The sequence below is a fragment of the Streptomyces sp. NPDC001492 genome (assembly GCF_053597275.1).
In genome coordinates, this window is the sequence record NZ_JBSFHW010000001.1 from 334876 (window position 1) to 389537 (window position 54662).

The 54662-nt window shown below is 70.6% G+C and carries 62 protein-coding genes, 1 tRNA gene and 2 pseudogenes (2 of these 65 only partly in view); 42 read left to right on the top strand and 23 right to left on the bottom strand.

Annotated elements, in window-relative coordinates:
- The 6 genes from tmk to ACWC1K_RS01680 all read left to right on the top strand — a co-directional run.
- A protein-coding gene (gene tmk / locus ACWC1K_RS01655) for a dTMP kinase (protein WP_450827870.1) crosses the window boundary here: on the top strand, positions 1-473 show its 3' portion. 2752 nt of this gene lie to the left of the window's left edge; the window shows 473 of its 3225 coding nt (coding positions 2753-3225); its start codon lies beyond the left edge, outside the window; it ends in the stop codon at positions 471-473.
- 477 nt (positions 474-950) lie between these two features.
- A complete protein-coding gene (locus tag ACWC1K_RS01660; protein WP_450827872.1) occupies positions 951-2156 on the top strand; it encodes a DNA polymerase III subunit delta' in 1206 nt (401 codons plus the stop codon).
- Between the two features lie 106 nt (positions 2157-2262).
- Complete coding sequence (locus ACWC1K_RS01665; RefSeq protein ID WP_450827874.1) at positions 2263-3846, top strand: alpha/beta hydrolase; 1584 nt, start codon at positions 2263-2265, stop codon at positions 3844-3846.
- 107 nt (positions 3847-3953) lie between these two features.
- A tRNA-Thr gene (locus ACWC1K_RS01670) sits at positions 3954-4030 on the top strand.
- Positions 4031-4481: 451 nt separating this feature from the next.
- The gene (locus ACWC1K_RS01675; protein ID WP_450748184.1) at positions 4482-4709 is read left to right on the top strand and encodes a hypothetical protein; all 228 of its coding nucleotides are present in this window, start codon (positions 4482-4484) and stop codon (positions 4707-4709) included.
- Positions 4710-4776: 67 nt separating this feature from the next.
- Complete coding sequence (locus tag ACWC1K_RS01680) at positions 4777-6228, top strand: AAA family ATPase (protein WP_450828088.1); 1452 nt, start codon at positions 4777-4779, stop codon at positions 6226-6228.
- Positions 6229-6431: 203 nt separating this feature from the next.
- Here ACWC1K_RS01680 and ACWC1K_RS01685 read toward each other — a convergent pair whose 3' ends face one another.
- From ACWC1K_RS01685 to ACWC1K_RS01705, 5 genes are all read right to left on the bottom strand, one after another.
- Positions 6432-6701 (bottom strand): hypothetical protein, encoded by a 270-nt coding sequence (locus tag ACWC1K_RS01685; RefSeq protein WP_450827876.1) that lies wholly within the window; start codon positions 6699-6701, stop codon positions 6432-6434.
- Between the two features lie 164 nt (positions 6702-6865).
- The gene (locus tag ACWC1K_RS01690) at positions 6866-7480 is read right to left on the bottom strand and encodes a hypothetical protein (protein WP_450827878.1); all 615 of its coding nucleotides are present in this window, start codon (positions 7478-7480) and stop codon (positions 6866-6868) included.
- Positions 7481-7610: 130 nt separating this feature from the next.
- Positions 7611-7784 (bottom strand): CsbD family protein, encoded by a 174-nt coding sequence (locus ACWC1K_RS01695; RefSeq protein WP_232649501.1) that lies wholly within the window; start codon positions 7782-7784, stop codon positions 7611-7613.
- Between the two features lie 93 nt (positions 7785-7877).
- Positions 7878-8036: a hydrophobic protein gene (locus tag ACWC1K_RS01700; protein ID WP_232649502.1), complete on the bottom strand. Its 159-nt coding sequence runs from the start codon at positions 8034-8036 to the stop codon at positions 7878-7880.
- 115 nt (positions 8037-8151) lie between these two features.
- Positions 8152-8364, bottom strand: a complete 213-nt coding sequence (locus ACWC1K_RS01705; protein WP_232649503.1) for a hypothetical protein — start codon at positions 8362-8364, stop codon at positions 8152-8154.
- Between the two features lie 379 nt (positions 8365-8743).
- Between ACWC1K_RS01705 and ACWC1K_RS01710 the strand changes: the two genes are divergently transcribed.
- The 4 genes from ACWC1K_RS01710 (at position 8744) to ACWC1K_RS01725 (ending at position 10356) form a co-directional block, all read left to right on the top strand.
- Entirely contained in the window at positions 8744-9040 is a 297-nt protein-coding gene (locus ACWC1K_RS01710; protein WP_351472290.1) for a hypothetical protein, read from the top strand.
- 82 nt (positions 9041-9122) lie between these two features.
- Entirely contained in the window at positions 9123-9515 is a 393-nt protein-coding gene (locus ACWC1K_RS01715) for an ANTAR domain-containing protein (RefSeq protein ID WP_450827880.1), read from the top strand.
- Between the two features lie 9 nt (positions 9516-9524).
- On the top strand, positions 9525-9881 hold the full coding sequence (locus tag ACWC1K_RS01720; protein WP_232649506.1) for a PRC-barrel domain-containing protein: 357 nt from the start codon (positions 9525-9527) through the stop codon (positions 9879-9881).
- Positions 9882-10068: 187 nt separating this feature from the next.
- Entirely contained in the window at positions 10069-10356 is a 288-nt protein-coding gene (locus tag ACWC1K_RS01725; protein ID WP_351472282.1) for a hypothetical protein, read from the top strand.
- A 779-nt stretch (positions 10357-11135) separates the two neighbouring features.
- On the opposite strand, the gene ACWC1K_RS01730 is transcribed toward ACWC1K_RS01725, so the two are convergent.
- Entirely contained in the window at positions 11136-11630 is a 495-nt protein-coding gene (locus ACWC1K_RS01730) for a hypothetical protein (protein ID WP_450827882.1), read from the bottom strand.
- 433 nt (positions 11631-12063) lie between these two features.
- The gene (locus tag ACWC1K_RS01735; RefSeq protein WP_450827884.1) at positions 12064-12558 is read right to left on the bottom strand and encodes an Asp23/Gls24 family envelope stress response protein; all 495 of its coding nucleotides are present in this window, start codon (positions 12556-12558) and stop codon (positions 12064-12066) included.
- Positions 12559-13005: 447 nt separating this feature from the next.
- Between ACWC1K_RS01735 and ACWC1K_RS01740 the strand changes: the two genes are divergently transcribed.
- From ACWC1K_RS01740 to ACWC1K_RS01755, 4 genes are all read left to right on the top strand, one after another.
- Positions 13006-13431, top strand: a complete 426-nt coding sequence (locus ACWC1K_RS01740) for an STAS domain-containing protein (protein WP_450827886.1) — start codon at positions 13006-13008, stop codon at positions 13429-13431.
- 104 nt (positions 13432-13535) lie between these two features.
- Positions 13536-14099 (top strand): hypothetical protein, encoded by a 564-nt coding sequence (locus ACWC1K_RS01745; RefSeq protein WP_450828090.1) that lies wholly within the window; start codon positions 13536-13538, stop codon positions 14097-14099.
- Entirely contained in the window at positions 14089-14835 is a 747-nt protein-coding gene (locus ACWC1K_RS01750; RefSeq protein ID WP_351472270.1) for an ANTAR domain-containing protein, read from the top strand. The genes ACWC1K_RS01745 and ACWC1K_RS01750 overlap by 11 nt, the downstream gene beginning before the upstream one ends.
- A 79-nt stretch (positions 14836-14914) precedes the next feature.
- Positions 14915-15631, top strand: coding sequence for a GAF and ANTAR domain-containing protein (locus ACWC1K_RS01755; RefSeq protein ID WP_450827888.1), 717 nt, complete (start codon positions 14915-14917; stop codon positions 15629-15631).
- Positions 15632-15652: 21 nt separating this feature from the next.
- Here ACWC1K_RS01755 and ACWC1K_RS01760 read toward each other — a convergent pair whose 3' ends face one another.
- The 4 genes and pseudogenes from ACWC1K_RS01760 to ACWC1K_RS01775 form a co-directional block, all read right to left on the bottom strand.
- Positions 15653-16057, bottom strand: coding sequence for a DUF1003 domain-containing protein (locus ACWC1K_RS01760; RefSeq protein WP_232649513.1), 405 nt, complete (start codon positions 16055-16057; stop codon positions 15653-15655).
- 78 nt (positions 16058-16135) lie between these two features.
- Positions 16136-16291 (bottom strand): annotated as a pseudogene (locus ACWC1K_RS01765) (sigma factor-like helix-turn-helix DNA-binding protein); the annotation flags it as partial.
- Between the two features lie 229 nt (positions 16292-16520).
- The gene (locus tag ACWC1K_RS01770; protein WP_351472266.1) at positions 16521-16868 is read right to left on the bottom strand and encodes an ANTAR domain-containing protein; all 348 of its coding nucleotides are present in this window, start codon (positions 16866-16868) and stop codon (positions 16521-16523) included.
- A gap of 102 nt (positions 16869-16970) precedes the next feature.
- Complete coding sequence (locus ACWC1K_RS01775; protein WP_450827890.1) at positions 16971-17222, bottom strand: hypothetical protein; 252 nt, start codon at positions 17220-17222, stop codon at positions 16971-16973.
- Between the two features lie 1150 nt (positions 17223-18372).
- On the opposite strand from ACWC1K_RS01775, the gene ACWC1K_RS01780 reads away from it, so the two are divergent.
- A complete protein-coding gene (locus tag ACWC1K_RS01780) occupies positions 18373-18918 on the top strand; it encodes a hypothetical protein (RefSeq protein ID WP_450827892.1) in 546 nt (181 codons plus the stop codon).
- Here ACWC1K_RS01780 and ACWC1K_RS01785 read toward each other — a convergent pair.
- A complete protein-coding gene (locus ACWC1K_RS01785; RefSeq protein WP_351472261.1) occupies positions 18854-19189 on the bottom strand; it encodes a three-helix bundle dimerization domain-containing protein in 336 nt (111 codons plus the stop codon). The two genes, ACWC1K_RS01780 and ACWC1K_RS01785, sit on opposite strands and share 65 nt — an antisense overlap.
- Before the next feature lie 502 nt (positions 19190-19691).
- Between ACWC1K_RS01785 and ACWC1K_RS01790 the strand changes: the two genes are divergently transcribed.
- The 3 genes from ACWC1K_RS01790 (at position 19692) to ACWC1K_RS01800 (ending at position 21852) form a co-directional block, all read left to right on the top strand.
- Positions 19692-19928 carry a hypothetical protein gene (locus tag ACWC1K_RS01790; protein ID WP_450827894.1) on the top strand — a complete coding sequence of 79 codons (237 nt, stop codon included), beginning with the start codon at positions 19692-19694 and terminating at the stop codon, positions 19926-19928.
- Between the two features lie 293 nt (positions 19929-20221).
- Entirely contained in the window at positions 20222-20710 is a 489-nt protein-coding gene (locus tag ACWC1K_RS01795) for a DUF5994 family protein (RefSeq protein WP_450827896.1), read from the top strand.
- A gap of 143 nt (positions 20711-20853) precedes the next feature.
- Positions 20854-21852, top strand: a complete 999-nt coding sequence (locus ACWC1K_RS01800) for a slipin family protein (protein WP_232649520.1) — start codon at positions 20854-20856, stop codon at positions 21850-21852.
- Positions 21853-22313: 461 nt separating this feature from the next.
- On the opposite strand, the gene ACWC1K_RS01805 is transcribed toward ACWC1K_RS01800, so the two are convergent.
- Both ACWC1K_RS01805 and ACWC1K_RS01810 read right to left on the bottom strand, forming a co-directional pair.
- Positions 22314-22706 (bottom strand): type II toxin-antitoxin system VapC family toxin, encoded by a 393-nt coding sequence (locus tag ACWC1K_RS01805; protein ID WP_450827898.1) that lies wholly within the window; start codon positions 22704-22706, stop codon positions 22314-22316.
- Positions 22703-22981, bottom strand: coding sequence for a hypothetical protein (locus ACWC1K_RS01810; protein ID WP_450827900.1), 279 nt, complete (start codon positions 22979-22981; stop codon positions 22703-22705). The genes ACWC1K_RS01805 and ACWC1K_RS01810 overlap by 4 nt, the downstream gene beginning before the upstream one ends.
- A gap of 101 nt (positions 22982-23082) precedes the next feature.
- On the opposite strand from ACWC1K_RS01810, the pseudogene ACWC1K_RS01815 reads away from it, so the two are divergent.
- From ACWC1K_RS01815 to ACWC1K_RS01830, 4 genes and pseudogenes are all read left to right on the top strand, one after another.
- Positions 23083-23295 (top strand): annotated as a pseudogene (locus tag ACWC1K_RS01815) (hypothetical protein); the annotation flags it as partial.
- Between the two features lie 590 nt (positions 23296-23885).
- The gene (locus ACWC1K_RS01820; protein WP_450827902.1) at positions 23886-24338 is read left to right on the top strand and encodes a DUF3052 domain-containing protein; all 453 of its coding nucleotides are present in this window, start codon (positions 23886-23888) and stop codon (positions 24336-24338) included.
- An 88-nt stretch (positions 24339-24426) separates the two neighbouring features.
- Positions 24427-25329 (top strand): glycosyltransferase family 2 protein, encoded by a 903-nt coding sequence (locus ACWC1K_RS01825; RefSeq protein ID WP_450827904.1) that lies wholly within the window; start codon positions 24427-24429, stop codon positions 25327-25329.
- 355 nt (positions 25330-25684) lie between these two features.
- The gene (locus ACWC1K_RS01830) at positions 25685-28714 is read left to right on the top strand and encodes a BTAD domain-containing putative transcriptional regulator (protein WP_450828092.1); all 3030 of its coding nucleotides are present in this window, start codon (positions 25685-25687) and stop codon (positions 28712-28714) included.
- A 134-nt stretch (positions 28715-28848) separates the two neighbouring features.
- Here ACWC1K_RS01830 and ACWC1K_RS01835 read toward each other — a convergent pair whose 3' ends face one another.
- Positions 28849-30540, bottom strand: a complete 1692-nt coding sequence (locus tag ACWC1K_RS01835) for a bifunctional 3'-5' exonuclease/DNA polymerase (RefSeq protein ID WP_450827906.1) — start codon at positions 30538-30540, stop codon at positions 28849-28851.
- A 159-nt stretch (positions 30541-30699) separates the two neighbouring features.
- Here ACWC1K_RS01835 and ACWC1K_RS01840 point away from each other — a divergent pair, with 159 nt between their 5' ends.
- The gene (locus ACWC1K_RS01840; protein WP_450827908.1) at positions 30700-31644 is read left to right on the top strand and encodes a S41 family peptidase; all 945 of its coding nucleotides are present in this window, start codon (positions 30700-30702) and stop codon (positions 31642-31644) included.
- A gap of 34 nt (positions 31645-31678) precedes the next feature.
- Positions 31679-32836: a DUF2786 domain-containing protein gene (locus ACWC1K_RS01845; RefSeq protein ID WP_450827910.1), complete on the top strand. Its 1158-nt coding sequence runs from the start codon at positions 31679-31681 to the stop codon at positions 32834-32836.
- Positions 32837-32971: 135 nt separating this feature from the next.
- On the opposite strand, the gene ACWC1K_RS01850 is transcribed toward ACWC1K_RS01845, so the two are convergent.
- From ACWC1K_RS01850 to rpmB, 4 genes are all read right to left on the bottom strand, one after another.
- Positions 32972-33496 carry a DUF4232 domain-containing protein gene (locus tag ACWC1K_RS01850; RefSeq protein ID WP_450827912.1) on the bottom strand — a complete coding sequence of 175 codons (525 nt, stop codon included), beginning with the start codon at positions 33494-33496 and terminating at the stop codon, positions 32972-32974.
- Positions 33497-33600: 104 nt separating this feature from the next.
- A complete protein-coding gene (locus ACWC1K_RS01855) occupies positions 33601-34125 on the bottom strand; it encodes a hypothetical protein (RefSeq protein ID WP_450827914.1) in 525 nt (174 codons plus the stop codon).
- Between the two features lie 258 nt (positions 34126-34383).
- Positions 34384-34689 (bottom strand): 30S ribosomal protein S14, encoded by a 306-nt coding sequence (gene rpsN / locus ACWC1K_RS01860; protein WP_450827916.1) that lies wholly within the window; start codon positions 34687-34689, stop codon positions 34384-34386.
- Positions 34689-34925, bottom strand: coding sequence for a 50S ribosomal protein L28 (rpmB, locus tag ACWC1K_RS01865; protein WP_450827918.1), 237 nt, complete (start codon positions 34923-34925; stop codon positions 34689-34691). Before rpmB ends, rpsN begins: the two co-directional genes overlap by 1 nt.
- A 74-nt stretch (positions 34926-34999) precedes the next feature.
- On the opposite strand from rpmB, the gene rpmG reads away from it, so the two are divergent.
- The 5 genes from rpmG (at position 35000) to ACWC1K_RS01890 (ending at position 37398) form a co-directional block, all read left to right on the top strand.
- Positions 35000-35164, top strand: a complete 165-nt coding sequence (gene rpmG / locus ACWC1K_RS01870) for a 50S ribosomal protein L33 (protein ID WP_152776507.1) — start codon at positions 35000-35002, stop codon at positions 35162-35164.
- A 9-nt stretch (positions 35165-35173) separates the two neighbouring features.
- Complete coding sequence (locus ACWC1K_RS01875) at positions 35174-35428, top strand: type B 50S ribosomal protein L31 (RefSeq protein ID WP_450827920.1); 255 nt, start codon at positions 35174-35176, stop codon at positions 35426-35428.
- Entirely contained in the window at positions 35425-36552 is a 1128-nt protein-coding gene (locus ACWC1K_RS01880) for a CobW family GTP-binding protein (RefSeq protein ID WP_450827922.1), read from the top strand. Before ACWC1K_RS01875 ends, ACWC1K_RS01880 begins: the two co-directional genes overlap by 4 nt.
- Positions 36553-36557: 5 nt before the next feature.
- Positions 36558-36791: a 30S ribosomal protein S18 gene (gene rpsR, locus ACWC1K_RS01885; RefSeq protein WP_450827924.1), complete on the top strand. Its 234-nt coding sequence runs from the start codon at positions 36558-36560 to the stop codon at positions 36789-36791.
- Between the two features lie 388 nt (positions 36792-37179).
- On the top strand, positions 37180-37398 hold the full coding sequence (locus ACWC1K_RS01890; RefSeq protein ID WP_115913352.1) for a DUF397 domain-containing protein: 219 nt from the start codon (positions 37180-37182) through the stop codon (positions 37396-37398).
- Positions 37399-37491: 93 nt separating this feature from the next.
- Here ACWC1K_RS01890 and ACWC1K_RS01895 read toward each other — a convergent pair whose 3' ends face one another.
- Positions 37492-37986: an ATP-binding protein gene (locus ACWC1K_RS01895; RefSeq protein ID WP_450827926.1), complete on the bottom strand. Its 495-nt coding sequence runs from the start codon at positions 37984-37986 to the stop codon at positions 37492-37494.
- Positions 37987-38341: 355 nt separating this feature from the next.
- Here ACWC1K_RS01895 and ACWC1K_RS01900 point away from each other — a divergent pair, with 355 nt between their 5' ends.
- From ACWC1K_RS01900 to ACWC1K_RS01925, 6 genes are all read left to right on the top strand, one after another.
- A complete protein-coding gene (locus ACWC1K_RS01900; protein WP_450828094.1) occupies positions 38342-39166 on the top strand; it encodes a helix-turn-helix domain-containing protein in 825 nt (274 codons plus the stop codon).
- A gap of 95 nt (positions 39167-39261) precedes the next feature.
- Positions 39262-40722 (top strand): aldehyde dehydrogenase family protein, encoded by a 1461-nt coding sequence (locus tag ACWC1K_RS01905; RefSeq protein ID WP_450828096.1) that lies wholly within the window; start codon positions 39262-39264, stop codon positions 40720-40722.
- A 120-nt stretch (positions 40723-40842) separates the two neighbouring features.
- Positions 40843-41382, top strand: coding sequence for a DinB family protein (locus tag ACWC1K_RS01910; RefSeq protein ID WP_450827928.1), 540 nt, complete (start codon positions 40843-40845; stop codon positions 41380-41382).
- 24 nt (positions 41383-41406) lie between these two features.
- Positions 41407-42048 (top strand): PadR family transcriptional regulator, encoded by a 642-nt coding sequence (locus tag ACWC1K_RS01915; protein WP_450827930.1) that lies wholly within the window; start codon positions 41407-41409, stop codon positions 42046-42048.
- 72 nt (positions 42049-42120) lie between these two features.
- Complete coding sequence (locus tag ACWC1K_RS01920) at positions 42121-43074, top strand: ATP-binding cassette domain-containing protein (RefSeq protein WP_450827932.1); 954 nt, start codon at positions 42121-42123, stop codon at positions 43072-43074.
- Positions 43071-43832: an ABC transporter permease gene (locus ACWC1K_RS01925; RefSeq protein ID WP_450827934.1), complete on the top strand. Its 762-nt coding sequence runs from the start codon at positions 43071-43073 to the stop codon at positions 43830-43832. The genes ACWC1K_RS01920 and ACWC1K_RS01925 overlap by 4 nt, the downstream gene beginning before the upstream one ends.
- Before the next feature lie 4 nt (positions 43833-43836).
- Here ACWC1K_RS01925 and ACWC1K_RS01930 read toward each other — a convergent pair whose 3' ends face one another.
- Positions 43837-45237, bottom strand: coding sequence for a glutamate decarboxylase (locus ACWC1K_RS01930; RefSeq protein ID WP_450827936.1), 1401 nt, complete (start codon positions 45235-45237; stop codon positions 43837-43839).
- 296 nt (positions 45238-45533) lie between these two features.
- Here ACWC1K_RS01930 and ACWC1K_RS01935 point away from each other — a divergent pair, with 296 nt between their 5' ends.
- Entirely contained in the window at positions 45534-46316 is a 783-nt protein-coding gene (locus ACWC1K_RS01935) for a MerR family transcriptional regulator (protein WP_450827938.1), read from the top strand.
- Positions 46317-46493: 177 nt separating this feature from the next.
- Entirely contained in the window at positions 46494-47360 is an 867-nt protein-coding gene (locus ACWC1K_RS01940) for a DedA family protein (RefSeq protein WP_450827940.1), read from the top strand.
- Here the strand turns inward: ACWC1K_RS01940 and ACWC1K_RS01945 are convergent.
- Both ACWC1K_RS01945 and ACWC1K_RS01950 read right to left on the bottom strand, forming a co-directional pair.
- Positions 47357-49027, bottom strand: a complete 1671-nt coding sequence (locus tag ACWC1K_RS01945) for a threonine/serine ThrE exporter family protein (RefSeq protein WP_450827942.1) — start codon at positions 49025-49027, stop codon at positions 47357-47359. The genes ACWC1K_RS01940 and ACWC1K_RS01945 overlap by 4 nt on opposite strands.
- A 104-nt stretch (positions 49028-49131) precedes the next feature.
- A complete protein-coding gene (locus tag ACWC1K_RS01950) occupies positions 49132-49623 on the bottom strand; it encodes an inorganic diphosphatase (protein ID WP_115906709.1) in 492 nt (163 codons plus the stop codon).
- 79 nt (positions 49624-49702) lie between these two features.
- On the opposite strand from ACWC1K_RS01950, the gene dacB reads away from it, so the two are divergent.
- The 5 genes from dacB to ftsH form a co-directional block, all read left to right on the top strand.
- Positions 49703-51331: a D-alanyl-D-alanine carboxypeptidase/D-alanyl-D-alanine endopeptidase gene (gene dacB / locus ACWC1K_RS01955; RefSeq protein WP_450827944.1), complete on the top strand. Its 1629-nt coding sequence runs from the start codon at positions 49703-49705 to the stop codon at positions 51329-51331.
- Between the two features lie 78 nt (positions 51332-51409).
- Positions 51410-52534 (top strand): zinc-dependent metalloprotease, encoded by a 1125-nt coding sequence (locus ACWC1K_RS01960; RefSeq protein WP_450827946.1) that lies wholly within the window; start codon positions 51410-51412, stop codon positions 52532-52534.
- 193 nt (positions 52535-52727) lie between these two features.
- Positions 52728-53771, top strand: a complete 1044-nt coding sequence (gene tilS / locus ACWC1K_RS01965; RefSeq protein WP_450827948.1) for a tRNA lysidine(34) synthetase TilS — start codon at positions 52728-52730, stop codon at positions 53769-53771.
- Positions 53772-53823: 52 nt separating this feature from the next.
- Positions 53824-54384, top strand: coding sequence for a hypoxanthine phosphoribosyltransferase (hpt, locus tag ACWC1K_RS01970; RefSeq protein WP_351472847.1), 561 nt, complete (start codon positions 53824-53826; stop codon positions 54382-54384).
- 195 nt (positions 54385-54579) lie between these two features.
- Positions 54580-54662: the beginning of an ATP-dependent zinc metalloprotease FtsH gene (gene ftsH / locus ACWC1K_RS01975; protein WP_450827950.1), read on the top strand. The gene runs 1957 nt beyond the window's last position; the window shows 83 of its 2040 coding nt (coding positions 1-83); the start codon lies at positions 54580-54582; the stop codon falls past the right edge of the window.

Below are 54662 nucleotides of genomic sequence, written 5' to 3' on the forward strand. Positions count from 1 at the left end.
AGGAGAAGCCGGGCGCTGCGCGCAGCGGCGAGTCCGAGTCCGAGGTGACGGCGAAGCTGCCGCAGCCGCCGACCCCCACGGGGGCGACGGATGAGACGGCCGTGCTGCCGCCGGTCGTGCCGGGAGCGGCCGACGAGACGGCGGTCCTGCCGCCGGTGCCGTCCGGTGCGGAGGACGAGACCGCCCTGCTGCCTCCCGTGCGGGGCGAGGACCCCGCGCATCGGGTGCCGCCGGGGCTCTTCCGGGACGAGCGCACGGGCGGCCGGCCGGACGGCGCCGAGGACCGCACGCGGGAGATGCCCCAGATCGACGCGGACGGCGAGCCCAGGCGACGGGCCCGCTCCGACTGGGCCGAGGAGACACCGCTGGACGACCTGCCGACCCTGGCGGACGAACTGCTCGGCCCGCGCGAGGACGAGCACGACGACGACGGCGCGGGCCGGGGGCGGCGCGGCCGGGGTCGCCGGGGCTGAGGCCGGCGGGCCCGTGGCCGGGCGCGCCGGGTGAGCGTGGACCGGCCTGGCTCGGTGCCGGGTCGGCCGTGGTTGCCGTGCGGGGGTGCAGGGATGCGCGGGTGCGGGTCAGCCCCGGACGGCGTCGAGGTCCGGGCGGGATCGTTGCTGACGCGGGGCCGGCCGGTGCGTCGCACGCGAAGTCGCCGGCGTCGTGGAGACGCGAGTGGCTTCGGCGTCCGGGCGGGGTGGTCGGCGGGGTGGGCCGAAGGTTGCGGTGTCCGCTCGCCAGGGTTCGGTGCTCTGCGCTGGGGCTCGGGCGGGATCCGGCCCATGCGGGCTTGCTTCGCCTTCTGCGGAGCAGCAGCACAGCCGCTCCCTCGCCCAGGTCGCACGGGAGCCGCCGGGGTGGCACCAGGTGCTCGGCCGTCGTTGTCAGTGCCGGGCCGCACAATGGATCCCGCAACGTGAAACGTGAGGAAAGGGCGGGGTGAGCGCATGACGGTCTGGGACGACCTCGTCGGCCAGGAGAAGGTGTCCGAGCAGCTCGGCGCCGCCGCCCGGGACGCCGATGCGCTGGTCACCGCGACCGCCGCCGACGCACCACCGCCCGAGACGTCGAAGATGACGCACGCCTGGCTGTTCACGGGGCCGCCGGGCGCCGGACGGACCCAGGCGGCGCGGGCGTTCGCCGCCGCCCTGCAGTGCGTCAGCCCCGACCGCGCGCTCGGCGGAGCCCCGGGCTGCGGGTTCTGCGACGGATGCCACACCGCGCTGATCGGCACGCACGCGGACGTCACCACCGTTGCCGCCGTCGGCACACAGATCCTCGCCGACGACATGCGCGACACCGTCCGCAAGTCGTTCACCTCGCCGGCCAACGGCCGCTGGCAGGTCATCCTCGTCGAGGACGCCGAGCGGCTGAACGAGAAGTCGGCCAACGCCGTCCTGAAAGCCGTGGAGGAGCCCGCCCCGCGTACGGTCTGGCTGCTGTGCGCCCCCTCCATCGAGGACGTCCTGCCCACGATCCGTTCCCGCTGCCGGCATCTGAACCTGCTCACGCCCTCCGTGGACGCCGTGGCCGACATGCTCGTACGGCGGGAAGGCATCGAACCGCCCGTCGCCGCCGCGGCGGCCCGCGCCACGCAGGGGCACGTCGACCGGGCCCGCCGCCTGGCCACCGACCCGGCCGCACGCGAGCGCCGCGCCGCCGTCCTGAAGCTCCCCCTGCGCGTCGAGGACGTCGGCGGCTGCCTCAAGGCCGCCCAGGAACTCGTCGACGCGGCCGCCGAGGACGCCAAGCAGCTCGCCGAGGAGCGGGACGACAAGGAGACCGAGGAGCTGAAGGCGGCGCTGGGCGCGTCCCAGGGCGGTCGGATGCCGCGCGGCACCGCGGGCGTGATGAAGGACCTGGAGGACAAGCAGAAGCGGCGCAGAACACGTACGCAGCGCGACAGCCTCGACCTGGCCCTGACCGACCTCACCGGCTTCTACCGCGACGTCCTGGCTCTTCAGCTCGGCACTCGCGTGGCCCTCGCCAACGCGGACGCCGAGGACACCCTGGAGCGCCTCGCCCGCGCCGGCTCTCCCGAGTCCACCCTCCGCCGCATCGAGGCGATCGCCGCCTGCCGCGAGGCCCTCGACCGCAACGTTGCCCCGCTGCTGGCGGTCGAGGCGATGACGATGGCCCTCAGAGCGGGCTGACCGCGCCCGAACTGCCGTGATCAACGGGAAGTTGACGAGGTAATTCATACGAGCCACGGCGCGCACGCACCGCATCTGAGTGGATGCACAGAGTTACGCTCGCCTGATGTACATCAGGCGCAGCTTTCGTCCCTGCCGTCCCAGAACCGCAGCCACCCTCTTCGCCGCGGCCGCACTGCTCGTCTCCGCCTGCTCCTCCGGGGGCACCGCGAGCACCGGCAGCAATGCGGCGGAGGCGGTGCTGGCCGCGCTGCCGCGGTCGACGCCGTCCGCTCTCTCGTCGTACTACGGACAGAAGCTGAGCTGGCGCACCTGCGGCCCCGCGGGCTTCGAGTGCGCCACGATGAAGGCACCGCTCGACTACGCCGAGCCGGACGCCGGGGACGTACGGCTCGCCGTCGCCCGCAAGAAGGCGACCGGCAAGGGCAAGCCGCTCGGTTCCCTGCTGGTGAACCCGGGCGGGCCGGGCGGCTCGGCGATCGGGTACCTGCAGCAGTACGCCGGTGTCGGCTACCCGGCGGAGGTCCGCGCCCGCTACGACATGGTCGCCGTGGATCCGCGCGGCGTCGCCCGCAGCGAGCCCGTCGAATGCCTCGACGGCCGCCAGATGGACGCGTACACACAGACGGACACCACCCCCGACTCCGTCCACGAGACGAACCAACTCGTCCGCGCCTACCGGAAGTTCGCGGAGAGCTGCGGGCAGCACTCGGCCCGGCTGCTGCGGCACGTCTCCACCGTCGAGGCGGCCCGCGACATGGACATCCTGAGGGCGGCGCTGGGGGACTCGAAGCTGACGTATGTGGGGGCGTCGTACGGGACGTTCCTCGGGGCGACGTACGCCGGACTCTTCCCGGAACGGGTGGGCCGGCTGGTGCTCGACGGCGCCATGGACCCGTCCCTGAGCAGCCGCCGGCTGAACCTGGACCAGACCGCGGGATTCGAGACGGCGTTCCAGTCGTTCGCGAAGGACTGCGTGCAGCAGCCCGACTGCCCGCTCGGCCGCAAGGGCACCACGCCCGCCCAGGTCGGCGCCAACCTCAGCGCCTTCTTCAAGGAACTGGACACGCACCCCATCCCCACCGGCGATGCCGACGGCCGCAGGCTGGGCGAGGCCCTCGCCACCACCGGTGTGATCGCGGCGATGTACGACCAGGGCACGTGGGCGCAGCTGCGTGAGGCGCTGACCTCGGCGATGAAGGAGAAGGACGGCGCGGGCCTGCTCGTCCTCTCCGACAGCTACTACGAGCGCGACGCCCAAGGCCGCTACGCGAACCTGATGGCCGCCAACGCCGCCGTGAACTGCCTGGACCTCCCGGGCGCCTTCGCCGCCCCCGAAGCGGTGGAGGAGGCGCTCCCGTCCTTCGAGAAGGCCTCCCCGGTCTTCGGCAGGGGCCTTGCCTGGGCCTCCCTGAACTGCGCGTACTGGCCGGTGCAGCCCACCGGGGCCCCGCACCGCATCAAGGCGAAGGGCGCGGCCCCGATCGTCGTGGTCGGCACCACCCGCGACCCGGCGACCCCGTACCGCTGGGCCCAGTCCCTGTCCCGCCAGCTCGCCTCGGCCCGCCTCCTCACCTACGAGGGCGACGGCCACACCGCCTTCGGCCGCGGCAGCACCTGCATCGACTCCACGATCGACGCCTACCTGCTCCGCGGAACCCCTCCGACCCAGGGAAAGCGCTGCTCATAGGCCTACTACCAGCCCCGCGGCACCCCCGCCCGGGGCTGGTACGGAGCACCCCCCGAAACTGTGTAGACTTACCGACGTTGCTGATCGCACCATAGTGCGGACGGCGCGCCGCCTTAGCTCAGATGGCCAGAGCAACGCACTCGTAATGCGTAGGTCTCGGGTTCGAATCCCGAAGGCGGCTCCATTTGGAACCCCCGGTCAGGCCTCTGACCTGGGGTTTTCTGTCATTCATGTTGTCTCGTCCGGCCGGGATTGCGGCTGTTGACCAGTGCAGCCGCAATGCGTAGGTCGGAGGTTTCTGGTGGTGTGGTTCGCGGGGGTGCGCGTGCCGGTACCCCTCTGACCTTGTGGGTTCGAGGGCTCGCCGCCGCCTGATCGGTTCTGGTCGGCAATGGCGTGCGGGAGGGGAGCGCATCCGTGCATCTGTAGTGCAGCAGCTGGCATTGATGGCGGGCGTCCGAGCGGGAAGCGCTGGCTATGGCCAAGTTGTCGATGTCGCACAACCCTGCGCAGGAAGGTTGGCTCGGTCGGTTCCGTCGGTCCGGTGATGCCGTCCGGGGCGAGGGCGGGAGTGTGAATGCCGTACGTGCGCGAGGTGCACCGTGGTACTCCCGGAGCCGTCCGGACGGCGCGAGTTGAAGGCCGACGATGCGGAGATCCTCGCGGCCTCGAACTCCGGCTACGGCGTGCCCCCACTGCTCGGCTCGATCCCGCCCGCCTCCTCATCGAAGGTCTACGACACCTCCACCCGGCCGGAAGAGCCGCAGGGCGGCCCGGCGGCGCGAACGCGGAAGGGCCGCGGAACGAGCCGGAATCCTCAACGGGCGCATCGACTGGAAACGGTTATCGTCGAGCGGGCGTGACGAATAAGTTCAGCTATAATAACTCCATCTATATGTTGGAGCTGGTGCTGTGGACAAGCCCGCCGAGATGTTCGACCGTGATTTCGAATGGGCCGAGCTGACCCGGTTCGCCACCTTGCCTGGCCCGCGGGCCACGCTGGGCGTGGTCTCCGGTCGCCGCCGACAGGGCAAGACCTTCCTGCTCGACGCTGTCACTCGTGCCAGTGGCGGCTTCATGTTCACCGCCACCGAGACCACCGAGGCCGACGCCCTGCGTCAGTTCGGTGAGGCGCTGGCCCGTCATCGCGGGCAGCCCACTCCGTTCCGTTTCGCGCACTGGGACGAGGCGGTCACGGAACTCATGCGCATTGCCGACTCGGGCGGGCCCACCGTGGCGGTCATCGACGAGTTCCCTTTCCTCGCCAAGGCGTCTCCCTCCCTGCCTTCGATCATCCAGCGCGCTCTGGACCCTGCTGCCCAGCACACCAACACTCCCGTGCGTCTGCTGTTGTGCGGCTCCGCGCTGTCGTTCATGGGCCGGTTGCTGTCCGGCAATGCTCCGCTGCGTGGCCGGGCCGGCCTCGAACTCGTGGTCCCGACCCTGGACTTCCGGCTCGCGGCCGAGTTCTGGCAGATCGACGACCCGCGTACGGCGCTCCTGACCAACGCCATCGTCGGGGGTACACCCGCCTACCGCCGTGAATTCACACAGGGGGACACCCCTGCCGGGCCGGACGACTTCGACGCCTGGGTCATCCGTGCCGTCCTCAACCCGGCGCGTCCGCTCTTCCGGGAGGCCCGCTACCTCCTCGCCGAAGAGCCCGAACTGCGTGACACCGCGCTGTACCACTCGGTACTGGCAGCCATCGCCTCCGGCAACGCCGCTCGTGGTGGCATCGCCGACTACCTGGGGCGCAAGTCCACCGACCTCGCCCACCCGCTGAGCGTGCTCCAGGACGTCGGCATGATCACCCACGAGGCCGATGCCTTTCGCCGTAACCGCTCCGCTTACCGCATCGCCGAGCCGCTCGTCACCTTCTACCACGCGGTCATGCGCCCGGCCTGGGGCGATCTGGAACGCCCCGGGCGGGCCTCCGACGTATGGCGCCGCGCCCAGTCCACCTTCCGCAGTAAAGTCGTCGGCCCGCACTTCGAGCAGGTCTGTAGGGAATGGGCCCGCTGGCACGCTGCGCCCGACACTCACGGAGGGCATGTCACGCGGGTCGCCAGCGGTGCCGTCAACGACCCCGCGGCCAGGACCAGCCACGAAGTCGACGTCGCCGTCCACGGTGAGTCCCACGAGGGCCGCCAGGTGCTGCTCGCCATCGGAGAAGCGAAGTGGAGCGACGTGATGGGAGCCGGCCACCTGGAACGTCTCCGGCACATCCGTTCCCTCCTGACCAGAAGCGGCACGGCCACCGAGGCGACACGGCTGTTGTGCTTCAGCGGCACCGGCTTCACCGATGAACTGCACCACCTCGCGAAGGACGACCGCACGATCCAACTCATCGACCTGCCTCGCCTTTACCACGGCGAGTGACTGCTGATCAGCAGCGCTGGGGAGCGGGTTGCCGCGCCGGTTGACGTACCCGCATGATGAGTTCGGGCTCTCCGGAGAGGAGGTCGCGGGGCTCCTACGATCATCCGCGACCCGTCGCCGGACGGTCAGGCTGAACGCGGGCGGCCACTACGACATGTCGGCGACGTGCCTGCGGCGGCGGTGTTCCTGCGGGGAGGACGGTGTCACTGACCGGCAGGCGCCGACATGTGCAGCAGCCGTTCGGTGATCTCCCGGTACTGCCTCAGCGCGAGTCGTAGTTCCTCGGTCTGCGCGTGGGTGTCCTGCCAGCCTGCGCGCAGGATGCGGCGCCGTTCCGTGAGGGTGTCGGTGAACCGGGCAGCGACATCGTCGAGGACGGCGTCGGCCTCCTCCACCGCTTCGCGCGGGCTGTCGACGAAGCTGGTCAGGGCCTGTTGGAGGCGCAGGGTGAGCTTGTCCCGTTCGTCCTGCAAGACCAGGTCCTGGCCCGCCCCCCGATCGGGGCTGTCGGCGCCGGCGCCGGGCTCACGCGGTGCGTGATCGGGTTCGGTGCGAGGTGCCTGCGGGGCGCTTTGCGTCGCGGGATCATCCGGGCCCCCGGTCCGGGGTTGCCGTGCGTGTTCGGCGTTGAGCGACATCAGGTGCTGCTTCCCTTCGCATGGCGGCGGGTCAGTGGCCACGGTGCGTGGCCTTGGTCGTCGGGGGTCGGCCGGTCCGGGTCGGCCGGCTGTTCGGTGACCAGCGCCTCGAAGAGGCTTCGGGCTTCGACCATGGCCTCCCGCATTTCCTCGGTGCCGCTCTGGCCGCGGGCTGCGGTGTGCATGCTGCGGTAGCCCTGGACGTAGTGGGCGTGGTGGACGGACAGGGCGGCGATCTGGTCCTCGAACTGCTCGCCGTCGGGGAAGCCGCGATCCCTTGCCAGGCCTGCCAGAAGCGCGCCCGCCTCGGTGACGGCCTGTTGTGGTGACGCGACGAACTGCTCCTGGGCGGCGGCCCATTGAGTCACGTAGTACTCGCGGGCGTCGGGTGACAAGGGCCGCTCGGTGAGGGACCCGTGCCGTTCCACGCGCCTGTCGAGTTCCTGCTCGGCGGCCTTGGTGTCGCCGTCGTGGCGGGCGACGGTGCGGGCGTACTCGGGGCCGAAGCGCCGCTTCAGCCCGCGTCGGCCACTGCCCAGTACCCGTCCACGTCCGAAGTAGAGGAGGGCGGCCAGACCGATGACTATCACAGCGGTGATCACGACGGTGAACATGGCCGCCTTCTCTGACTCTCGTTGTGCACGTTGGTCAGCTTCATTGCCGTCAATTCCTGTCGGCTCATGGGGTGTTGAGGCCTGCCGGGTGGTGTCCGCGCGACGTGGGAACCGCCTCGGGCGTCCTTTGTCAGCGCCTGAAAGCGTCCTTGGCCTTGTCTCCGGCCTGCTTCAGGTTTCCGGAGACCTGGTCGGTCCTGCCGCGCCGCTGCAGTCGCCTGTTGCGGGTGGTTCGGCCGATGCGTTCGGTGATCCGGCCCTTCCATGCCTGTGTCCTGTGCCTGATGGTCCGTCCGACGGTCATGGCCGCCTCCTGTTTGTCCGGTGGGTGGGTTCCCCCGTGTGATCGCCGTACAGGCCGCTTGTTCCTGCGGGCAGGATCGAGCTCCGGAACGGACTACCTGCGGCTGTAGCGGCGGCCACCACTGCGCCCCCGCATGGCGAAGCCGACGATCCAGAGGACCAGGAGGACGGCGGCGACCCACCACAGGATCTGCATCGTGAAGCCGAACCCGAAGACCACCAGGATCAGCAGAAGGAGAAGAATCCAGATCATTGCCGGGCCTCCAGATCGCGGGGATTTCCTGAATTCCGCGGGGTCCGGGCGGCGGGAAGGTGGAATGCTGCGCCCCGATGGTCCGGAGTGGCATGGCCCTACGCCGTGCTGCCAGTCAACGCCCGGCAACCTCCCCTGTCAACGCAGCATCGACACTGACGAGTTCTGGGAGCTGTGCAGGGGCGGACGGGGTGAACGGAGCCTCGGCTGGTGCTTCGGCCGGCTCGGCCGGCGGTGCCGGCAGGATGTGGTCCTCCCACCAGGACAGGGCCAGCACGGTGGCGAGCAGGACGAAGGGGGTCGAAGCGGGAACGATCAGCGCGTACATGGGTACCGCCTGGCATGGATGCGTGCGACGCGGCGGGCGGCAGATCGGTGCCCGCTCGGGGCGCATCGGGCACGCCGGGATCGCGTGACGACGGGCATCTACGGGAACAGCCTCGCCCGTGACGTGGCGGGTTCCGGCACCGATGCGCTGGGTGCGCCCTCTGCGGAGCGCGTGGGCGGTGCGACGCTGCCGGGGGCAGGGGCGGCAAGGCGCACGCTAGTCCTCGCAGCCGTTCCCCGACAGGTGTCAAGCAGCCATCCATGCCTGCAGAACGCGCCGACGTCGCACGGTATCCGCAGCCTTTGGGCAGGACTAGGCTGTGGGGTGAGGCCCCAGTCCCCGGTATCGATGCTGTGTCCCGCTCCCGGGGAGGCCCACCGTGTTCGTCCTGCTCCTCATCCTCGTCGCGGTCCTGTTCGGCTTCGGCTTCCTTCACCCCATCTGGTGGGTGGCCGCGGCGGTGCTGGTCTACGGCGCAACCCGGCACGGCCGTGATCGCGGCGGAGGCCGCAGCAGTGGCGGCGGTTCCGATCTCGGGGACCACCGGGGCCCCCAGGACTACCGGGATTATCAGGAGCGCCGGGATCGTCAGGACCGCTGGGACCGCCGCTACAGCCGCCAGAACCGGGCGCGCTGGCGGCGCGAGGACCGTCGGGACCACGAACACCCCAGGTGACCGTGGAGTGGACCGGCAGCCGTGCCTACCGGCCCGGCTTCGGCAGGGCCGGACACCTCGAACTCGTCAAGAGGAACATGCCATGCAACGCACAACCCTGCTCCAAGAGGACTGGTGGAAGCTGCGGGCCGAGGCCACGTGGGGGAACGCATCGGCGGGAGAGGATCTCGTCGCACTGCGCGCCGAGAACGATCAGCTGCGGCGGGCGCTGGCCGGCCGTGCGGTCGTCGACCAGGCCTCCGGCATGATGATGGTCCTGACCCCCTGCAGCCGCGGGACGGCCAGGGGCCTCCTGGTCGACATCTCACGGCAGTGCCACACCACACTTCCGGAGGTGGCCGCAGCCATGGTCGACGTCTGGGAGGGCAAGCCGATGACGCGGCCGATGCAGTGGGCGCTGCGGCATGCGCTGCGGCGGCTTTACGCGGAAGACCGAGGGTGCGACTCACCCCCGGCCGATGAACCGTCCAGGTAGGGAGAGGCCATGATCCACGCAGCCGATGTCCGGGAATGGCGCAACCGCGATGTCGTCGACAGCGAAGGCCACAAGGTCGGTGTCCTGGAGGCGGTCTATGTGGACACCACCACCGACGAGCCGGCCATGGCCTCGGTACGGACCGGACTTCCGACCCGGCACCGCCTGGTCTTCGTTCCCCTCGAGGACGCGATCGCCGGGCCCGGCTACGTCAAGGTCGGCTATGTCAGAACCCTGGTGAAGCAGGCCCCTTCGATCGGTACAGACGACGTGCTTCCCGCCGAGCAGGAGGAAGCCATCTTCAAGCACTATGGACTGCCGTACCAGCCCGGTGCGGCCGGCGAACGGCAACTGGCGCGCCGCTGACCACCTACGGACGGCACGACTGCCGTGTCCGCCGCAGCCGGGATCTGCGGTGGCAGCCGTCCGCTTCGACCCGTACGGGGCCTCGGCGTCTCCTCCTTCGCCCCAGCCCGCCGGCGCCGCCTGTGGAGCGGTGTCCCAAGCGGGGGCGGCGAGGTTTCAACTCCGCTGGCAGGGCTAGTCGTCGGACATGTCCAGACGCTACGGCGGAAGCCCCGCGGGGACGATCATCTCCATCATCGCGGACATCGCGGCACTGATTCTGATCCTGTGGATCGCCCTCTACCTGTTCGACGCCAACACCGCCAACACCACGGTCTCCTGGGTCCACGACGCGGCGAACTGGCTCTCGGGCTGGTCGCACAATCTGTTCACCATCCACTCGGACAACTGGCGCACCGCGGTCAACTACGGTCTGCCCGCTGTCGTCTACCTGCTGATCGGTCACGCGGTGGCCGGACGGGTCAACCGGACCTAGCCCTCTTCCGCCGTCCCCGCAACAGCGTCAGGCCACCAGTCGGGGGAGGGGCTCCAAGCTGTCGATGAAGGCGCGGGCGCGTTCGGACAGACGGCGGTTGCGGGGGCGAGTTCGCCCTTGGCCGTTCGAGCAGTACGGGGCTGTTCAGCGCGGTCCGCAGTTGTTCGCACGCGGCCGCGAAACGCTCCCGGATCTCCATCAAGGGCGCGTCAGTCCCACCGTGAGCGGCACAGGTCCGGCCCTCACGCGGTGGCCGCGAGGTGTCGCCCGGCCTGGTCCTTGACGCCCGCCGTCTGGCAGATGGTCACGGCGCCGACGGTTGTCGGGCTCCGCAACTATCAAGGGACACCGATGGGGAATCGCAGAGAAGAAGAACGGGCGCCCAAGCGCAAGGTACTCGACCTGACTGCGGTGCAGGTGGTGGCGAGCGCACTCGCGACTGTGGTGGGTGCGGTGCTGGCGTCCCTGCTGGGGGTGACCGGAACGCTCATCGGGGCCGCCGTGGTCAGTACCAGCGCGACCACCGGCGCGGCGGTCTTCTCGCATGCTTTCCGACGGACAGGCGAGGGGATCCGTAGCCGGGTGCCGCCCGTGGGAGTGCCGAGGACGCCGGGCGAGGAGCGGGCGGAACACCGCGCGGACGCCCGGGCGGCGTTCGGGTCACCGGCCCACGCCGAGCCTGTTGCAGCCAGGCCGCCCTTCGGAACCGGTGGCCCGGATCGCGAGCACGGCGGGACGACAGCGGGCTCCGCGTCTTCCGGAGGAGAGTCGGTCACCACCTATCGTGGTGGCTCCGTCCGGAGATCCATCGGATGGAGGAAATACGCCTTGGCGACGGGCCTGGTGTTCGCCCTGGCGATGATCACGGTCACCGCGGTGGAGGTGATCATGGGTAAACCGGTGGCGGCCGTGGTCAGGAACGAGCCGGGCAGGGGAACCTCGGTGGGCGGTGGCTCGGCGGGTACCCCGGGTCCCGGCGACAGCCGGACGCCCACCTCGGGTGCGTCCAGCGGCACGGCGCCGCAGACGGCCGGCTCCGCCTCGCCGGACGCGAGCGCGGCGCCGGACACCATTTCTGGTCCGGGCGCCAGCTCCAGCCCCAGCCCGAGCGGTTCGGCGTCGTCCGCATCGTCCAGCGGCGCTGCGGCGAGCAGTTCCGACGCCACCGCTGATTGAGCAGTGACGAGCCGGTCCAGACCTCGGCGGGCGGCGTCGTCGGGGGCGGAGCGCGCAGGACCCGGTCCGAGACGCGCCGTCCTGGTCAGCTGTTCCATGAAGAACACTCATGCATGAGCGCTGCGCCGCATGGCCGTCCGGTGCGGGAGGGTTGTCCGGGGATCGTCGGTGGAGGGCGGCACGGTGGTGGAACCAGTGCTGTTCGTCGCGGGGGCGCACGACGGTCGGACGGCGTCTTCGCCGCACCTTGTCGCCTGTGTTGTCCCGGCCGTGGCGGGCGGTGCGGCGTGCGCCGGGTCAGGATCGGGCTCAGCCCCGGCAGAGCCGCCGGGATCCCCCGGTCACGCGGTCGGCGGCCCCGGTACCGCTGGTGGACGGCTCGACTCCGTAGGCCGTCCCGGCCTTCGCACGAGTGACGGTCGCACCTTGATGTGCCCCGGGTCTGATGGAGTCGGGTTGCTGAGAACGGCCGTCCGGCAGCAGCCGGAGACTGCCTCGGGCAGCCATGCCCGCGTCTGCCCGGGCGAGGCCCTAATGCACCCGGGCCTCGCCGGTCTCCTGCGTGTCCTCGTCCGGCAGGTGGACGTCGTTGACCGCGATGTTCACCTCGACGACTTCCAGGCCCGTCATCCGCTCCACCGCCGCGATCACGTTCTCACGGACCTCTGCGGCGAGGTCGGTGATGCTCACCCCGTATTCGACGACGACCTGGAGGTCGATTGCGGTCTGCTTCTCACCGACCTCGACCTTTACGCCGCGCCCCGCGCTCGGATGCCCGCCCGGGACCCGGTCGCGCATGGCTCCCATGGTGCGGGTGAATCCGCCGCCCAGCGCGTGGATTCCGGGGACCTCCCGTGCGGCGATGCCGGCGATCTTCTCCACCACCCCGTCGGCGATGATGGTCCGGCCGCGGGTCTCCGGCGGTTCCTGGGGCCCGGGCCGTGCGGCGTGCAGCGTCGTGCCCAGGCCGGTGCGGGGCCCATCAGGGCCGGGCTTGGGCAGGGTCGAACCGTTCGGCTCCGTCATGCGAAGCCACCTCCTCGGGTGGTGCACGGACTGCCGTGCCCGGGCAGCCGTCGGCCGCCGCCTGCCGTGCGGCTTGCCGAGTACCGCGCTGCGCCTCGTCCATGCCCGCGTACGGCATCACATCGCGGCCACGGTCCAGGCCCTGGGAACAGGCGGGTTACCGGCCACCCATCGGACCGCGCCGAGGACTATGCTGCGTACGGACGTCCCAGACCCCGGCGGCTTGTCGTTGCTCGACACAGATGGCGCGCGGAGCGGACTCGTAGTCCGTCACCCGGCGGCATCCCTGGAGGGAACCGGGTGGTCCTCCGTCCTGGCGCACAGGCGGTCGGACCGGCCTTCGCTCCGACTCCGCCGAACGTACGCCCCCACCGGGAGCGCGCCATACAGGCCGGGTATCCGGCGTCACCGCGCCCGCTGCCGGATGGTCCCCAGAACCGAGGCGTCATGTCCCTCCCGCAGCTCACCGTGTATCGCCATGACCGGAGGAAACGGGCACTGATCACCCTGGCCGGTGAGATCGACCTGGAATCGGCGCCACTGGTGCGCGCCGCACTGGAGCGGTGTCTGTACGACGACATGCACACCATCGACGTCGACCTCACCCCCGTCACCTTCTGTGACTGCAGCGGACTCAACGCCTTCCTGTACGCCGCGCAGCAGACCACCCTGGCGGGCGGGACCCTGCGACTGCACCACCCGCCGCCGATGCTCGCCCTTGTCATCGGCCTCGCCGGCTGCGGGTTCCTGCTCCTCGGCACTCCGTTCGGCCCCCTGCCGCCTCCTCCCGGGGACACCGCGGCCATGCCCGCTCCAGCCCCGCCACACCGGTCTGTCCCGCTTGCGCTTGTTCTCTCGGGCGATGTGCGATGACGGCCGGAGTCGGGCGGGGACAGTTACGGGAGCCGGGAGACGGCGAGCCCTGCTCCATGGCTCCGGTGCGGTTGCGCCGGCTGAACCGTTGGCTGGTGGAGGACATGCTTGAGGACCTGGCGGGACTGTATGCGGAGTCCCGTGCGACGGCGCCGGGTGAGGCGTACCGCCGTCCCGGCCGCCAGAACTTCCTGAACCGTCTCACCACGGACATGCGCCGGCCGGGATTCGCCATGGTGATCGGCGAGACGGACGGACTGATGGGATGCGCCTTCGGGTTCCCGGCACGCGGCGACGGCTCGTGGTGGTTCGGTCTCGACGGAGTACTGCCGCGCAGCATCGATCAACTCACGCTGTTCGACCGGGTCTTCGCGTTCGGTGACATCCTGATCCGGCCGCACCTACAGGACCGTGGCCTCGCCCGCAGGCTGCAGGAGCGGCTGCTGATCGACCATCAGACGTCACTCGGCGCCGCGCTGGTGGACCGGGCCGATCGTGCAACCTCCGCTGCGTTCCGCTCCTGGGGGTGGCTGGATGTCGGAGAGCTTCGCGGGCCGGCCGGTCCCACCAGGTTCCGCGCGCTGGTGCTTCCCGTCGGGGAACGCACCACGGCGAGGCCGAAGGGTCTTGTCACGATGCCTGGAGAAGGCGGCCCGGGTGGTCCCTGAGAGGCGGTCGGCCCGCATTCGGATGCTGGTGGCCGAGCAGGCGGCCCGGCGCGGTGCCCGGGTCGGCGTGGTGGACGTGTGCACCGCGGCCGTGGCCGCGCTGCCGGTCGGCGGGGCCGGGCTGTCGGCGATGTCCCAGGCCGCGCCGAGCCACCCGCTGTGCAGCACCGACGGCATCAGCGAGCAACTGGAAGAGCTCCAGCTCACGCTGGGCGAGGGGCCCTGTGTGGACGCCTTCCTGCACGGCTCGGCCGTCCTGACGCCCGATCTGCTCACCCGTGACCTGCAGGACCGTTGGATGGTGTTCGCCGAGGCGGCCCTGGAAGCCGGGGCACGCGCGGTGTTCGCGCTCCCGCTGCAGATGGGGGCGATCAGCCCGGGAGTGCTGGACCTGTATGCCGATGTTCCGGTCCGGTTGGACGCGGAGGAACTGGCGGACGCGTTGGCGTTCGCCGATCTCGCGACATGGGTACTGCTCGACGCGCGAATCGACGAGACGGGCGGCCCGCGCGATGGTCCCGTCGAGGACCTGGGCGCATACCGGGCGGAGATCGACCAGGCCAGCGGGATGCTCACGGCCCAGCTCGGAGTCGGCATCGAGGAAGCCTTCGTAAGGCTCCGCGCCTACGCCTATGCACACGGACGCCGGCTCGCCGACGTGGCCGCGGACGTGGTGGCCCGACAGCTTCGTTTCCCACCGGACGCGGAGCCGGGTCAGGCCGAGGAGAAAACCTGACGCAGCGGTGCCGGCCGAGGAACGTGCTGTACTTCCCGCCCCGTCGGGCCGGGAAAAGGCTCAATTGAGGGTGCCCACGATGAATGAACAGCTTCTGGCCAAGACCTTCGTCGAGCTGGCCGACAACCTGGTCGCCGACTTCGACCTGATCGACTTCCTGCGCCTGCTGACCGACCGCTGCGTCGGCATGCTCGACGCGAGCGCCGCCGGGGTGCTGCTCGCCGACCGGGACGGCAAACTCCGCGTCATGGCGGCCTCCGACGAACAGGTGCGTGTGCTGGAGCTGTTCCAGCTCCAGAATGACGAAGGCCCCTGCCTCGAGTGCTTCCGCACCGGCGCACCGGTGATCATCCCCGACCTGCCCCGGGAGGTCGACCGCTGGCCGCGTTTCGTCACGGCGGCCCACCGCAGCGGGTTCGGGGCCGTCCAGGCCCTGCCCATGCGCCTGCGGGACGAGACCGTCGGCGCCCTGAACCTCTTCCGCGCAGCCCCCGGCCCCTTCGACCCGCCCGCCACACTCATCGCCCAGGCCCTGGCCGACGTCGCCACCATCAGCCTCCTGCAACAACGCACCGCCCACCGCAGCACGGTGCTCAACGAACAACTACAGACGGCGCTGAACAGCCGGGTACTGATCGAACAGGCCAAGGGGAAGCTCGCCGAACGCCAGGGCATCGACATGGAGCAGGCGTTCAGCGCGCTGCGCGGCTACGCCCGCTCCCACAACCGGCGCTTGTCCGACGTGGCCCGCGCCTTCATCGCCGACTCCGAACCCCTTGCCGGCCTGGGGTTCTGACCCACGCCCTGGCGGGGCCCGCTACTGCTCTGCGCCGTCCTCGATCAGACGGCGGTGCAGTTCCGTGGTCATGACGTGGATCGCTCGCGTCAGCTCGGTGTTGGTCTTGAGCTCCAACTCCTGCTCGACGAAATCGTGGTCGGCCTTGATCTGCTGGAAGGCCGCCTGCCGGTTCTGGCCGATCATGACGAACGTGGAGAGGAAGATCGCTTCCAGCGACACCACGAGCGTCAACGTGGGCCAGGGGCTGCCCTCGACGAACAGCATCCAGAGCACGAACGCGATCGCATGGATGTAGACGAACGGCATCGAACCGGCGAACTTGGTGATGGCGTCGGCGATCCGCAGTTGGGCGTCCCCGGCACGGCTGTTGCGGTGCGCAACCACTGCGGGGTGGTGCATGGCCTGGCTGTCCTGCTCGCTCATGGCGGCGCGCCTCTCGCGTTTCGGGGCTTCGCGGGGCACCGCCGACCACAGACAACGGCTCCCGCGCGTCCCTGGAGCCTAATCGTGGGCCTCGACCGTCACCTGGTCGCGCAGGCGTGCACAGGTGCGGGTGATCAGACGGGAGACGTGCATCTGCGAGAGACCGTCCTGCAGGGCGATCCGGTTCTGTGTCATCTCGCCGAAGAACCTCACGTAGAGGATCTTCCGCCCTCGGCGCCGCCGCGATCATCAGCGATCTCACCGCGCTGCTGAACGCATTCCCCGCAGGACCCGCCGACGACGTCGCCCTCCTCGCCCTCAGCGCCACTTCCACGACACCCGCCACCACCCTCCGGCGCCTCGGGCACCGCACACACCAGCGTGCCCCTCCCACTCCCCGACAGCACATGACCGGGCCGAACGGGCGATGAGCCGACAGGACGACCGCCGGGCGCGCACGCCGTCATCTCCGGCCCGCCGAACGGAGGCGCCGCAGTGCCTGGCGCAGCTCCTGTCGTACCCGTTCCGGGAGCGCCTCGTCCTTCGTCGTGGCGACCAGCGCCGCGGCCACGTCGCGGAGCTTGACGTTGCAGCGCTGCGACACGTCCACCAGCAGATCCCAGGCCCTCTCACTGGAACAGGGCGCCAGGGCCATCACCATGCCGCGCGCCTGGTCGATCACCGCACGACTCACCAGCGCCCGCCCCAACTGTTCGTTGCCGGCGCGCAGTTCGACGACCTCGGCCAGCAGGTCCGCAGCCGCAGCCGTCGACAGCGGCTGCTCCTCACAGGGCGTGGTCACCTGGTGCATGGTGCGTACCTCACAACGCAGTCATCCTGTCCATGGGGTCGGCGGCACGCCCGTTGCCGTTCGCCGGCCGCGCCGGACCGGTAGGGCGGGCCGTGGTGTCGGTCACCTGCGGTACTCGCTGTCCCGACGGACCTTGCGTCTCCACCGTGCCCGATGCCGACGGCGGTCCCGGTGGTCCCAGTACTCCCCGGGACCGGAACTGCCGCCACGGTCCCAGCCCCCGCCTTCACCACGGCGGCCGTATTGGGCGGCACCGAACACCAGCACGACCGACGCCGCGGCCGCCCACCAGATGGGGTGGAGGAAGCCGAAGCCGAACAGGACCACGATGAGGACAAGGAGCAGGACGAACACGACGGCCCCCCGGAGCGGAACAGAGCATCACTGCCGGGGGCCGGGGCCTGTTCGGACAGCCTAGCCCTGCCAAGTGACTGCTGGTAGCGCCCCATGTAACGGTCTCGCACCCGGAGCGGACGGCCACTTGCCGGCTGTTCAGGGAGCGCGGCAAGGGCTGGTGCGCGCGGTACGGCCCGAGCGCGGTACGCATGTACGCGCTGATCGTTCCGGCTTCGATCCCCTTCGTCCTCTCGCCGTTGTGATGGCCCTGTCGTAGGGGGAGGCGGGTTTCCTCTTCCGGCCTCGCGGAGCGGCGGCGCGTCCGCCACGAGGGCCGGCACGACCGGACCGGCAGATCACGCAACGGTTGCAGCGCGGGTGAGCACGGCATGGATCCATCGCACCGGCGTATCCATCAGGGGTGCGAGGCGCACCAGCCGCAGTACCATGGATCGTGGGTTGGCTCACTCTCACGTGCAGCCGCCCGGAAGGGCGACTCCGGCGTGGTTGCGCCGGAGTCGTTGGTACAGCCGCAGTGCCGGTTCCGGCAGGGCGCCGACCTTCCAAGGGACGCGGCCCGCGTCGACCCGTGTCCCGCTCAGGAGGGACCGCGGATGATCCACGCAGCCGACATCCGCGCGTGGCGCACTCATGACGTCGTCGACCCGCAGGGGCACAGGATGGGCGTGCTCGAAGCGGTCTACGTGCCCAGGCGATGGGAACGCGTGCGCCCTGGGGGGCACGCGACGGGCGGGGCGTGGTTGAGGTGGCCCACCACGGTTCGGATGCGCGTTCTTGGTCTACGGGACGAGTGGCGGAAGTGCTGTTCATGAGTTCTGGTCGACGTCGTTCCGCCGGAGCCGGCGCGTGTTCGGAGCGGCCGAAACGGGTGCTCGCTCTCATCGGGTCGGAATACCTGACCTAGTGTCAAGAATGGCTGCGCCGAAGCCTGTTGTCCGGTCGGAGCGGCCACGCAGGAGCACCGAGGAGGACACGGTGCCTTGGGCCGATCCGTATGTGGGGAACGACGGTACTCAAGTCCGGGGAGCCGGTCGCTGTGCTTCGGGAGCGGTCCCTGTCCGGACTCGTAAGTCCCCGATGTGTGTCCCGGCCCCGACGAAGCCGAGAGGGCCCCAGCCGTTGGTGCTGGGCATGGCGGCTGCCGCGGGTGTCGGGTTCTGCGGCACCGGGGGCCTGGCTGCTGGGCAACTGGTGGCTGCTCGCCGTGCTCGCCGCCGTTGTGGCCGGGGCCGGCGGTCTCTGGCTCACGCAGTGGGCGGTGAGCGCCCGCTGGGAGCGGGTGCACGTGCGGAGGCTGCGCTACGGGCTCCCCCAGCTCGACGGGCTCCACCACGAGGCCTTCGAGTTCGCGGTACGGGACCTGATGCGCCGTGACGGCTGTGCGGATGCCGTACAGGTGGGCGGGGTCGGGGACAACGGCGCGGATGTGCCGGCGACCGATCCGCTCGGCAGGCGCTGGGTGACCCCGCAAGCACCGGCAGGATGGGGCCTCGGGGTCGGCTGCATCTGCTCGACCGTGGAACGCTGGGGGAGCGGGCGGGAGGTTCACGGCCGCTCTGGGAGCTGCTTCAGCGGTGCCCCCGACGGGGTAGCGGCCGGCGTTGTCGTGAGAACCGTTGTCGTGCTGATCACGGGCGCGGTGCCGGTGCCGAGCGGGTCAGGGCGATGTGAAGCCGTCGCAGAGCCGCGGTGACCAAGTGGCCTCGTATGCCGTCGGACTCCTCGCGAAGGGGAGCCGTGGGATCGGGGCGTCGGACGAGTTGTCGTAGCCTGGCGCGGCTGTTGTGCTCGACGAGGATCGGCACGTAGCCGGCGATACGAGCGTTGCTGAGCGGCTGGTAGCAGTCCTGCACCACCTCCCGCACGACCGCGGGCGTCAGCAGGCCGGCGTAGGAGGCCGTCAGATGGTCTGTGAGCTTCTCAAGGGTGTCGGGTAGCGCAGTCTCGGCCGTGTTCGCGCCCATGGCGCGCTCCTCACTGTCACAGACGGCCGGCCTCGGCAGCCGATCGGTTTCCGGGTGCTCGGCGTCGGCCCGTCCACTTCCCACACTTGCACGGATCGCGTCCGTGGAACGGTCCGCCGGATCTGTTCATCAACTGGCCATCTGGGACAGGTCGACCTGCGGACGGGCCCGTACGGCCGGCCAGAGGAGTAGGCTGATGTTACCGAGGGTATTTCGCGCACCGGCCTTCATGCTTGTGTCGTTTTCGGCGATTGATTACACCGGGCCGGTCCGACCGGCCCGGAGCAGGGTTCGCATCATGACTGCGACCGTTTCGTACGCGCCGACACTCCAAGGTCGGCCCTCCCCTCCGTCCCTCTGCATGCCGCCGGCTCTCACCGGTTCGACTCCGGCTCTCCTGGCCGGCGCCTGGTGGCCCCCCTCCTGTTATCCGGGGGCGGAACCTCCTTCATCGACTGCCCTGCTCGACCCGCGGACGACTCCCGTCTCGGCCGTGCGGCTGATGGCCGCCGTGAGCGACCCGCTGCGCACGTCGGCCACGGGCCGGGTGATGGACGAGGCGGCGCGTCTGCGCACCGTGACGGCGACCGATCGGGCCGTGGAGGTCGTCTGGGACGCTGAAGGAGGCCGTGAGGCCCGCGGTCCGACCTCCCGTCCACGGATCCCGGCAGTTACTGCTCCGGTAGTTGCCATTCCGGCAGCCGCCCTGCCGACACCGCATCCGGCGAAGGGCATGTGAGGGTCATGGAGACCTTCGTGGCCGTGATGGTGCTCCTGGCGATGGTCGTTGTGGGCGTGCTCCTGATCCACCTGCTCAACAACCAGCACGACGAGCGCATCGCTGCTTTCCACTACGGCCGCTCCCGGTCCGCTGTCCGGGGGTTGGCACCATCGGCCCCGCAGAGGCATCGCGGCCGTGGCGGAACGAGTGGCGCCGGTGATCGCCGCGACCACCGCGACGGGGGACGCGGACGGCTCCGGCCACGGCGCCGGACCCGGACGGGAGAGAAGTGAGTCGCCATGCTCGCCGCCATGCATTCCGTGAGGCTTCTGGCGGACACCCGCAGTGAGCCGGTGCTTCCCGGCACCGCGGTCCTGCGGATGGAGACGACAGCCCGGCGCACGGGGACGTTCGACGGCGCGTGGTGGCCGCGGACACGCGACCTCAAGAGCCAGCTGACGGGTCTCCTCGCCGCGCTGACGGCTCGCCTGGGCCCCATCGCCCGCGTGGGCCTCGACGCGAGCGACTGGGACGGCTCCCCGGGCCATCTGTTCGTCGACGGGCACATGGTCCGCATCGACTGGTCCGCCGTGTGCGACAACACCATGATCGTCACCCGTGGCGACCAGGACCACTTCCTGTTCCTCGTGATCCCGCCGGGAGCAGGTACCGGCCCCGCGCGTGCCGCGATGGCCATGGCCGTACAGGACGACAACGCCGTCTCGGCCGAGCGGATCCTGGCCGCCACCGGCATCACCCGGGCCGACCGGAGCGACGTAGCGCACAGTTCGCCCGGCTGAACCGGGCCGATACAGCAGAGCCTGCGACAGCAGCCCGGGACCCCGGCCGCAGCACGGACGACAGGTCGGGGTCCTGCCGTGCCGGACACCTCCCGGACCGTCCGGGTCCCGGGACCGTCATCGACGTGAGGAATGTGAGAACCATGGGTGTTCTGATCACCGTGCTGGTGGTGTTCGCCGTGGCCGGGCTGGTCCTGCTCGCCCTGAGCCTGCGCAACGTCCAGCAGTACGAGAAGGGCGTGGTGTTCCGCTTCGGGCGGCTGCTGCCGGACATCCGCGGGCCCGGCCTGCGCGTCATCCGGCCGATCGGGGACCGGATGCGGAAGGTGTCGGTACAGACCGAGGTGCTCGGCATCCCTCCGCAGGGGTCCATCACCGCCGACAACGTGACGCTCACCGTCGACGCGGTCGTCTACTTCAGGGTCATTGACCCGGTCAAGGCGCTGGTGAACGTGCGGGACTACCCCAGCGCCGTCTCCCAGATCGCCCAGACCTCGCTTCGTGCCGTCATCGGCAGGGCGGATCTGGACACGCTCCTCTCCGACCGCGACCACATCAACACGGAGCTCAAGAAGGTGATGGACGCCCCCACCGAGGAACCGTGGGGACTGCGCATCGAGCGGGTGGAGATCAAGGACATCGCCCTTCCGCAGTCGATGATGCGCTCCATGTCCAAGCAGGCCGAGGCCGAGCGCGAGCGCCGTGCCCGGGTCATCGCCGCCGACGGTGAGTTCCAGGCGTCCCAGCGGCTGAGTGACGCCGCGGCGACCATGGCCGACACTCCGGGCGCGCTCCAACTGCGCCTGCTGCAGACCGTGGTGGACGTCTCCGCGGAGAAGAACAGCACCCTGGTCATGCCGTTCCCGGTGGAGATGCTCCGCTTCTTCGAGCACCAGAGCCAGGAGACCGGCGGCGAATCCGTCCACCGGAGCATCCCACGCCCCGCGCTCCCCGAACGCCCGGAACTCCCGGAACCGATTACCTCTGCCCCACCCGCCGCGCCCGCCTTCCCCCTGAGCGGACAACGGGTCGGCTCCCATGGAGATCGGATCGGCAGGCGCGCGGATGTGGCGCGGGAGCGGCGGGACAATTGGCCGGCACACGCGGACTCCGACTCCGACGCGTCATATACCGGCGGCTGAACGTCGGGTGAACCGTTGACTGGCGCTGCACCTGGTAGGGGAACTGGCGGATCTGTACGTGGACTCACGCGAGACGCCACCCCATTAGGCATGGCCTCCGGCATCCGCCGGCCACGGTTCGCCATGGTGATCGCGGAGACGGAGGGTCTGGTGGGATGAGCCTTCGGATTCCCGCTCCGTAGCGGCGTCCGGTGGCTCGGCCGTGACGGAGTATTACCGCGCGGATCGAGCAACTCGCCATGTTCGGCAGTGTCTTCGCGATCACCGACATTATGGGCCGTCCGCGACCGCAGGACGGCTGTCTCGATCGACAGTTCACGATCGACCTCACAAAGTGCACTCGCTTCACCCGGGGCGGCACCGAGGTTCCCGGCTGACCTCGGGCTGCGAGCAGTGCCCCTGATACTGGCGAAATGTGCTGTTGCCGGCGCAGATTTCTCGGACACGAGGTGCGATGCGGTTCAAACTTTGGCCACGCGAATACCAAGGCCGCACAGCATGTGGAGGTCCTCGGGGTCGGACGTCAGGACGGTCACGGGGGCGGGTGAGGTGAGTGCGGTGGCGGCGACGATGGCGTCGAGGGCGTATTTGTGGCCGTGTAGGCCGGCTGCGGCGAGGAGTTTGCCGGCGTGGCGGGCGATGGCTTCGGTGGGCGGGATGATGTTGACGCGGGAGACGGCGTAGTCGAAGCGGGCCTGGTTGGTTTTGGGGTCGCGGGCTTCGACGAGGGTGACGGAGCTGGTGATGACGCGGATGTCCTCGGCCTCGGCGGCGGAGAGCCATTCGGTGAGTTCGGGTGTGTGTCGTACGAGTTTGGACAGGCCTTCGCAGTCCAGGACGAGGGTGCCGCTCACGCGGCGTCCGCCGAGCCGGCCGTGTCGCCGCGCAGGAGCGCCCGCTTGGCCTCGACCGCTGCCTGATCCACCGGCCCGTGCTCGGTTTCCGCGTCTTCGATGAGTTCGCGCAGCCGGTCGCGTTCGAGTTGGCGTTGGATGAGGGCTTCGACGTAGGCGGACATGCCGCGCTTGCCGGTGCGCGCCTTGAGGGCGGCGATGGTGCCTTCGTGGAGGGAGACGGAGACCGGGCGGACCGGGCCTTCGCCTGGAGCGGGGTCGGGGGTGGTGGCCATGGAACCAATTTAACAAAACTCTTGTTATTTGGTTGGGGTGATTCCGTGGCGTGCGGCTTGACCTGAGGCGGCGCGGGTTGTCTCGCGGGGTATGGACCCCTGTGATCACCAAGCGCGAGGATGCGTCCCGTGGGCTGACGCGTGAGGAACTGCTCGCACTGCCTGCGGCCGTGGACCTGGAGCCGGCGAACCGTGCGCTGTCCCTCAGCCGGACCACCGGGTACGACCTTGCCAAGCGTGGCCGGTATCCGTGCACGGTCCTGCGTCTGGGCAACGCCTACCGGGTCGTCACCGCCGACCTGCTCAAGCTGCTCCACATCGACGTACCGGAGCCCGCAGGCGTCGACGAGCCGACGGCTGTCACGCCCGAGGTGGAAGGAGGCCGGATTTCGTCGAGCTGTTGTTGTTGCTGTGTGCGCCGCTGTGCTCGTCTGCGTGAGGCGTGTGGGCGGGGAGACCACGGATGATGGCGATCGGCCTCGTATGTGGGATCTCGACAAGCCGTGCGACCATGGTGTCGCCACCGAGCTTGTAGGCCAGTTCATCGCCCTGCCAAAGGGGCGGGGAGCGCAAGGGGAGCGCGGACGCCTGTGGACGGTGCAACACGGCGTACGAGCAGCGGGACCGTGGTCAGTGCTCTGATCTGCGAAAACGGGATCTGATGCGATCACGGGGCATAACTCGTCACGATCCCTATCGCCCTCGTAATGCGTAGGTCTCGGGTTCGAATCCCGAAGGCGGCTCCCCTGAAACCCCAGGTCAAACTCCTCTGACCTGGGGTTTTCCGTTCGTGGTGCACCTCAACCGCTCGGCAACGGCACCAGGCCGCGGCGCGGCCCCGCTGACGTCGTCCTCCGGCACGATGGAAACCGGTCAGGGCGACAGGGAACCGTGGAGGCGGGCGATGGGCGGATCGGGTGCTGCGGGCGGTGGGTACTCCGGTACCCCGCTCGCCAGGAAGATCGGCATCGGGGCGGGCCGGCGGGTGGCGCTTGTGCACGCTCCGGATGCGTTCGACATCCCCGGTCTGCCCGACGGGGTGGAGTTCACCGCGGTCGGCCCCCGCGGCGCCGACATCACCCTCGCCTTCTACCGCACCCGCGCCGCCCTGGCCGCCGAGGCCTCCGCGCTGGCCGCCGCTCTCGCCGACCACGCCATGCTGTGGATCGCCTGGCCCCGCAAGGCCGCAGGCCACGTCAGCGACATCGCCGAGAACGATCTGCGGGACCTCTTCCTCCCGCTCGGCGTGGTCGACGTGAAGGTCGCCGCGCTGGGGGAGGACTGGTCGGGGCTGAAGTTCGTACGGCGCAGGGAGAACCGGGGCGGGGAGAGCCGTCGCGCGCCCCGCCACGCCTGACCCAAGAATCGGCGTACTCGGAAAGTCCGTACCGTGAACGGCTAGCATCGCGGCCGGGATTGCCGGCGGCCGTGATGGGGTGAAGGGCATGCAGGACCTGGGAGCACTGCGGATCGCTGTCGCCGTCGTGACCATGGGAAACAGGCCCGCCGAGGTCGACGCGCTGCTGGAGTCCGTGGCCAAGCAGGACCTGGCGCCCGCGCGGATCGTGATCGTGGGCAACGGCTGCCCGCTGCCGGACTACGCCGAGCGGCTGGCGCTGCCCGGCGAGGTCACCCTCCTGGAACTCGACGAGAACCTCGGCTGCCCGGGCGGCCGCAACCATGCGCTGGCCCGGCTGCGGGAGTTCGGGGACGTCGACGTCGTCGTAGAACTCGACGACGACGGGCTGCTCGTCGACGCCGATGTGCTGCGGCGGGTGAGGGACCTGTTCGCGGCAGACCCGAAGCTGGGCATCGTCGGCTTCCGCATCGCCGACGAGCACGGCGAGACACAGCAGCGGCACGTGCCCCGGGTCGGCTCCTCCGACCCGATGCGGGGCGGTTATGTCACCGGGTTCCTCGGCGGCGGCCACGGCCTGAGGACCGCCATGCTCGACGAGATCGGCGACTGGCCCGCCGAGTTCTTCTTCGCCCATGAGGAGACCGACCTGGCCTGGCGGGCCGCCGACGCCGGCTGGCGGATCCTGTACGCACCGGAACTGCTGCTTCAGCACCCGAAGACCTCGCCGGCCCGGCACGCCATCTACTACCGGGTGAACGCACGGAACCGGGTCTGGCTCGTCCGCCGTCGACTGCCGTTGCCGCTCATCCCCGTACACCTGGGGATCTGGATGCTGCTCACCCTTGCCCGGACCCGGTCGGGGGCGGGTCTGCGCGCCTGGTTCGGCGGGTTCGTGGAGGGCCTCAGGGAACCGGCGGGCGAGCGGCGGCCCATGCGGTGGCGGACCGTGTGGCGGCTGGCGCGGCTGGGACGGCCGCCCGTCATCTGACGGGAAACGGCGGAGGGGACGAGGGTCCCGGGCGTTCACCTCCGCCGACCGGGACCCTCTGACGTCCCCCGGATCCGGCCACGACGGCGTCACTCCCCCGAGTTGCGCGTTCTACGCGCGCACCCCCGGGCCAGATCCGATGAAGTGATCACATCAGGTGGCACCAACGGATCGCTAACATGTGGCCAACGGTTCTCCGTTCCGGCCTCGGCCGATTGGCGCGAAGCCGTCGGTCGGCATCGCCGGACCGTCGCGGCCGTAACGATTCCCGCGGCGACCGCCGTGGCACAGGTGGCGGGAAACCGCCGTGACGAGGGCGGAAATCCGCCAAGGATGCGGGAAGGCAGTGGGCGGCGTGAGGCGGGGCCAGCTGCGGTTCGGACTGCTGGGACCACCTGTTCTCTACGACGTCCACGGCGAGGCCGGCGACTGCGGTGACGGCACGGAGGCCTCCGGGGAGGCCGACGTCAAGGCCATCGGCAGCCCCAAGGTCCGCACCCTGCTCGCCGCTCTCCTCCTCGAGGCCGGCCGGGTCGTCTCCGTCGAGTCGCTCAAGGACGCGCTGTGGGGCGGGGCGCCGCCCGCGTCCGCCCAGGCCTCGCTGCACAACCATGTGGCCCGGCTGCGCAGGCTGCTCGACGACCCCGAGCGGCTGCGGGCGGTGCCGCCCGGTTATGTGCTCCGCGTCGAGCAGGGCGAACTGGACGTGCATGTCTTCGAGCGTCATCTCGCCACGGCGCGCGGCGCGTTCGCCGCCCGCAACTGGGAGCGGGTCGTGCGCGAGTGCACGTCAGCGCTCGCCCTGTGGCGCGGCACCCCGCTGAACGGGCTCCCCGCGGAACTGGGCGGATACGCCTTCGTCCAGCGTCTGAAGGAGGCCCGGCTGCTGCTTCTGGAGTGGCGCTACGACGCCGAGCTCGCCGTCGGCGGTGCCCGACTGGACGGTCTCGTACCGGAGCTGGCCGCACTGGCCGCCGAGTATCCGCTCCGGGAGGCGTACCACCGCCAGCTGATGCTCGCTCTGCACCGCACCGGCCGCCAGGCGGAGGCCCTGGCCGTCCACCGGGATCTGCGCGCCCGTCTGGTGGAGGAACTGGGCGTGGAACCGGGCCCCGCGATGCAGGAGGCGCACGTCGAGGTGCTCGCCACCACCGGACTCCCCGGCTCCCCGCGCGAGGACGCCACCGCACCGGGCGGCACGGACGACCCTGCCCCGGCCCACCCGCAGTCGCCGAGGCCCGCCCAACTTCCGCCTCCACCCGCCCACTTCACCGGCCGCACGCCCGCTCTCGACGACCTCCGCAGCGCCCTCGAACCCGGCCGGACCCCAGCCGTTGCCGTCATCAGCGGCATGGCGGGGGTGGGCAAGAGCGCCCTCGCCCTGCAGGTCGCGCACACCCTGAGGGAACGTTTCCCCGACGGTCAGCTGTACATCAACCTGCACGGCGCCACCCCCGGCATGACCCCCCTCACGCCCACCCAGGCCCTTGCCGCGCTGCTGCGCGACCTGGGCACCGAGCCGCGCCGCATCCCCGAACACCCGGACGCGGCCGCCGCCTTGCTGCGCTCCCTGCTCGCTCCCACCCGCACCCTCCTGCTGCTGGACGACGCCGCGCACGCCGCTCAGGTACGGCCGCTGCTGCCGGCCGGCGCGGGCTGCGCCGTGATCGTCACCAGCCGCTCGCCGCTGACCGCCCTCGACGGTGCCCGCCGCTTTCCGCTCACCCCGCTGAGCGGCGAGGAGAGCGCCGAGCTGCTGCGAGCGGTCTCCGGCCGCGACGCCCTGGACGCGGCCCACCCCCTCGTCGAACTCACCGGCCGGCTCCCGCTCGCGCTGCGCATCGTCGCCGCCCGCCTCGCCGCGCGCCGAGCGCTCACCCCCGAGGTGCTGGCCGGTCAACTGGCCGCCACGGAAGGCCGGTTGCACCACCTGGAGTACGACGACCTGAGCGTCCGCCGTTCCCTGGCCGTCGCCCATGACGCCCTCGCCGCCTCGGAGCGCGAGGCCGACCGGGATGCCGCTCTGGTGCTGCGCGGGATCGGCGCGCTCGACCTGCCCGCGTACGGCGCACCGCTCCTCGCCCACCTGGTCGGCACCGACGAGCGCCGAGCCGAGGCCGCGCTGGACCGGCTCGTCGACGTGGCCCTCCTGGAGGAGACGGCATACGGCCGCTACGCCCCGCACGACCTGGTCCGCGACTTCGCCCGCGAACTGGCCGGGGGCGCCAGTGACGTGGATGCCGCCCTGCCCTGGTACGCAGCCGTCGCCGAGCGCGCCCTCACCGCGATCGTCGAACCGGGGCTCGACCAGGACGACCGCCGCCGTCCGACCGCGGCCCAGCCGCCGGACCACGCGGCGCAGGTCGCCGCCCTCCCCGCCTTCGAATCCGCCGGACAGGCCTTCGCCTGGGGGGACACGGAGCTGGCGAACATCGTCACGCTGGTCGAGCGGTACGCCGAGGGCCCCGGTGCCGACTCCGACGTCCAGGCCCTCAGGGCCGCCCGCATCTCGACCCTGATCCGCCTCTTCTTCCCGTACGCGCTGCGCAGCGGTCGCGTCGCCGAGATGGAGGTGCTCGGCGGGGCCGCCCTGCGCGTGGCCCGGCGCCTCGGTGACGAGGCCGCCGAGGCGTACGCGCTGGGCGACCTCGCCGGGCTGCACTTCCTGACCGGGCGGCAGAGCGAGGCCCTCGTCCTCAACGACCGGGCGCTGACGATCTGGCGGCGGCTCGACCGCGTCTCCTGGATCCGCCGCTGCCTCAACAACCGTGGTCTGCTGCTCGAAGGGCTCGGACGCCACGAGGAGTCGGGGCGGGCCCTGCGCCAGAGCCTGGAGTACTCGCGGCGGTTGAACGACCCGCACGGTGAGGCGGTGACCTACAGCCACCTCGGCAATCTGTACGAGCACACCGACCCGCGGGCCGCGATCGAGCAGCACCGGCGGTCGCTCGCCATCGGCGACGAGATCGGTGCCGTGATCGTGCAGCACTCCGCGCACTGCAACATCGGCTACGCCCACCTCACCCTCGGCGAACCGGCCGCCGCCGTACCCCACTTCGAGGAGAGCCTGCGCATTCTCGGCGGCCACGGCGACTGGCACGGCGAGTCCCAGACCCGGCTCGGGCTGGTGCGGGCACTGCGGCTGCTCGGCCGCACGGAACGGGCCGCCGCCGAGTGCGCCGAGCTGCTCCACCGCGCGGACGCCCGCGCCGACCGCTACACGGGCGGCCTCGCCCGCCATCAGCACGGCCTTCTGCTGCGGGAGCGGGGAAGCGCCGACCAGGCGTACGCACAGTGGCGCGCGGCACTTGACGCACTGGACGGCACGGACGAGAAGTCGGTGCTGGCCGAACTGAGGGAACTACTCGGCGAGACGCTGCCGTAGCCAGGGGTACCGCTTCACTGCGGTAGCTGCGGGCCATCGTGCCGCTGAGGGCGGCTCCCGACCCAAAGAGAGCGGCACCTCTCAGCGAGCAGCGCCCGATCCACCCCCCGGCCCGCACCAGCATCGGTCACCGCTCACTTGGCATCCGCATAACACTCCACCACCGCCGTGGTGAACGGAAACCGCACGGGCGTCTGACCGAACGTCAACCGCCCCGCCAGCTCCGCCGCCTCCCGGATCGCCGTCACCACCGCCTCCGCCTCCTGCGCGGGACAGTGCACGATCACCTCGTCGTGCTGGAAGAAGACCAGCTCGGCCGCCATGCCCGCGCAGGACTGCCGCAGCGCGGCAAGCATCAGCAGTGCCCAGTCGGCGGCGCTTCCCTGGACGACGAAGTTGCGGGCGAAGCGACCGCGGGCGCGGGTGTTGGTGGAGGCATACCCCGGCACCCACTCCGTCCCGGCGGGAGCCTCGGCCGGCTCGTCCTGCGGAATGCCCGCCTCCTCCGCCGCGTCCTCGCCCGCCCCGGCCGCCGGCGGGCAGGTCCGCCCCAGCCAGGTCCGCACGAGCCGCCCCTCCTCGCCCGCGCGCGCCGCGTCGTCGACGTACTCGACCGCCTTGGGGAAGCGGCGTCTGAGCGCGGCGAGGTTCTTCAGGCCGTCTCCGGAGGTCTGGCCGTAGACCGCGCCGAGGACGGCCAGCTTGGCCTGGGCGCGGTCGCCGGAGAAGGCCCGGTCGGAGACCGACTGGTAGAGGTCGGTTTCCCGCCCGGCCACCTCCATCAGCCCCGGGTCGCGGGAGATGGCGGCCAGGACACGCGGTTCCATCTGGTCGGCGTCCGCGACGACGAGCCGCCAGCCGGGGTCGGCGACCACCGCGCGCCGGATGACCTTGGGGATCTGAAGGGCGCCGCCGCCGTTGGTGACCCATCTGCCGGTGACGGTTCCGCCCGCGAGGAACTCGGGCCGAAACCGCCCGTCACGCACCCAGTCCTGCAGCCAGGACCAGCCGTGGGCGACCCAGATGCGATACAGCTTCTTGTACTCGACCAGCGGCTTCACCGCCGGGTGGTCGACGGACTCGATCTCCCACCGCCGGGTCGACTTCACCTTGATCCCGGCCTGCGCGAACGCCTTGACGACGTCCGCGGGCAGATCGGGCCGGACGCGGCGCCCGAAAGCGGCGGACACCTCGTCCGCGAGCTCGGCGAGGCGGCGGGGCTCGCCGCCGCCCGCATACCGCTCGCCGAGCAGTTCGTGCAGCACCCGGCGGTGCACCTCGGCGCTCCAGGGCAGCCCGGCGCGGTTCATCTCGGCGGCCACCAGCATCCCCGCCGACTCGGCCGCGGTCAGCAGCCGCATCCGGTCGGGGTGCGCTGTGGCGTCGTGCCGGCGCTGCTGCTCGGCGTACACCTCGACCAGGTCGGGCAGCGGCACATGGGCGGCCTGCGGTTCGAAGAGCGGGGACTGCGCTCCGGGCTCGGCGGAGCGCTGGGGCGGGTCCGGTGGTACGGGGCCGCCGCGGAGCCGGGCCAGAGCGGCGGCCGCCGAGCGTGGCTCGCCGTACCGCCCCTCGTGGCCCAGCAGGAGGGTCTCGGCGTCCTCGACGTCGTAGCACCGCTCCACTCGCACCCCCGTGGCGAGCAGACGCGGATACACCTCGGCCGTGGAACGCCACACCCACCGTACGACCTCCGGCCGGCCCCGCACGGCCGTCGCGAGGTCGGGCTCCCACAGGACCGGTCCGGCGAGCAGCCCGTCCGGACCGAGGGGGGCGATCTCCACGCCACCGTCCTCGGCCGGAGCGAGCGCCCAGCGGTCGGTCATGGTTGCGAGTGTGGCAGGGGGGTCTGACAGTGGCCTCCCGGCCGGCACCCGCTCGCCGTTCTCGAACTCCAGGAGAGGAGCGAGCGAATTTCGGTGGGTGGGACGAGTCCGGGAAAACCCCATGTGGGGCGCACGGGAACGGTGATTGACTCTTCTGTCATGACCACCACCCCGCTGACGGCAAGCTCCTCCACGGCCCCTGCTCCCGTCTCGACTCCCGCCCCCGTCACCGACGTTCCCGCAGTCGTCGACGAGACGGCCCGGCTCCTCACCGAGCACTACGTCTTCCCGGAGGCCGCCGAGCAACTGGCCGTGCTGCTGCGCCGGCGCCTGGCGGAGGCGGCGTACGACGTGGAGAGCGCCGAGGAGCTGAGCGCACTGGTCACTGCGGATCTGCAGTCCGTCAACGGCGATCCGCACCTGCGCCTCATGTACCACCCCGAGCAGGTGCCGCAGGGCCAGGGCGAGGCCGCGGAAGCCGCGATGCGCCGCACGTTCGACACCTCCCTGGGCGGCGTGCCCCGGGTCGAGCTGCTGACGGGCGGCACCGCCCTGCTCGAACTGGCCCCCTTCCTCTTCCCCCTCTCCTGGTCGGCCGAGCCGCTCGCCGCCGCGCTCACCCTGGTCGCCCGCGCCGAAGCGCTCATCCTGGACCTGCGGGGCAACGGCGGCGGCGACCCGGACACCGTCGCCTTCGTCTGCAGCTACCTCCTGGACGAGCGCACCCACCTCAACACCCTGTACACGCGCGTGGGCGACCGGTACGACCAGTTCTGGTCCCTGCCGCACGTCCCGGGCACCCGCTTCGGCGGCACCAAGCCGATCCACGTCCTCACCGGGCCGCGCACCTTCTCGGCTGCCGAGGAACTGGCCTACGACCTCCAGCAGCTGGGCCGCGCGACCGTGGTGGGCGAGACCACCCGCGGCGGCGCCCACCCGCGCGAGGGCTGGACGGTCCACCCGAACCTGGAGGCCACCATCCCGGTCGCCCGTGCCGTCAACCCGGTCTCCGGCACCAACTGGGAAGGCACCGGCGTCGTTCCCGACGTCCCGTGCCCGGCCCCCGACGCCCTCGACCGGGCCCTGTCCCTGATCGCCGGCTGACCCGACTGTCAGTGCCGCGTGGCACGATCGACGAGTGACCAGCACTCCGTCCAGCACCGTCGAACGCGCCTTCAAGACCGCCCTGTACGGCGAGACCGACACCGCCCTCGACACGGGCGCGTCCCTGCTGGCCGCAGACCCGGCGGCGGACGACGAACTCGCCCGCCGGGGCCGGGAGTTCGTGGCGACGGCCTGGCGGCGCGGCTGGCAGCCCGCCGACGTCGTCCGGATCGTGCGACGCGAGCTGGACGAGGTACACGTACGCCTGGCATCGGCGCTGATCAGGGCACAGACGCCGGACGACGGCCCGCGCGGCCCCCGCTGGACCGCGCAGCTGGACGAGCTCGGCGCGGAAGCGGCCGAAACCGCCGAGGCCACCGGCACCCCGCCCCGCACCGACCGCTTCTCGCACGCGACCACCGTCCTGGAGCTGTACCGCCTGCTGCTGCGCCTGCCGGCCCTCGAACCCCTCGACGAGCCCAGGCGGCGGCCCGATTCCACCCCCGGAGCCGGCCCGGCAGCCGAGTCCCGCATGCTCACCCGCATCCGCGCGCTGCTCGCCAAGGCGGAGGCGACCGGGTTCCCGGACGAGGCGGAGGCGCTGTCCGCCAAGGCACAGGAGCTGATGGCCCGGCACAGCATCGACGAGGCGCTGCTCGCGGCCCGGGCGCCCTCCCCGGACGCCCCCGGCGCCTGCCGTATCGGCGTCGAGGCGCCGTACGAGCAGGCGAAGGCGGTGCTGCTGGACGCGGTCGCCACCGCGAACCACTGCCGGGCCGTGTGGAACGAGCCGCTGGGCTTCTCCACCGTCGTCGGCTTCGAGGCCGACCTGGAAGCCGTCGAGCTGCTCTACACCTCGCTCCTCGTCCAGGCCACTACGGCGATGACGAAGGCGGAGACCGCCCAGCGAGCGGGCGGCCGCAAGCGCACCAAGACCTTCCGGCAGTCCTTCCTCGCGGCCTACGCCCACCGCATAGGCACCCGCCTCGCGGCGGCCGCGGAGACGCAAGTGACCGACGACCTGCTCCCCGTACTGGCCTCCCGCGAGGTCGCCGTCACAGCCCACACGGACCGCATGTTCCCCGAGACGACCACCACCCGCCTGCGCGGGGTGAACGACGAGGCGGGCTGGACGGAGGGGGCTCAGGCAGCGGACCGGGCCCAGGTGGGCGCCCGGCCGCGTCTCCCGTGAGGGGCGGGGCGAGGTCAGGGCCGGCGCCCCGTCAGGGGCGCGGGGCTGTGTCGATATGCGGCTCCGCCCCGCGGGCGCGACAAGCCACGACGGCGCCGCGGACAGAGACCCGTCGCGGCACAACCCGCGGAGTGCTCAGTCCCCAGCCTGCTGGAACGGACTCACCGAGGCATTCGGCGTGCCCGCATCGCCCTTGAGGGCAACGTCGCCGTACGACCACGTGAAGCTGTGGTCGGCGGTGGAGCCGGGCAGGGTGAACTTCACCGTCTTCACCGGCAGGCTCTTCTTGCCGCCCGCCTCGCCCCGGACGTACGTGATCGTGAAGGAGGCGGTCGCGTCCTTGGCGAGGGTCAGCTTCCGGGCCTTCGCGGCCTTGTCGGCGAGGACGGTGCTCGAGACGTTGCCCGCGTAGAGGTCGACGCCCGGGAATCCGTTCAGGGTGCACTTGGAGTCGCGGTTCGTGATCGTGACGGTGACATTGCCGGAGTCCCCGGCGGACGGGGCGGCGCTCGCCGCGACCTGCACGCCGACGGCGTCGAGCGTGCAGGCGTCGCCCGCCTTGTTCTTGTCGGTGGAGTCGCTGTCACCGCCGCTGCTGTCGCAGGCGGTCAGAAGGAGGGCCGCGGCGAGAGCGGCGACGGTGATCGGGGTGGCGCGCATGTGGATCCTCTGGGGCTCTGCTGGTGCTCGGCGGCGCGATGCCGTTGATCGTGTGCATGGATCATCACGCACGATCCCCCGCAGCTGTTGGCCGCCCTGCCGGACTACTGACCGAGGTTCGCCGTCGGCAGCCCCGACGGCAGGGTCCCGCCCTCCGTCTTGGTGTACGTCTCCTTGCCCACGGTGCCCGACCAGGTGATCTTCAGCGAGCTCTTGGACACGGAGTCGACCATCCCCGTCGCCCGCTCCTTGCCGCCCTTGGTGCAGGTGAGGTGGATCATCTGCATACCGGCCTCCTTGCCCGCGGTCCCGCTGCACACGGATCCGCCGGTCGAGAAGAGCCCGGCCTGCTTGCCGGTGATCACCAGGGCGACGGCCTTGCCGCCGGTCGTGGCGAGCCAGCTGCCCTGCAGGCTGTCGGACGCGCTGGTCGTCCCGCCGGTGCCGCCTCCCGTGTCCGCCGTGGAGGTGGCGGAGGCGGACGGGCTCGACGAGGAGTCGTCCTTGGAGTCGCCGCCGCTGCACGCGGTGAGCACGAGCGCACCCGCCAGCCCCGCGGCGGCGGCCGCGATCCGCAGCTGCCGGCGCGACACCGTGCGGGCAGGACGGGTGAAGGTCGCCGAAGTCACTGGTAGCTCCCAAGCAGTAGCAACGAGCAGGGGCAAGCCGTAGCCGGTGGGCCGGACCGCAGGCCCGAGCGCCCGCAGCAAGCTACCAGGGACGGCCTCCACCCCATGAGGAGCGGCTGTGAGATTCACCGGACCCACCCGCACTCGCCGGACCCACCCGCACTCGCCGGACCCACCCGTGCTCGCCGGACCCATCCGCGCTCACCGAACCCACCCGCACTCGCCGGACCCACCCGCGCTCACCGAACCCACCCGCCCTCACCAGGACGACTTGCGCACCCCCGGCAGATACCCGGCATGCGCCTGCCCCCGCAACGACACCCGTGACAGCCCGAACGCCCGGAAGTAGCCCCGCGGTCGCCCGTCCACCTGGTCCCGGTTGCGTACGCGGGTCGCGCTGGCGTCGCGCGGCTGGCGCCGCAACTCCCGCTGGGCGGCGAGCCGTTCCTCCTCTGTCGACGAAGGCCGACGGATGATCTCCTTCAGCTCGGCGCGCCGCTCGGCGTAGCGGGCGACGGTCTCCTGCCGCCGCTCGTTCTTCGCGATCTTGCTCTTCTTCGCCATCAGACCCGCACCCCCTGCGCACGGATCCGTGCCACGGCGGCCTCGACGCCGATCGCGTCGACGGTCCTGATCCCCTTCGTGCTCAGCCGCAGCCGTACGTACCGGCCCTCGCTCGGCAGCCAGTACCTCTTGCTCTGGATGTTGGGGTCGAAACGGCGGGAGGTCCGCCGGTGGGAGCGGGAGATGCGATTGCCGAAGCCCGGATGGGCGCCGGTCAGCATGCAGTGCGCGGACATGGGTGACGTACCTCTCCTGAAGTGATCCCCGAAGCGATGTCGCTAATGGAATTCATTTTCAGTAAGGTACCACCATGGCTCGCAACGAACTCCGCCCTGTCATCAAGCTCCGCTCCACCGCGGGGACGGGCTACACCTACGTGACCCGCAAGAACCGCCGCAGCGACCCCGACCGCATGACCCTGCGCAAGTACGACCCGGTCGCCGGCCGCCATGTCGACTTCCGAGAGGAGCGCTGAACCACCGCCATGCGCAACGGAATCCACCCGGCCTACGGCCTTGTCGTCTTCCGCGACCGTGCCGCGAACCACGCCTTCCTCACCCGCTCGACCATGAGCAGCGACAAGACGATCGAGTGGGAGGACGGCCACACCTACCCGGTCGTCGACGTCGAGATCTCGAACGTCAGCCACCCCTTCTACACCGGCACCGCCCGTGTCCTGGACACCGCCGGCCGCGTGGAGCGCTTCGAGCGCCGGTTCGGGAAGCGGGGCGGAGCGTGAGCCTCTCGGTGGTGATCGTCGGCGGGCTGCACGCCGACGCCCGCAAGGCGGCCGTGGCCCGGCTGCTGGCCGACGTCCCCGGCAGCGTCGTACTCCACCACGACCTCGCCACGGCCGCGGCGGGCACGGTCGTACGGACGATCCGCGACGCGAGCGGCCTCGTGTCGGCCGGCGAGGCGCCCCTGGTCAACGACTGCGCGTGCTGTGCGCTGAGGGAGGACCTTGTTCCCGAGCTGCGCCGGCTCACGGACGCGGGGGACACCCGCCTCGCCGTGGTCGAGCTGTGGGACTCCGTGGAGCCCAAGGCCATGGCCGAGGTGGTCGTGGCCGGAGGCCTGACCGTCACGGGCGTGATCACCGCCGTGGACCCCGCGCTCGTCCTGCCGTATCTCGGCAACGGCGACGACCTCGCCGACGGCGGCCTCGCCGCGGCGGCCACGGACCAGCGGACGGTCGCGGACACGTTCGCGCGCCAGCTGGAGTACGCCCCCGTCCTCGCCGTCACCGACTCCGAGGAGGCCGACGAGGAGGACCGCGAGTTGCTCGCCCAGCTCCACCCGACGGCCCGCCAGGTCGTCATCGGCCACGACGACCTGGCGGTGGCCGCCCTCGCGGGCTTCGACGTCGAGGCGGCGGCCGCCGCCCAGCATCCGGCCTGCGCCCTCCTCCCCGCCGAGGCCGACGCGCACGGGGTCTCCACCCTGGTCTGGCACCGCAGCCGCCCCTTCCACCCGGAGCGGCTGTACGCGGCCCTGGAGGACCTGACCTGCGCCGCCGCCCGCAGCCGGGGCCGGTTCTGGCTCGCCGACAAGCCGGACACCCTGCTGCACTGGGACGCGGCGGGCGGGGCCCTGTGCGTGGAGAGCGCGGGACCCTGGCTGGCCTCGCTCCCCGACGCCGCCTGGGACATGGTCCCGCCCGTGCGCCGGGCCGCCGCCGCGCTCGACTGGCACCCCGAGCACGGGGACTGCTGCCAGCACCTCGTCTTCACCTCGCCCGGCCTCGACCGCGACGGACTCGAACACCTTCTGGAGTCCTGTCTGCTGACCGACGCCGAGTACGCCGCCGGGCGCGCCGCCTGGAAGCGGCTGCCGCCCGCCTTCGACACCCTCCTGGAGGTCTGACCCGCATGGCCCGCAAGCCCGACCGCAACCCCGCCAAGTCCCGCCCGAACCCTCTGGACGCGGCCGGAGTCACGTACATCGACTACAAGGACACCGACCTGCTGCGGAAGTTCATCAGCGACCGCGGCAAGATCCGCAGCCGCCGCGTCACCCGCGTCACGGCCCAGCAGCAGCGCCTGCTCGCCCGCGCGATCAAGAACGCCCGGGAGATGGCGCTGTTGCCGTACGCCGGCCGTTGAGGCTTCACCGGGGGGCTGAGTCCCTGGACCCCCGGTCGGCAGGAACGGGCTCGTCCTCAAGTGCCGGACGGGCTGGTCGTCGCTGACCCCGGCCGATCCTGCGAACGTAATGCGGAGGATGGAACAGAAAAGCCGCGGTATGCGTCTCCTCTTGTGTACGAAGTTCGACCGGGCGCATGTCACGCGGACCCCGGGGCATGCGCCGGAACGGATGTCACACCCCGTACGTCACAGCTGTAACCACAGAACCACCCCGCGTGCACGTGCATCTGCTCATGCAGTCGCACGTGAACAAAGCTATGATCCGGACCAGTTGACCACTGCATCACTGGCCCCAAAGCCACCGCACCACCGGGAGCGACCTGTGGACCACGACGTGTACAACGGCATGGCTGCCACGGAGCTGAACGGTGTGGCCTGGCAGAAGAGCCGGCACAGCAACTCGCAGGGCTCCTGCGTGGAGTTCGCCCGGCTGCCCGGCGGGGACGTGGCCGTGCGCAACTCGCGCTTCCCCGACGGTCCGGCGCTCGTCTACACGCGCGCGGAGATCGAGGCGATGCTCCTGGGCATCAAGGACGGCGAGTTCGACCACCTGATAGCGGGCTGACACCCCGTCCACCCGGGGTGCAACTCGGGGCAATAGGTGCCTTACGTGCAGTAACGCGCGTAGAACCCCGGCGTCAGACGGCGCCGGGGTGCGCTATTCGGCGGGCAGCGGCTGGGGTGCGTGCGGCAGCTGGAACAGCGCCCAGACGACCTTGCCGCCGAGCGCGCCCGCCATCGGGTGCCAGCCCCAGCTGTCGGCGAAGGAGTCGACCAGGAACAGGCCGCGGCCCGACTCCGCCGAGAAGTCGTCCGCCTCGCGCGGCGCCGGGGTCGCGTGGCTCGGGTCGCGCACCGCGCACACCAGCCGCTCCGTCCAGCGCATCAGATGCAGCCGCACAGGAGGGCTCTGGTCGGCGGCGCACAGGGTGCCGGCCGGCAGGCCGTGCCGCAGCGAGTTGGTGACCAGCTCGGAAACCACCAGGCAGACGTCGTCGAAGCGGTCGCCTATGTCCCACTGGTCGAGCGTTCTGCGGGTGAACAGCCTGGCCTCGCGCACCGCTTCGTAGCGGGCGGGCAGAGCGCAGGAAGCGGCGTTGGACACGGCCGCGGGATCCAGCGGCGGAAGGCCCTGCCGTAACGGCTCGAGCATGGTCGATCCATTCGTCCCCATGCGAGGCACTCCCGAGGAATTCGCGGTCGTTGCGATGCAGCGGTTGCGCGAGACCATGGTCTTGGATGCGCGGTGCAGATGCAAGGTGCAGATGCACGTGCACGCGACCGAATTGGACCCTCCCGTACCGCTTGTTGGCCATTTTTTCCGCCATCTTCTCTCCCTCTGCTTGCCAGCTCCTTCCTCCTTCCTGCGCAGAATCTTTGGGTTCTTTGCTTCTCTGTAATCGGACGAGTACTGCTCGGAGTGATTTAGTGGCAGACTTCGGCCCCTGAAGGCGTTGGGGAGGCTGGCGAACGTGAGCGCGGGAGAGCCCGGATCGGTGGTGCGGCGCATGCTGCTCGGCTCGCAACTGAGGCGACTGCGGGAAGCGCGCGGGATCACGCGCGAGGCGGCGGGCTACTCGATCCGTGCCTCCGAGTCGAAGATCAGCCGGATGGAGTTGGGCCGGGTGAGCTTCAAAACGCGGGATGTCGAAGACCTGCTGACGCTGTACGGCATCACGGACGAGCAGGAGCGCAACTCGCTCCTCGCCCTCGCCCGCGAGGCCAACGTCGCGGGCTGGTGGCACAGTTACTCGGACGTCCTGCCCAGCTGGTTCCCCACCTACGTAGGCCTGGAGGGCGCCGCCAGCCTCATCCGTGTCTACGAGGTGCAGTTCGTGCACGGCCTGCTCCAGACGGAGGAATACGCCCGCGCGGTCGTGCGGCGCGGCATGAAGGGTGCGAGCGAGGCAGACGTCGAGCGGCGCGTGGCGCTTCGCCTGGAGCGGCAGAAGTACCTCGTCTCCGAGAAGGCCCCCGAGTTCCACATCGTCCTGGACGAGGCCGCCCTGCGCCGCCCCTACGGCGACCGCGAGGTCATGCGCGGCCAGCTTCAGCACCTCATCGAGGTCTCCGAGCGCCCGAACGTGCGGCTGCAGGTGATGCCGTTCAGCTTCGGCGGCCACTCCGGCGAGTCCGGCGCCTTCACCATCCTCAGTTTCCCGGAGTCGGACCTCTCGGACGTCGTCTACCTGGAACAGCTCACCAGCGCGCTCTACCTCGACAAGCACGAGGACGTCACCCAGTACGAGAAGGCGATGAAGGAGTTGCAGCAGGACAGCCCGGGTCCGGACGAGAGCCGGGACGTGCTGCGGGGCCTGCTCCAGCTGTCCTAGGGTTTCCCCTCGAATGTGAGCGGAGCCACCCAACTCCCTTAAAACGTCAGTACGATGACGTGTGATCACACCATGAAGTCGGGATGAGGGATCGCATGGCGTCGTACTTCACCGATCTGGCTCAGCAGTACATCGACGGTGAGTGGCGCCCGGGTACCGGTTCCTGGGACGTCATCGACTTCAACCCGTACGACGGCGAGAAGCTGGCCTCGATCACCATAGCCACGGTCGACGAGGTCGATCAGGCCTACCAGGCGGCCGCCCGCGCCCAGAAGCAGTGGGCCGCGACCAATCCGTACGCCCGCCGAGCCGTCCTCGAAAAGGCGCTGCGCCTGGTCGAGGAACGCGAGCAGGAGATCGCCGACGCGATCATCACCGAACTGGGCGGCACCCGGCTGAAGGCGGACTTCGAACTGCGCCTCGCCAAGGACTTCCTGCGCGAGGCGGCCCACCAGGCACTGAGCCTCGAAGGCAGGATCCTCCCCTCTCCCGTCGACGGCAAGGAGAACCGCGTCCACCGCGTTCCGGTCGGTGTGGTGGGTGTGATCAGCTCCTACAACTTCCCCTTCCTCCTCTCGATCAAGTCGGTCGCCCCGGCCCTGGCCCTCGGCAACGCCGTCGTCCTCAAGCCGCACCAGGAAACCCCGATCGTCGGCGGCTCACTGGTCGCCAAGATCTTCCAGGACGCCGGTCTGCCCGGCGGTCTGCTGAACGTCGTCATCACCGACATAGCCGAGACCGGTGACGCCTTCATCGACCACCCTCTCCTGGAGGTCATCTCCTTCACCGGCTCCGACCAGGTCGGGCGCCACATCGCCGCCGTATGCGCCGCGAACCTCAAACGCTCGGTCCTCGAACTGAGCGGCAACAGCGCGCTGGTGGTCCTCGACGACGCCGACGTCGACTACGCCGTCGACGCGGCCGTCTTCAGCCGATACATCCACCAGGGCCAGATCTGCATGGCCGCCAACCGCGTCCTGGTCGACCGCTCGGTCTTCGACGAGTTCACCGAGAAGTTCGTCGCCAAGGTGCAGACACTCAAGACCGGAGATCCGCGCGACCCCGAGACGGTCATCGGTCCGCTCATCAACCACTCCAAGGCGGACGCTGTGGCAGGCGTGATCGACCAGGCGCTCGCCGAGGGCGCCACGGCTCTGATACGCGGCGGCCGGACCGACAACCTCGTCGAACCGTCCGTCCTGACCGGCGTCCCCACCGGCTCGGCCCTGCTGCGGCAGGAGGTCTTCGGTCCGGTCGTCTTCCTCGTCCCCTTCGACAGCGAGGAGGAGGCCGTACGCCTCGTCAACGACACTCCGTACGGCCTGAGCGGTGCCGTCCACACCGGTGACATCGAGCGGGGTGTCTCCTTCGCCAAGCAGATCGACACCGGCATGTTCCATGTGAACGACGGCACCATCCACGACGAGCCCCTCGTCCCCTTCGGCGGCGAGAAGAGCTCCGGCCTCGGCCGCCTGAACGGTGAGGGCACCGTCGAGTGCTTCACGACGCAGAAGTGGATCTCGGTGCAGCACGGGCGGAGCGGGTTCCCGTTCTGATGTGCTGAGTGCGTGTCCGCAGCGGGCCATTGAGGACACAAACTGACCTCAATGGCCCGTAGCTTCGTGGGTGTCAGGCAGGGGGACGGCCTCCCTGCCACACGGCGAAAGGCGGCGGTCATGGTCATGCACGTATCGGCAGAGGCTCAGGGCGACGAGCGCGGGGCACTGCTCTCGTTCATCGAGGAGCAGCGGGGCGGCATCCGGCGCGCGCTGCTCGGGCTGACCGAGGAGCAGGCGGCGAGCCGGCCCAGTGCCAGCGAGCTGTCCCTCTCCGGGCTGCTCAAGCATGTCGCCGAGGTCGAGCAGGGCTGGATCGCCCGGGCCAAGCAGGAGCCGCCGGCCGTCGAGCGGGACGAGACCAACTGGCACGAGACCTTCCAGCTCGTCGACGGCGAGACCGTCGAGTCGCAGCTCGCGTACTGGGAGAAGGTCGCCGCCGAGACGGAGGCGTACATCCGCTCGGTGCCGAGCCTCGACGACACCTTCCCGCTCCCCGACCAGCCCTGGTTCCCGCCGGAGGGCCGGGTCTCGGTGCGCTGGCTCTGTCTGCACCTCATCCGCGAGACGGCCCGGCACGCGGGCCACGCGGACATCGTCCGTGAGTCCCTCGACGGGAAGACGGCGTTCGAACTGGTCGCTCTGGAGCAAGCGGGCTGAGCCCTTGACCATAAGCTGGGCGGCATGTCCGCGATCCGTCTCCTCGTGCTCGGCGCGGTCCGCCAGCACGGGCGGGCCCACGGTTACCAGGTGCGCAACGACCTGGAGTACTGGGGCGCGCACGAGTGGTCCAATGCCAAGCCCGGCTCGATCTACCACGCGCTCAAACAGATGGCGAAGCAAGGTCTGCTGCACGCGCACGAGATCGCGCCGTCCACGGCCGGCGGCCCGCCGCGCACGGAGTACGAGATCACCGACTGGGGCACCGAGGAGTACTTCCGGCTGCTGCGCGAGGCGCTGACCTCGTACGACCAGAAAATGGACGTGAAGTCGGCGTCCATCGGCTTCATCGTCGACCTGCCCCGCGCCGAGGCGGTGGCGCTCCTGAAGGAGCGGATCCGGCGGATCGAGGAGTGGCGCGGGGCCGTCACCGAGCACTACATCCCTCAGGACGGCCCCGAACAGCTCGGCCACATCGGCGAGATCATGAACCTCTGGGTCCACACGGCCGACGCCGAGGCCGAGTGGACCCAGGGGCTGATCGCGCGGATCGAGAGCGGGGCGTACACGTTCGCGGGGGAGGGCGCACCGTTCGTCGGGGTCCTCGCCGAGGGTGAGGAGAACCCGTACGCGACGGGGGAGCGGCATCCGGAGGACCGCCGCTAATCAAGTTTGACCAATGGGTTCGGCGACGTTACTTTCGATGGGTAGTCAAGTTTGACTAGAGAGGGAGCTGCAGTGGCTGACGCGGCGATCACCGTCGACGGGGCGCGCAAGAAGTACGGCGGGAAACACGCACTGGACGGGCTCGACCTGACGGTCGCCCGCGGCACCGTCCACGGAGTTCTGGGCCCGAACGGCGCGGGCAAGACGACCCTGGTCCGGATCCTGTCCACCCTGCTGCGGCCCGACGCGGGCCGGATCGAGGTGGCCGGGAACGACGTCGTGACCGAGGCCCGGGCCGTGCGGCCGCGCATCGGCCTGCTCGGCCAGCATGCGGCCGTCGACGAGGAGCTCGGCGGCCGCCAGAACCTGGAGATGTTCGGCCGCCTGTACCACCTGGGCGCCCGCCACGCGCGCGTGCGTGCCGACGAGCTCCTGGAGCGCTTCGGCCTCGCCGACGCCGGCCGCAAGCCGGTGCGCGCCTACAGCGGCGGCATGCGGCGCCGCCTCGACCTGGCCGCCGCCCTGATCCGGGATCCGGACGTGCTGTTCCTGGACGAGCCGACGACCGGCCTCGACCCCCGGGGCCGCGCCGAAGTGTGGGCCGCGGTCCGCTCCCTGGTCGGCGGCGGCACGACGGTCCTGCTCACCACCCAGTACCTGGAGGAGGCCGACCAGCTCGCCGACCGCATCTCGGTCGTCGACGCGGGCCTGGTGATCGCGGACGGCACGGCGGACGAGCTCAAGGCGGCCACCGGCGGCGACCGCATCGACGTCGTCCTGCGCGACGCGGGCCAACTGGGCGCCGCGGTCGCCCTGTTGCCCGTCCCTAAGGCCGAGATCTCGGTCGACCCCGACCGCCGTCTGCTCAGCGCCCCGGTGACGGACCGCATGGCGGCGCTCTTCGGTGTCGTACGCGCCCTGGAGGAGGCCGGCATCGAGGCGGAGGACATCGCCCTGCGTCGTCCGACGCTGGACGAGGTGTTCCTGCATCTCACCGGCGGCCACCGAGCGGAGGAGGCGGCGTGAGCGCCTACGCCCTGACCGACTCCTGGACCATGACCCGCCGCGAACTCGCCCACTGGGGACGGCAGCCGGGCCGCCTCGTCGTCGGACTGGTCTTCCCGGTGATGCTGCTGCTGATGTTCGCCTACCTGATCGGCGGCGGCCGGGGGGTGACCGGCCAGTACCGCGACTACCTGGTGCCCGGCATGCTCGCGCTCACCATGGCCTTGGGTCTGGAGGGCACGATGCTCGCCGTCACCCAGGACCTGGAGAAGGGGGTGATCGACCGGTTCCGCTCGCTGCCGATGGCCAACGGTGCGGTCCTGGTGGGTCGTTCGGCGGCGGACATGCTCCAGTCGGCGCTGGGGCTGGCGATCCTGATCGGCGTCGGGTACGCGCTCGGCTGGCGTGTGCACGGGTCGCCGGCCGCGTTCCTGGGTGCCGTAGGCCTGCTGCTGCTGCTCCGCTTCGCCATGCTGTGGATCGGCATTTACCTGGCGATGGTCGCCGGCAAGCCGGAGCTGGTGCAGGCCGTGCAGATCCTGGTCTGGCCGGTGGGCTTCCTGTCGAACGCCCTTGCCACCCCGAAGTCCATGCCCGACTGGCTGGGCACGGTCGTCGAGTGGAACCCGATGTCCCAGACCGCGACGGCCGTACGGGACCTGCTGGGCGGCCCCGGCGGGGAGCCGGGGCACGTGTGGGCGGCCGTCGTATGGCCCGTGGGGCTGCTCGCGGTGTTCTTTCCGCCGGCGGTGCGGAGGTTCGCGCGCCTGAGCAGCTAGCGGGCTAGTGATGGAAGCCGGTGGCCGCCTCCTTGTCCCTGGTCAGGGGGTGCGGCTGCCGGCGCAGTTCCGGCAGGAGGCGGGACAGGTCCTCCATGAACAGGTCGGCGAGATCGGTCGAGAAGCCGTTGCGGCACACCACCCGCAGCACGGACAGGTCCTCCCGGTTCGGCGGGAAGGTGTACGCGGGCAGCAGCCAGCCGCTCTCGCGCATCCGCCGGGACACGTCGAAGACGTCGTACGACTCCACGCCCGGCGCGGTGGTGAAGGCGAAGACGGGCAGCTCGTCGCCCCTGGTCAGGAGGCGGAAGTCGCCGAGCGCCGCCACCCGTTCGGCGAGGCTCATGGCCACGTCACGGGTGGTCTGCTGCACGGCCCGGTAACCCTCCCGGCCCAGCCTCAGGAACGTGTAGTACTGCGCGACCACCTGCGCGCCCGGCCGGGAGAAGTTGAGGGCGAAGGTCGGCATGTCGCCGCCCAGGTAGTTGACGCGGAAGACGAGCTCCTCGGGCAGCGCCTCCTTGTCGCGCCACAGCGCCCAGCCGACGCCCGGGTAGACCAGCCCGTACTTGTGCCCCGAGGTGTTGATGGACGCCACGCGCGGCAGGCGGAAGTCCCACACCAGGTCCTCGTCGAGGAAGGACGCGACCATGGCGCCGGACGCCCCGTCCACATGGACCGGGATGTCCAGACCCGTGCGCTCCTGGAGGGCGTCCAGCGCCGCGCACAGGTCCGCGATGGGCTCGTACGAGCCGTCGAAGGTGGAGCCGAGGATGCCGACGACCCCGATGGTGTTCTCGTCGCAGAGGGCGGCCGCGGCCTCCGGATCGAGATGGAAGCGCTCGCCCTCCATGGGGACCAGGCGGGGCTCCACCTCCCAGAAGTTGCAGAACTTGTCCCAGCAGACCTGGACGTTGACGCCCATGACGAGGTTGGGACGGGCCCCCGGGGCGGGGTTCCGCTTGCTCCAGCGCCGCTTGAGCGCCATCCCGGCGAGCATGCACGCCTCGCTCGACCCGGTCGTCGAACAGCCGACCGCCGCCGATGGATCCGGCGCGTTCCACAGGTCGGCGAGCATCGCCACACAGCGCCGCTCCAGCTCGGCGGTGCGCGGGTACTCGTCCTTGTCGATCATGTTCTTGTCGCGGCACTCCGCCATCAGGACGCCGGCCTGCGGCTCCATCCAGGTGGTGACGAAAGTGGCCAGATTCAGCCGGGAGTTGCCGTCCAGCATCAGCTCGTCGTGCACCAGCTGGTACGCCGTCATCGGCGGCAGCGGGGCGTCCGGCAGCCGGTGCTTGGGCGGCGCCTCGGTCATGCCGCCGACCGGGTTGGCCTCCCCGAAGAACGGATTGACCGAAGCCGGGCGCTCGTCGGGCTTCTGGGAACCTTTGTGGAGCGGCATGGACGTCTCCTCGTGTCATCTCGGGAACGGGTGCCGGCGGACCGGAGTTCCACCGCCCGTGCAGACGCATCCGGAATGCCCGGGACGCCTACGGTGACACCGGGCGCCGGGTGAACGGCCGGTAAGAGGACGAACAGCGGGCCCGCGCCCGCCCACGACGAGAGCGGCGCCACAGGCCCACCATAAGCGGGCAGAACGGACGCAACATCCGGAGGGATCCGCCCGGGAATCCGGCTTGCACCTCACGTGGCGTGAGGGCTCACCGTGGAGTGCGTACCGAGAAGGGAGCGGACGAAGTGAGCCACTCGGCAGGACAGGACGGCTACTCCGTGGGACAGGTCGCGGGCTTCGCCGGCGTCACGGTGCGCACGCTGCACCACTACGACGACATCGGCCTGCTCGTCCCGAGCGAGCGCAGCCACGCGGGCCACCGGCGCTACAGCGAGGCCGACCTCGACCGGCTGCAGCAGATCATGTTCTACCGGGAGCTCGGCTTCCCGCTCGACGAGGTCGCCGCCCTGCTCGACGACCCGGCCGCGGACCCGCGCGCGCACCTGCGCCGCCAGCACGAGCTGCTGACCGCCCGGATCGAGAAGCTGCAGAAGATGGCGGCGGCCGTGGAGCACGCCATGGAGGCACGCAAGATGGGCATCAATCTCACGCCCGAGGAGCGCTTCGAGGTGTTCGGGGACAAGGACCCCGAGCAGTACCGCGCGGAGACGGAGGCGCGCTGGGGCAACACGGAGGCGTACGCGGAGTCGCAGCGCCGCGCCGCCACCTACACCAAGGAGGACTGGAAGCGCATCCAGGCCGAGGTCGACGAGTGGGGCCGGCGGTACGCCGACCTGGTGGCCGCCGGGGAGCGGCCCACCGGCCGGGCCGCCATGGACCTGGCCGAGGAACACCGGCAGCACATCACCAGGTACTACTTCGAGGTCCCGTACGAGATGCACCGCTGCTTCGGGCAGATGTACGTCTCCGACGAGCGCTTCAAGGCGTTCTACGACTCCATGCACCCCGGCCTCGCGCAGCACCTCAGGGACGCCATCGAGGCGAACGCGTCCCGTCACACCTCGTAGCCCTCCCGGCCCGGGGGACCGCTCCCGGGCCGGGAGACCTCACGGCTTTGTGCCGGCCGGCGCACAGTGCATCCTGGAGACACCGGTGGAACCTGGGGCGGACACCTTGCGTTGATAGCTTTGGGCGCCCGCACAAGGACGCCGTACCTTCCTCCACCCCCTCAGGAGCCCGGAACCGTGACGACGCTTGCCCTCGGCCCGAGCTGGCTGGATCCGAACTATCTCCTCGACACGTTCGGCATCTGGGGCCTGCTCCTGATCGTCTTCGCGGAGTCCGGCCTGCTCATCGGCTTCTTCCTGCCGGGCGACTCGCTGCTGTTCACCTGCGGCCTGCTGATCGCGACCCACCAGCTGAACTTCCCGCTCTGGGCCGCCATCGCCCTGATCTGCGCCGCCGCGGTCCTGGGCGACCAGGCAGGCTACATGTTCGGCAAGAAGGTCGGCCCGTCGCTCTTCAACCGCCCCGACTCCCGCCTCTTCAAGCAGGAGAACGTGGCCAAGGCCCACGAGTTCTTCGAGAAGTACGGCCCGAAGTCCCTGGTCCTGGCCCGCTTCGTGCCCGTCGTGCGCACGTTCACGCCGATCATCGCGGGCGTCAGCGGCATGAAGTACCGCTCGTTCGTGGTCTTCAACGTCATCGGCGGCGTCCTGTGGGGCGCCGGCGTCACCCTGCTCGGCTCCTGGCTCGGCAAGATCGAGTTCGTCCACAAGAACATCGAAGCGATCCTCATCCTGATCGTCCTCGTCTCGGTGATCCCGATCATCATCGAGTTCCTGCGTGCCCGCTCCAAGGCGAAGAAGACCCCCGAGGCACCGGCTCCGGCCCAACACCAGCAGCCCCCCGTCATGGACGACGCGACGACCCGACTCCGCCGCATCCCCCCGACCGACGACCAGGGCTACCACCACCAGCAGTACCAGCAGCAGCCGCAACAGCAGCAGCCGTACTACCCGGACCAGCAGTACGCCCAGCAGTACCCGTACCAGCAGGGCCAGTACGGCGACCAGCAGAACGGGCAGTACCCGTACAACCAGGGGTACTAGAACCCCCGCGTCCGCTTCGCAGCCCGCCGCCCCGCGGCAGAAGCCCCGCCGGGAACCCGCAGGAACAACCGTGAGATCTCCGACCCCAGATTGACGCCAATGGCGATGGCCATGGCCAAGGAGGCAGCCGTGGCCAAGGACACCAACCCCTTGTCGACCTCGTTCTGCGCGATCGACAGCAATCCGAAATAAGTGGCCGACCCTGGCAACAGGGGCCCGATCGCCGCCGTCGTGTACGGCAACGCGGAAGCGAACCGGTACCGCGACAGCAACTGCCCGAACAGCCCCACCAGCCCGGCCGCAACGGCCGTGGAGGCAACCGGCGACAACCCGCCGGGATAGTGCAGCGCGCCGTACACACACCACGCGACGCCCCCGTTCAGCGTCACCCACAGCACGGTCGACCGCTCCTGCTGCAACAGCACGGCGAAGGTCAGCGAAAGCAGCATCGACGCCCCGATCTGCCACCCCGGCCGCTCGGCGATGTGCAAAGCAGCGTCCGGGTTGAGCTCGGCGCCCAGGTTCACCCCGAAATACAGCACCACCAGTACACCCACGACGATGCCGACGAACAGATACATGACCTCGAGCAGCCGCGCCGACGCGGTGATGTAGAACCCGGTCAGCCCGTCCTGCACGCCCGCCACCAGCGCCCGCCCCGGCAGCAGTGCGAACAGTCCACCGGTGATGACCGCGGACGCCTTGACGTCGACGCCGGCCACGGTCAGCGCGACTCCGATGGCCGCGGGTGGCATCGCGGCCACCGTGAACTGGTAGAACTCCGGCAGCCCGCGCCCCGCGCACAGCCAGGCCAGACGGTCGCCCAGCATCGCGCCCAGCATGGCCGCGATGAAGACGATCCAGTCACCGCCGACGAGCACGGAGGCCGCCCCGGCGAGCAGCCCGCTCGCCCCGGTCAGCACCCACCCCGGATACGGGTGCCGGTTGCGGCGGATCTCGGCGAGCCGCCGGTAGGCCTCCTCCAGCGAGATGGTGGTCTCCGGGTCACTGAGGTCGTCCACCAGCTGGAACACGGCGGCCAGCCGCGTGTAGTCGGTGGCCCGGCGGCGCACCGTCCGCGACGCCGTCACCGGGTCGTCGACCAGGGACGGCTGGTACGAGATCGACAGCAGGGTGAAGGTGACGTTCGGCTCGCAGCGGTCGAGGCCGTAGGACCGGCAGACCGCGAACATCGCGGCCTCCACGTCCTCCGCGCCCTCGCCGCCCGCCAGCAGCAACTCGCCGATACGCAGGGTCAGGTCGAGGACGCGCGGGACGGCCGGACCGCCCTCCTCCGCCTTCGGCCCCGGCTCCGGAGCGGGCCGCTCGGCCACCGGCATCCGCAGCATCGTGCGCATCCGGTCCTGCCAGGGCAGGTCCTTGGTGAGGCTGACCACGGGTATGCCGGTCGCCGGGGTGAAGGCGGCCGGGGCCTGGCGGGCGCTGTAGGTGTTCGGCGTGCTGAACGCCGACCCCTCGGGCTCGGCGCCGGGCTGCTGCGGGACGTCCAGGCCGTCGGGGATGGCGAACTCGGAGGTGGTCTCCGGTTCGACGACGACTCTGGGGGCGGCGAAGCCCGCCGGAATGGCGAACTCCGAGGTGATCTCGGGATCGAACGTGCCCCTGGCCTCGTCCGATTGCGGCTTGCGGTCTTCCGCCTCCGTCACTTGAGTAACGCTCCCTGTACGACGCGTGCAGCTACGCCAGTATGCGCACAGAAACACGAACGGGCCGCACGCGTGCGCGTACGGCCCGTTGGACGACTCAGGCCTCAGTGGCCGCCCTGCTCCTTGAACCGCTTGTAGGAGCGCTCGATCTCGACCTCGGCGTCGACCCGGCCCACCCAGTTGGCGCCCTCGACGGACTTGCCGGGCTCCAGGTCCTTGTAGACCTCGAAGAAGTGCTGGATCTCCAGGCGGTCGAACTCCGACACGTGGTGGATGTCACGCAGGTGCTCGACGCGCGGGTCCGTCGCCGGGACGCACAGCAGCTTGTCGTCGCCGCCGGCCTCGTCCGTCATCCGGAACATGCCGATGGCACGGCACTTGATCAGACAGCCCGGAAAGGTCGGCTCGTCAAGAATGACCAGCGCGTCCAGCGGGTCGCCGTCCTCGCCGAGGGTGTTCTCGACGAAGCCGTAGTCGGTCGGGTAGGCGGTCGAGGTGAAGAGTCGACGGTCCAGGCGGATCCGACCGGTCTCGTGGTCCACCTCGTACTTGTTCCGCGAACCCTTCGGGATCTCGATCGTGACGTCGAACTCCACCGGTGGCTCCTCCATGATCAACACATAGTTCTGGTGGTTAAGTGTCCCTCACGCAGGTGTGTGATCGCGAAAGGGGCTGGTGTTCGTGCCAGAGCTGAGGCCGTGGCGGGCGGCGAGGCCGCATGTGGCGCGGGCCGCGAACGCCGTACGACCGCGTCTGGCACGGGCCGCCCGGGCCGTGCGCCCGAAGCTCGAACGAGCCGCGGCATCTACGAAACCGCAGCTCGCACGGGTACGGCCCACCCGCATCAGATGGCCGAAGACCGTCAGGACCTGGCAGTACACCGCGGGCGCCGCCACCGCCGGTGTGACGCTGGCCGTCGCCGTGGCGACCGCCGCCGGCCCCTGGGACTCCACCGGTCAGCGTACGGCCGAGGCGGACCGTGCAGCCGTGCTGGACCGTACGGGTGGCGCAGATCACGGACGTAGTCCCGATACGCCCGATTCGGGCGACGGAACGGCCGGGGGCCCGCGCCCCGCCCCCAGCGCCGCATCCGTCCTGACCGGCCTGGGCGGCGCCATGAGCACCGTCAAGTCGGCCCCCACCGGTCCGGCCCTCTCCGCCGTCCTGGGCCCCCTGCTGGGGGACCCGGCGCTCGGCACCCGGCACACCGCCGCGGTCGTCGACGTCGCCACCGGCAAGCGCCTCTACGGCACCGGCGCCGACACCGCCCTGACCCCCGCCTCCGTGACGAAGATCGCCACGGCGGTCGCCGCGCTGTCGACGCTGGGCGCCGACCACCGTCTGACCACCCGCACGGCCCTGGAACCCGACACCAAGGAACTCGTCCTGGTCGGCGGCGGCGACCCGACCCTGACGGCGCACAGCGACGCCCAGGGCTGGGCGAGCCTGCGGGACCTGGCCGACAGGACGGCGGCGGCTCTGAAGAAGCGCGGCATCAAGGAGGTCACGCTCTCCTACGACACGACCCTGTACGCCGGGCCCGAACTCCACCCCATCGGCGTGAACGTCAACCTCGCCCCCGTGAGCGCCCTGATGGCCGACGAGGGCCGCACGGACGACTCGACCAGCGGCCCCGTCCAGCGCGTGACGGACCCGGCGGCGGACGCGGCCCGCACCTTCGCCTCGTTCCTCGAGGGCCACGGCATCAGGACCACGTCGCCCGGCCCCTCCAAGGCGACGACCCGCGCCGAGAACCTCGCCGCCGTGTCCTCGCCTCCGCTCTCGTCCCTGGTCGAGCGCATGCTGACCAACAGCGACAACGACATCGCGGAGGCCCTGGCCCGCCAGACGGCCGCCGCAGCGGGGGAGCCCGCCGGCTTCGACGGCGGCGCGTCCGCGATCGCCGGCGCACTGAAGAAGCTCGGACTCCCCCTCAAGGGCGCCGAGTTCCACGACGGCAGCGGCCTCGACCGGGACGACAGACTCACCGCCGATCTGCTCACCGCCCTGCTGGTGAAGGCCGGCGACCCCACCCACCCCGAACTCCGCCCGGTCCTGACGGGCCTGCCGGTGGCCGGCTTCACCGGCACCCTGACCAGTCGCTACACGGGCGGCGCGGCAGGAGTCGTACGAGCGAAGACAGGCACCCTGACGGGTGTGAACACCCTGGCCGGCACGGTCGTGGACCAGGACGGCCGGCTCCTGGCGTTCGCCTTCCTGGCCTCCAACACCACGAACCCCCTGGAGGCCCAGTCGGCACTGGACCGCACGGCCACGGCCCTGGCGGCCTGCGGCTGCAGCTAGCCGTTCCGCACCGCTGTGGGCACGGGTGCGTACCTCCGCGGCCTGCCCCAAGTGGGAGCGCTCACGTACCGTTGACGCATGACGAGCATCGGTGGTGCCGAGATGGTCGACTGGAATCTCGCGGTGGCGACCGCGACCCGGCTCGTACGGCCGGGCCCCGACGTGAGCCGTGACGAGGCCCGGGCCGTCGTCGCGGAACTGCGCCGGCATGCCAAGGCCTCGGAGGAACACGTCCGGGGCTTCACTCGTATGGGCACGGAGGAGACCCACGACACCCCGATCCTGGTCGTCGACCGCCCCGGCTGGGTCCGGGCGAACGTCGCAGGCTTCCGGGAGATCCTCAAGCCGCTGCTGGAGAAGATGCAGGAGCGGCGCGGCAACACCCCCGGCGGAGCGGTCCTCGGCGCGGTCGGCGGCAAGGTCACCGGCGTCGAGCTGGGCATGCTGCTGTCGTTCCTGGCCTCCCGTGTGCTGGGTCAGTACGAGACCTTCGCCCCGGCCACCCGCGAACTTCCCGCGGGGGAGCACGGCGGCGGCCGGCTCCTGCTCGTCGCCCCCAACATCGTGCACGTGGAGCGCGAACTCGACGTACAGCCCCACGACTTCCGCCTCTGGGTCTGTCTGCACGAGGAGACGCACCGCACCCAGTTCAGCGCCGTGCCGTGGCTGCGCGACCACCTGGAGGGCGAAATCCAGTCTTTCTTGGGGGAGACCGATGTCGACCCCATGACCGTCCTCGAGCGCATCCGGGAGGCCGCCCAGTCGCTCGCGGGGGGACGCCCCGAGGGCGAGGAGGACGACGGCGGCCGGTCCTTCGTCGAGATCGTGCAGACCCCGGCGCAGCGCGAGATCCTCGGCCGCCTCACCGCCGTGATGTCGCTCCTGGAGGGCCACGCCGACTTCGTGATGGACGGGGTGGGTCCGGACGTCGTGCCGTCCGTCTCCGAGATCCGCGAGAAGTTCCAGCAGCGGCGCGCGAAGGGCGCCTCCCGGCTGGACATGGCCCTGCGCAAGCTGCTGGGTCTGGACGCCAAACTCAGGCAGTACCGCGACGGCGAACGCTTCGTGCGGGCCGTCGTGGACCAGGTCGGCATGGACGGCTTCAACCGTGTGTGGACGTCCCCCAACACCCTGCCCACCAAGGCGGAGATCGCCAAACCGGCGGACTGGGTCGCGCGGGTGCACCGCAAGAGTGAGTCGTGAACCCCGTGGGAAAGTCGTGAAACGAATCCGGCCGACGGCAGGAGAACGCCCCTCCAATCACCCGTCCGAGGGACCGTGAGCCATGGGTAGGCGTGCGATGCTCGGGGAACGTCCCGGTTCTGTCACCATCTACACACTCTGAGTGACCGACTCCGGGGCTCACCCCCCGAAAACTTCATGAAGGGAACCGGACATGGGTCCCCATCCTGCGGTCGCGGCGATACGCCTGGCGGTCCGCCGCGTCCTCCACGACATCCTCAACGACCACCGGACCACTGCCGAGCCCCCAGGGCTCCAGGAACAGGCTCCGCACGAGCGCCCTTCCCCGCCGCTCGTGCTCGTGGCGTGCTCCGGCGGCGCCGACTCCATGGCCCTCGCCTCCGCCCTCGCCTTCGAGGCCCCCAAACTCGGCGTCCGGGCCGGCGGCGTCACCGTCGACCACGGGCTGCAGCCCGGCTCCGATCTGCGCGCCGACGAAGTCGCCCTGCGGCTGCGCGAGCTGGGCCTGGACCCGGTGGATTCCGTCGCCGTGACCGTGGGCCGCGAGGGCGGCCCCGAAGCCGCCGCCCGCGACGCCAGGTACGCCGCACTCGACGCCGCGGCCGTCCGCCACGGTGCCGCCGCGATCCTGCTCGGCCACACCCGCGACGACCAGGCCGAAACCGTGCTGCTCGGCCTCGCCCGCGGCTCGGGCATCCGCTCCCTGTCCGGAATGGCCGCGGTCTCGGGGGCCGACGGCCGTTACCGCCGCCCCTTCCTCCAGCTCGACCGGCAGACCGCCCGCAAGGCCTGCATGGTCCAGTCGCTCCCCGTCTGGGACGACCCCCACAACGCGGATCCCGCGTACACCCGCTCCCGGCTGCGCCACGAAGGCCTGCCCGCCCTCGAGAAGGCGCTCGGCAAGGGCGTCGTCGAGGCCCTCGCCCGCACCGCCCAGCTCTCCCGCGACGACGCCGACGCCCTCGACGCCTGGGCCGGCCAGGCCGCGGCCTCCGTGCGCGACGCCGCGGGCCTTCTGGAGTGCGCCAAGCTCTACGCCCTGCCGCCCGCCGTGCGCCGTCGCGTCCTGCGCCGCGCGGCCATCGATGCCGGGGCTCCCGCCGGTTCGCTGTTCGCCCGCCACATCGAGGAAGTCGACCGGCTGATCACCGGCTGGCGCGGCCAGGGAGCCATCAATCTCCCGGGCAAAGTCGTCGCTCAGCGCCAGGGTGGCAGACTGGTGATTCGGCAAGGCTGAAACCTTGCCCCCTTCAGGGGGTGATGGGCGGCCGGTGGGACGACCGAAAGTGATGCGGGTGGACGCGAAAGACATGGGCACCGACCTCAAGCAGGTGCTCATCACCAAGGAAGAGATCGACGCGAAGCTGGTGGAGCTGGCCGCGAAGATCGACGCGGAGTACGCGGGCAAGGACCTGCTCATCGTCGGCGTCCTCAAGGGCGCGGTGATGGTCATGGCCGACCTCGCCCGGGCGCTGTCCACCCCCGTCACCATGGACTGGATGGCCGTGTCGTCGTACGGCGCGGGCACCCAGTCCTCCGGTGTGGTGCGGATCCTCAAGGACCTCGACACCGACATCAAGGGCAAGCACGTCCTCATCGTCGAGGACATCATCGACTCCGGCCTGACCCTGTCCTGGCTGCTGTCCAACCTCGGCTCCCGCGAGCCCGAGTCGCTCAGGGTGTGCACGCTGCTGCGCAAGCCGGACGCCGCCAAGGTCGCCATCGATGTCGAGTGGGTGGGCTTCGACATCCCGAACGAGTTCGTCGTGGGCTACGGCCTCGACTACGCCGAGAAGTACCGCAACCTCCCGTTCGTCGGTACGCTCGCGCCCCACGTCTACGGCGGCTGAGTCGGCCTCTGAGCCGACCGAGCCTTCTTTGTAGGACGATCGGGAACCCCAGCGGGTTTCGCGCCGTTGGAGCATGCAGACGGGTTTGCCAGCCCTCCCGTGCGGCTTCGCGCGACAATGCTGGGGTACCGTCAGAAGAACTGTCTTATCAAACTCACTATGGCAGGAGGGACGGGGCGACATCGCTCCGTATGGATGGACGTGAAGCGATACTTCCGTGGGCCGGTCATGTGGATCGTGCTGGCCGTCCTTGCCGTGGTCGTGTTGATGCAGGTCGT

Coding starts and splice junctions, on each gene's coding strand:
- ACWC1K_RS01785 (WP_351472261.1), bottom strand. CDS start 19,189: ATGGGCGCGAACACGGCCGAGACTGCGCTACCCGACACCCTTGAGAAG.
- ACWC1K_RS01760 (WP_232649513.1), bottom strand. CDS start 16,057: ATGAGCGAGCAGGACAGCCAGGCCATGCACCACCCCGCAGTGGTTGCG.
- ACWC1K_RS01800 (WP_232649520.1), top strand. CDS start 20,854: ATGGGTGTTCTGATCACCGTGCTGGTGGTGTTCGCCGTGGCCGGGCTG.
- ACWC1K_RS01695 (WP_232649501.1), bottom strand. CDS start 7,784: ATGACCGTCGGACGGACCATCAGGCACAGGACACAGGCATGGAAGGGC.
- ACWC1K_RS01795 (WP_450827896.1), top strand. CDS start 20,222: ATGCATTCCGTGAGGCTTCTGGCGGACACCCGCAGTGAGCCGGTGCTT.
- ACWC1K_RS01915 (WP_450827930.1), top strand. CDS start 41,407: ATGTCCGCGATCCGTCTCCTCGTGCTCGGCGCGGTCCGCCAGCACGGG.
- ACWC1K_RS01725 (WP_351472282.1), top strand. CDS start 10,069: ATGTCCAGACGCTACGGCGGAAGCCCCGCGGGGACGATCATCTCCATC.
- ACWC1K_RS01825 (WP_450827904.1), top strand. CDS start 24,427: ATGCAGGACCTGGGAGCACTGCGGATCGCTGTCGCCGTCGTGACCATG.
- ACWC1K_RS01720 (WP_232649506.1), top strand. CDS start 9,525: ATGATCCACGCAGCCGATGTCCGGGAATGGCGCAACCGCGATGTCGTC.
- ACWC1K_RS01820 (WP_450827902.1), top strand. CDS start 23,886: ATGGGCGGATCGGGTGCTGCGGGCGGTGGGTACTCCGGTACCCCGCTC.
- ACWC1K_RS01715 (WP_450827880.1), top strand. CDS start 9,123: ATGCAACGCACAACCCTGCTCCAAGAGGACTGGTGGAAGCTGCGGGCC.
- ACWC1K_RS01700 (WP_232649502.1), bottom strand. CDS start 8,036: ATGATCTGGATTCTTCTCCTTCTGCTGATCCTGGTGGTCTTCGGGTTC.
- ACWC1K_RS01930 (WP_450827936.1), bottom strand. CDS start 45,237: ATGCCGCTCCACAAAGGTTCCCAGAAGCCCGACGAGCGCCCGGCTTCG.
- ACWC1K_RS01810 (WP_450827900.1), bottom strand. CDS start 22,981: ATGGCCACCACCCCCGACCCCGCTCCAGGCGAAGGCCCGGTCCGCCCG.
- ACWC1K_RS01740 (WP_450827886.1), top strand. CDS start 13,006: ATGTCCCTCCCGCAGCTCACCGTGTATCGCCATGACCGGAGGAAACGG.
- ACWC1K_RS01900 (WP_450828094.1), top strand. CDS start 38,342: ATGCTGCTCGGCTCGCAACTGAGGCGACTGCGGGAAGCGCGCGGGATC.
- ACWC1K_RS01905 (WP_450828096.1), top strand. CDS start 39,262: ATGGCGTCGTACTTCACCGATCTGGCTCAGCAGTACATCGACGGTGAG.
- ACWC1K_RS01875 (WP_450827920.1), top strand. CDS start 35,174: ATGCGCAACGGAATCCACCCGGCCTACGGCCTTGTCGTCTTCCGCGAC.
- rpmB (WP_450827918.1), bottom strand. CDS start 34,925: ATGTCCGCGCACTGCATGCTGACCGGCGCCCATCCGGGCTTCGGCAAT.
- rpmG (WP_152776507.1), top strand. CDS start 35,000: ATGGCTCGCAACGAACTCCGCCCTGTCATCAAGCTCCGCTCCACCGCG.
- ACWC1K_RS01840 (WP_450827908.1), top strand. CDS start 30,700: ATGACCACCACCCCGCTGACGGCAAGCTCCTCCACGGCCCCTGCTCCC.
- ACWC1K_RS01790 (WP_450827894.1), top strand. CDS start 19,692: ATGGCCGCCGTGAGCGACCCGCTGCGCACGTCGGCCACGGGCCGGGTG.
- tilS (WP_450827948.1), top strand. CDS start 52,728: ATGGGTCCCCATCCTGCGGTCGCGGCGATACGCCTGGCGGTCCGCCGC.
- hpt (WP_351472847.1), top strand. CDS start 53,824: ATGCGGGTGGACGCGAAAGACATGGGCACCGACCTCAAGCAGGTGCTC.
- ACWC1K_RS01910 (WP_450827928.1), top strand. CDS start 40,843: ATGGTCATGCACGTATCGGCAGAGGCTCAGGGCGACGAGCGCGGGGCA.
- ACWC1K_RS01850 (WP_450827912.1), bottom strand. CDS start 33,496: ATGCGCGCCACCCCGATCACCGTCGCCGCTCTCGCCGCGGCCCTCCTT.
- rpsN (WP_450827916.1), bottom strand. CDS start 34,689: ATGGCGAAGAAGAGCAAGATCGCGAAGAACGAGCGGCGGCAGGAGACC.
- ACWC1K_RS01735 (WP_450827884.1), bottom strand. CDS start 12,558: ATGACGGAGCCGAACGGTTCGACCCTGCCCAAGCCCGGCCCTGATGGG.
- ACWC1K_RS01680 (WP_450828088.1), top strand. CDS start 4,777: ATGTTCGACCGTGATTTCGAATGGGCCGAGCTGACCCGGTTCGCCACC.
- ACWC1K_RS01770 (WP_351472266.1), bottom strand. CDS start 16,868: ATGCACCAGGTGACCACGCCCTGTGAGGAGCAGCCGCTGTCGACGGCT.
- ACWC1K_RS01960 (WP_450827946.1), top strand. CDS start 51,410: ATGACGAGCATCGGTGGTGCCGAGATGGTCGACTGGAATCTCGCGGTG.
- ACWC1K_RS01890 (WP_115913352.1), top strand. CDS start 37,180: ATGGCTGCCACGGAGCTGAACGGTGTGGCCTGGCAGAAGAGCCGGCAC.
- ACWC1K_RS01835 (WP_450827906.1), bottom strand. CDS start 30,540: ATGACCGACCGCTGGGCGCTCGCTCCGGCCGAGGACGGTGGCGTGGAG.
- ACWC1K_RS01660 (WP_450827872.1), top strand. CDS start 951: ATGACGGTCTGGGACGACCTCGTCGGCCAGGAGAAGGTGTCCGAGCAG.
- ACWC1K_RS01705 (WP_232649503.1), bottom strand. CDS start 8,364: ATGTACGCGCTGATCGTTCCCGCTTCGACCCCCTTCGTCCTGCTCGCC.
- ACWC1K_RS01895 (WP_450827926.1), bottom strand. CDS start 37,986: ATGCTCGAGCCGTTACGGCAGGGCCTTCCGCCGCTGGATCCCGCGGCC.
- rpsR (WP_450827924.1), top strand. CDS start 36,558: ATGGCCCGCAAGCCCGACCGCAACCCCGCCAAGTCCCGCCCGAACCCT.
- ACWC1K_RS01745 (WP_450828090.1), top strand. CDS start 13,536: ATGCTTGAGGACCTGGCGGGACTGTATGCGGAGTCCCGTGCGACGGCG.
- ACWC1K_RS01665 (WP_450827874.1), top strand. CDS start 2,263: ATGTACATCAGGCGCAGCTTTCGTCCCTGCCGTCCCAGAACCGCAGCC.
- ACWC1K_RS01690 (WP_450827878.1), bottom strand. CDS start 7,480: ATGTTCACCGTCGTGATCACCGCTGTGATAGTCATCGGTCTGGCCGCC.
- ACWC1K_RS01755 (WP_450827888.1), top strand. CDS start 14,915: ATGAATGAACAGCTTCTGGCCAAGACCTTCGTCGAGCTGGCCGACAAC.
- ACWC1K_RS01730 (WP_450827882.1), bottom strand. CDS start 11,630: ATGGAACAGCTGACCAGGACGGCGCGTCTCGGACCGGGTCCTGCGCGC.